Below are 53728 nucleotides of genomic sequence, written 5' to 3' on the forward strand. Positions count from 1 at the left end.
CAGAGGGCGCAGGGAATGCCGGATGCGCGCTGCACCCGCGGTCTCGTGTGCGAATAGTGCAAACAAAGCTGCACACGAGCATACAGGGCAGCGGAGAGCATCCGACATTCCCTGCGCAATGGCTTTACGGCTTATAACGCGATCTCCCCGGTCGGGCCGTGCTCGTTGTCACCGTCATCAGTGCGAAGCGTGAGCTCCTCACCAATTTGACGCCAGCATACGGGGCATCAGGACCACGCGTCTTTACCGTACGCTCAAGCTGCGCTCGTCAGTCGCAACATCAGCGTCCACCGCGACCTGCCCCTCGTTGTGACGTTGGCCAACGCCCCTCTGAGCGGGACAGGATGGCGATAGATATGCCCTGATTTGGTCTTCTGGTAAACCGAAATATTTTTGATTCCTGGGCTTGACACGATTTCCGAAAACCAGAGCTGATTTGCCCGTCGGGTTGTTTTGTCGCACGCGGGTCTCGCTTGCGCGGGAGGAGACGCTGTTCTCAAGACATAGCTAGATTGGGGCGTGAACCCATACGTTCGCGCGATCACGGGACGTCCGCTTAATCGTGCACTGCGGACTCGATTCAGGCATGGCACGAGGAAAGGTGCCCGAAGCACATCGCAACACTTTAAGCGAGCGGTCAGCGTTCTCTTGGCCGCCATGTCGATGGCGGGCCGTCGACAGATATCCTTTCAACCCCTGGTAGCGCAATCCGGAGTGTATGGTACCGTGCACTTATCGGGACGATTTCCGTCCCGGATTTGGAAGGACATGTCATGAGATCGTCGTCAGGCGTTGTCGCGCCCTCAGCTGTCGCTATCCTGTCAACTGCGTTGTTGTGCGGCCCGAGCGGTACGGCAATGTCGCAAACCGCAACAGGCTCCGCCACACCGCTTCCTAGCATCACGGTCGACGCGCCGAAGCAGGTGGCAAGGCCACAAAGGCCGAAACGGGTGGCAAACACAGTTGCATCTCGCCGGACATCGCCAAGCGCTCAAACGCCATCGGCTGCGCCAGGTTCAGTAATGGCGAGGTTTGCCGCACTTGAGAAAACCTCCAGCAATTACACCGATGGTCACCAAACAAGTTTCAAGTACGGCAACCAACCCTGGAATGGATGCTCCGCGTCGGCGAGTGAGTTTCTTTTTTCGCCAACGTGCAGAAACGTGCGCAACCACAAAACCTATGAGGAGTGCAGGCAAACCCACCTGTTTTTGGGTGCGAACGACCGTGGAGTCTGGTGGTATTGCAGCAGCTTGCTCGCCGGGGGGAAGTTGGCCGGAGAGAAGCATCAGGTCACCGAACTCAAGCGATCAGGACGTCGCTAGACCATACCGCCCGCTGGCTGCGCCCGAGCGCGGGATAGCATGTTCAACTAACGGACGTACGGGGATCATGAGTGCGTAGCCGGCAATATGAAGCGCCTTCTCATCAATTCGGCATGTTCTTGCTGATGCAAGACTTAGGAATAAGCGGAGACCGATTGGCAGCTCCGCCTCAGACCGCTTCGGTCCAGCTCTCCGAGAATGCCAACGCCGACGTCGAGAATGGCCGCCCCTCGCGTTCCCGCGGCCAGGATCGTCCCTTCGCCTCGACGCCGTTGCGGACGAGACGGGTGCCGAGCGCCGGGATCAGCACGGTGCACACACCGTAGCGCCGGTCGGGAATCTGGTTCGGCTGCGAGTGGATGAGCAGCGGTTCGCCGATATCGAACCAGGTAAGTGAGATGTCTTCGCCGTGCGACTTGATATATTCAGTCCAGAAGTAGCGCGGATCTCCGGCTTTGGAGAATTGCGCGTCCGCACAGGGGATAGTTGTATCGGAAAGTTCGGCATTGAGCATGCCTTGCACGGTAGACTGCAGCCACCGCGCCATCGCGATGTTGTCGGAGTAAATGCGCCAGCGCCCTTCCGTCAGCTCGCTTTTCAAGTAGAGAACGTGTCCGGGACCAGCCGGCGAAAAGATGATCCGCCAATAGCTCGCCTCTGTCGAGTTCGGCTCGCCGTCCTTCGGGCTCAAGCGGATAAACGGGTTCTCGCCCGTCAGGATCGTTTTGTTGGGATCGGCAATGCTCATGTAACTGGTCCTCATTCCGCGTAATATCCGGGGATACTAACGGTTCACGTCATCGCTGCAAGGAGCACGGCTGACGTCCGCTTCGGGTTATTCGCGTCGGTTGACCGGACTACGGCGACTTCCGGTCTACCCCGTGAACGGACATACCGGCGGCCAACTACCGCGGTAATAGGGCGCTATTAGTGTTGTCTACGCGCTGGATACGATGATGCGCGAAGCCGAGCACCAAAGGGCGAGCAACAGTCGCTGGCCGGAAGTTACCAGCGGCAGTCATAGGGCTCCGAGCGATCGACTGCGCCAACCGCCGAGGCACGATCGGTTCGCAGACGCGGGACCCTGCGCGCAGCGGCGTCCACCGAAGCGACCTTCAACCGCGAAAGGAGTGCCTGATTTGTCGCAGCATCGACATAGTACCGTCGGTGTACCTGCCATTACAGATGTACTGATCTAGCTGCGATGCACCAAGCATAAGCAAGACTGTAACCACGAAGCCCTTGAACATAGTGGGCCTCCTATGGAGACCGCCAACCGGGCTGGTCGGATTAAAGCGTTTCGGAAATTCGCTATCGCTCGTCGCGACCTATCTGCAATGGCGGGAAGCTTGACAATGACTGGTAACTAAACCCTTAAAGGGCAGCACAGCACGCTTTGCCATCGCAAAGCCCGGGCTGCCGTTTGGGACGGCCGGGCACACGCCGCACTATTCCGCAGAGCTGGGTGAAATCGATCTAGCCGCACGACGGTAGACCAGCGCCTCTTTAGCATTTTCAATGCCGAGCGCGACCAGTTCGCGAACCTGAACTGGCACCTCGATTTTGGTCTCCCATAATCAGCGACCATCCTCCGGCCAATTGATGGGCGTGAACCTAAGCCGCCGTCGGTCCATTTCTTCGCGAAGCTTATCCGCGTATGCGCGGACGCCCTCGCCTGCGAAGCGATAGCGGCTTCCTGCATCCAATGCGACTTGATGACGGACGTTCTCGTAAAACGCCAACAGGCGTTCGTCCTTCATTTGGGAATAATTCATATGTGGCCTCAAAAAAAAGCAGACCAAAAGAGAAGATTAGACACCAACCCGGCCATGAGCCAAGACCTTTCACGTATTTTTCGCGTCTCAGCTCAAAGAGGATTGTGAAACGGCAGGTAGGATCGAACCGCATACGCTCGCCGAAACCCAATGCCGCGCCACCTGACAACCGTAGCTCTTTTGCCACACGGTATGAGTTTGGCTTACTTGTGCTGTTTTCAGTGCAGACGCCACCGAAGGGATCATTAGCTTGCATAACCGGCGGCGCGGCGGTTGTGGACTCGCTCGAGGGGCCAGCGCGGTTCTAACCCCTCCGAACGAGTCCGCTCGCGTGGCTGCTTCATGGCCGCCGCTTAGCCGATCACGTCAACACCACGGGCGCCGGAGGGCGGACAACTGGTTGCCTCGCATACGAACCGAACGACCAAGCCTTCGTTGATTAAGAACAAGCGACTTGATGAAAGTCTGACCGGCCAGCGTGAGCAAATCGCCTGGAGGCGGCATGACATATTGGACCGTGGGTGTCGTCGCAATCTTGTTGGCGGTCTTTCCCGTCGTTGCGAGCGCGCAGGTGAACTGCGAAGCAATACCTCACGGACCCGTGCGCACCGATTGCTACCTGGGCCTAAGTCAGTTCTATCGTGGACAATCTGATCTTGCCGCGGCCAGAGCGCGCGCACAATCAGACGCCGCGTGGTATCGCGCAATTACTGGAACAGACCCTCCGAACCCCAAGCCACATCGGCGACGGCACAGACTTGGCCGTTGATCAAGGGTGTTGGGGTCCTGAGCCCCCAACCGGAAAACGGCCCCAGCGGCGGGGCAGCGACTGGGGCCGTCTTTTCATCGGGTACATTGTGGGGGACGTTGCACCCGGTCGTGTAGAATCAAGCAATCTCGGTAACAATCGTTCCAGTGCCCCCGTTCGGCTCGGCCTCATCTTGCCCGCCTATGAACCGGTCCATCATCAAGCCCAGCGCCGCCGGCGCGCCGCTGCGTAACCTCCGACAAGCGAAACCATCATTGCGAGAAAATCATGATGATCATGAATACAAATACGAGCGCACTCGCGACGACCCCATAAACTAGATCGCCGCGTTCGCGTTTCGTCATGTTTTGGATCCCAAGGTCAGGTCCCGAACGCGACGCCGACGAAGTCAGCGTCTCGCCAGACCAAGCGACACTCCCGAACCGTCCGAAAATTATCGAACGACAGATCGAATTCCACCGGCAACACGTTTAGCTGCTCCAAGCGAACGCCGGCTCCAGAATTCGTCACGTCGCGAACGCAACAAGGAAGGACACCGGCCCCGCCATGAAAGTATAACAGTGCGCTCCGATTGATATGCGTCCGGCCGATCGCGCGACGCTCTCGACCTGTGGACTTTAGCACTTGCTCGACAGTCGACATGGCAGTCCCGTGAAGCGTGCAGCAGGATCAATTTGAGCGGGACGCCGCCTACAGCGGCGCCCCTAGTCGAGCGGTACGCTGGATTGGTGATCTGGACACCTCTCAAATCCGCACGACTACCCGGAATGATAGGCCTACGTTCGCACGCGGCAACGAAACTCGCGTATTAAGCTTGATACGCTCGCTGCGGGTTAATTCTGGAACCGGACGCGGTCGTGGCGTCAAACCTAACGTCCGCTCTTTCCCAAACAGCGGACATCACGCATCAAGGCCGCACTTCCGAAAAGTGCCAGACTCGGAAGTGCCTGATGTCGAGAATGACGCAAACCGCTTCCTCTCCCACCGTCAGACGGAAATGAGCGCATAGGGCAACCCTGAAGGCTTCTGCACGCCCATGGCGACGTTGTACACTCGCGCTCCGGCGGGCGTGCGGCCCTCATACTTCCCGCGATGCGCATGACCATGCACTACGGCGCATACTTTGAAGCGGTCAATGGTCTCTGCAAGGCGCGAGCACCCGAGGAAGGGATAAATTTCGAGAGGTTCACCCTCTACCGTGCCGACAATCGGGGCATAGTGAAGGACAACGACAGCGCGCCGGCTGTTCACCGTGCGCATGATGTTCTCCAGCCGCATCGCTTCATTCATCGCTTCGGCAACAAACGTCTTGATCGCCGGCTCGCCGAAAGAGCTCAGCATTCGTGGACCAAATCCGCCGGCAAAGCCCTTCACACCAATAAATGCCACGCCATTAACTTCGGCTGCCTGGCCATCGAGCAGGTGTACGCCCGCGTCACAAAGGATTCGTTTCACCTCGTCGGCATGTCCCGACTCGTAATCGTGGTTCCCAAGGACGCCGATTACTGGGATAGAGCAGGCACGCAGCTCTTTAGCGAGGATTTCCGCCTGTGCCGGAGTTCCGGTATCGGTGAGGTCGCCGCAAAGGACCAGGGCGCCGGCACTCTTCGAGATTGCTTGAAACAATTCACGAAGCGAGCTCGACTGCTCATCCTTCACATGAAGATCGCCCATGCTTGCAAATGTGAATGAACTTGCATCATCGTTCATTGCCGCACTCGTCTTCGCCGTTCAGAAAGCCCCATTTCTCGGTCGCACTTCGGTAATCGGAGCTGGAAAGCAACCGACCACGGCAGAGTTTCGTCGCCGGTGGCGGACCTTCCCGCTGCCGACTCAATCGTTCAAGAAGATCGTCAAGCAGCCAATCTGGAATGGCATCTCGCTCGCTCGGATAGATCCAACGAAACGTGAGCAGATGACAAAGCAGTATCTCCCAATGTGGGTTCATGTACATGATCAGGCGCTGCCAATCGATTGCCTCTCGCTGCTTAAGAATGAGATGGACGATATCGACGCCATCATGACGGTTCCGCTTCTGGATGAACGCCTTGGACCAGATCAGCTCGGTGGGGTTGATCACAGGCACGCAATGCCCGAGCACTTGAGCCTGTGCTGCATACTGAAACCACTCTTCCTGAACCGGCACGGCCGCCGTTGCTGGAACCAAAGATGATGTCAACGAAATCGCGGCCGCGGTGAACTTTTCCCAGCCAACTCTCATCCGCCGATACCCGATTGTTCCGCTGTAGGTGAGAGAGCAAGCGGGGGAATTCCGCGGCAGTCGTAAAAATGTCTAGGTCCTTTGTCGGGTACCGCGCGTGGGTATAAAGATTTACGGCGTACCCGCCTCCGATCATGAACGGAAGATCCGATTCGAGGAGATCCCTCAGGACATTTGAATAGAACTGCTCCGTTTGGGTAAGAGACGCGAGCTTGAACGCATCGACATCTGTCGAACGTTCCGTACCCAGCGGTGCAATCTGGCGATCTCGCGCTTGCACTGATCACTCCATTTGTTTCACTCCATTTGTTCCTTAATACTAATCGCCGCGCATCCTGGAAGTTCCTTTGAGTTCCGAATTGAACGATCGGCGAACGGCTGGGCGGCAGCAGAAGGCGTGCGAAAGAGCAGGACAAACGCTTCCTAGCGACCCCCGCCGCCGTGCATCTGCGTCGAAGCCTGCGTCGATACACTCGCGACTAAGGATCATGCTGGAGAGAGCGCCAAATCGACTATCTTTTGAGGCTTCGGTCGGCGGACGCTCGCGGCGGGGAATTAGGAAGCAGCTAGGTCACTCAAGCCTGAGATGTCCGTTTAGGGTCAAAGCCGACTTCGCGCCGCATCGTGACGGTGGTGCCAGAAGCAGACAAACCATCGATCGCCTGGCATTCCATCGGCGATCAGGGCGAAGGGCCAATTGAAGAAGTAGCAACGGACGCTGCTGAGTACGCCTCGTCAACGACGCTGGTTGAGCGGCCGGCACACCCGTTCACAACACTGTTATTGCGCCCTGTCGCGCTGCTCGCCTCCCTCAACTGGGCCTCTCGCGCTTGTTGTTGTACTCTGGGCGCAGCAACCGCACGGTCGCGAGGAGGAATTTACATGAACACCTTCGTACTCAACCGCCGCAACCTCCTCGTCGCCGGCGGGTCCGTCCTGGCAACCGGGGTTTCCGGGCTGCTGTTGCCCGCCCGCGCGGAAGGCCTCGCACCGACCCCTTCGATGCCGGGCGGGGCCAACAACTACCTCAAGGGCGCGCCGACCGTGGATCGGATCGGCAAGGGTGGCTTCTGGATGACCGGCACCGTACGCCGCGCAGGCGACGGGGCCCCGCTTGCCGGGCAGCGCGTCCAGATCTGGGCGCACACGACCGAAGGGCGGGAGGGAGACCAGCGTAGTCATGGGGCGACGCTCACCGACAAGAACGGGGCGTTCCGCCTCGAGATGCCGCAGATCATTCCGATCTTCGGCCAGCCGCATGGTCACCTCGCCTATGACAGTGGTGAATTCAAAACCGTCTTTCTACGTCCCGTGATGCGCAGCGCCAAAGATACCAGCCTCGAGGCGCACTTCGTCCTTCAGCCGGCCTGACCGGGTTGGGAACACAAGGATGAGATTGGCGAAGGTGACCCTGATCTGGGCCGCCCTTGCAGCAGCCATTTGCGTGCCGATCGCCGCTGCAGCAGCGAGCCCGCTGCTCGCATGGCGCGATCCGGTCTACATACTGGCCGGGTTCGCAGGGATTGTCGCAATGGGTCTTGTGCTCGTTCAGCCTTTGCTGATTGGCGGATACTTACCGGGACTGTCGGCTTATCGTGGACGGCGTGCACATCACTGGATCGGAGGCGCGCTGGTCGTGGCGGTGGTGGTCCACGTCGCGGGCCTCTGGATCACCAGTCCGCCTGATATGATTGATGCCCTTCTGTTCTCATCACCGACGCCGTTCTCGGCCTGGGGTGTGATCGCCATGTGGGCCATCTTCGCCGTCGCGATTATAGCTGCACTTCGCCGGCGATTGGGACTGCGAGCGCGAACGTGGCGTATCGTCCATATGCCCCTCGCGATTGTCATCGTCGTCGGGAGCGTGGTCCACGGCATCCTGATCGAGGGGACGATGGAGACGATGTCGAAGGCCGCGCTTTGCGCGCTGGTCCTTGCGGCGACCATAAAAGTCATGGCTGACCTGTGGGTGCGGAGAAAGCGAGGGACATCGCGCGGAGAGAGCGTTGCGCGAGAGGCCGTAGGGCGGATTGAGCCGAAGGCGTAATCCGCCGCGCTAGCTACATCGCAAACGAGCTTGTGCTATCCTGAGCCCTATGTCGAGTTATCGTCACGTGTGCATCGGCGAGCGGAGAGTACTGCAGCAACCATCAACCGTAGGCCAAGATGGCGGATTACGCCTTCGGCTCAATCCGCCCTACGGAATACGAGCTTGGAGACCACCCATGACCACCGCCCCCTACCCCGATGGCGCGGGCTACGTCCGCGGACGCTATGTTCCGATCGCCGAGGCGACGCTGCCGGTGACCGATTGGGGTTTTACGCGCTCCGATGTCGTCTATGACGTCGTGCATGTGTTCAAGGGCGGCTTCTTCCGACTCCGAGATCACCTCGACCGGTTCGAGCGCTCGATGGAAAAGCGCAGAATCCATCCGCCGGAAGATCGCGCCGCCATCGAGGCGATCCTGCATCGCTGTGTCGCGCTCACCGGCCTTGCGGACGCCTATGTGGCGATGGTGGCCTCGCGCGGGCGGCCGCGGGTTATGGGATCGCGCCGGCCGGCGGATTGCGAAAACCATTTGATTGCGTATGCGCTGCCCTGGATCGACGTCGTGCCGAAGGACGTGCAGGCGCGCGGCGCCCATGTCTTTGTTGCCTCGACGCCGCGCGTGCCCGACGCCTCGGTCGATCCCACGGTGAAGAACTATCAGTGGAACGACCTGACCTCCGGCCTGATGGAGGCGCACGATGCCGGTTTCGACACCGCGGTGCTGTGCGACGCGCAGGGTTTTCTCACCGAGGGGCCGGGCTTCAACATCTTCGTCGTCAGGGACGGAAGGGTGACGACGCCCGACCGCGGCAGCCTGCGCGGAATCACGCGGCAATCGGTGCTGGACCTGTGCGCCGAACTCGGCATCGAGGCGGCGGTCGAGCCGATCCCGCGATCGGCGCTCGACCACGCGGACGAGGTCTTTCTCGCGACCACCGCCGGCGGCGTCATGCCGGCGTCGCGCATCGGCACGCGCATCCTCGGCAACGACCGGCCCGGGCCGATCTCGACGCGGCTCAAGGATATCTATTGGCGCAAGCACGATGAGGGCTGGCACCACACGCCGGTCCGGTATCAGCTGGCCGAAGCGGGCGAATGAGCGGCGCCCAGCCGCGGCAGCCCGGATGAGCCAACGGCAGCATCGAAGACCCCTCCGCACCCTGCGATTACGCCTCGGCTCAATCCCGGCCTACGCCCTCCATGGAGAGTTCCAATCGTGGCCAACCAAGCCCCAGCGGCTCAAGCCAGCTGGTTTTGGGCCCTCGTCCCTTGCCGCCTGGCGGTTCGCTCCGGCGGGTTTTCCTTGCGGAGCACCCACAGACGGACCTAGGTTGTCGGCCTCGATCAAAACAGGGAGTGCGGACGTGGCGACAGGTACTGTGAAGTGGTTCAACGCAACCAAGGGATTCGGGTTTATCCAGCCCGACAACGGCGGCAAGGATGTGTTCGTGCATATCTCGGCGGTGGAAAAAGCCGGACTGAGTTCCCTGAATGAGGGCGCCAAGGTCAGCTACGAAGAAAAAGAAAACCGCGGCAAGACCTCCGCGGAAAATCTGAGAGTTGGCTAACGAAGATATTTCCCGCCGGTTCACGCCGGCGGGGGCTACGTCCCCACTGCTGCGATCCGGGCCGTCAAGACAGCCGCTTGCCCGGCCGGAGATGGTTGAACGCTTATCCTCGCAGCATCTGCCCGGCGGCGGCATGCTGAATCAGCCCTTAACATAACCGCTCAAATCCGAGCGCGGCCCCACCGGCATTTTCCATTTCTCTGCGCTAGCGTTGCCCCCAGAACGTGGTGGAGGCAGGCGGCACCCTATTGGTGCCGCTCTCGACATCACGACCGGGGAAACGGGGAAGTGGCCGAGATTGCAGAGACATCGGTAGTCCGTCGTGCATCGCCAGGGGATGCCGCACGCACGCGCGCGCCGGTGGCGCCTGCCGGCGCGCTGACGCCGCTGGCCGAAATCCCCGCCGCCCAATGGCGCGCGCTGTCAGAGCGCGTCGCCGAGCCCAACGGCTATTACCTCCCGGAATGGGAATTGGCGGTCAACGCTTCCGCGCGCGGACGCGTCGGTGCCTCTGCATTGAGTGCCTGGAGCGATGCCGCCGAGCTGACCGGGTTGATGCCGGTTATTTCGATGTGGCGCGCCTACAGTATTCCGCTGCCCGTTTGGGTCAGCGCCGATCCCTACGGCTCGCTGTCCACGCCGCTGCTGGGCCGCGATCATGCCGAACAAGCGGCAGGGCGCCTGTTGGACGGCGCGCGCAAGGCCGGTGCTCACGCGTTGATGCTGCGCGACATGTCGCTGGACGGCGCCGCGATGAAAGCCTTTACCGCTGTCCTGGCCCGCGACGGCCTCACGCCGCGCGTGCTGCAGTCGCATGTCCGCGCCGCCCTCGATGCCACCCTCGACGCCGATGAGTTGCTGCGCGAGGGGCTGGGGCCAAAAAAACTGAAAGAGCTGCGCCGCCAGCGCAACCGGCTTGGCGACCATGGCGAGGTGCATTTCGACATTGCGCGCACGCCCGCCGAGGTTACGGCCGCGCTCGAAACCTTCCTTGCGCTGGAAGCCAGCGGCTGGAAAGCCAAACGCGGCACCGCGCTGGTGCAGCATGCGGGCGATGCCGCCTTTATCCGCCGTGCCACTTCGGCGCTCGCGGCCACCGGCCAATGCGAGATCGTGACGTTGCGCGCCGGCGAGACGCCGGTGGCAGCGGCCATCGTGCTGCGGCATCAGGATCGCGCGTTCTATTTCAAGCTCGGCGTCGACGAACGCTTTTCGAAATTTTCGCCGGGCGTGCAGCTGACGCTCGATCTGACCCGGCATCTCTGTGCCGATCCTGCGATCCGCCTCGTCGATTCCACCGCCAACGCCGACCACCCCATGATCAATCCGATCTGGCGCGGCCGGCTTGCGATCGGCGACGTGCTGTTTCCGCTGCGGCGGGGCGACGTGGTCGCAACGCTGGCGCAAACCGCCTTGACGCTGCGCAAGCTGGCCCGTGAGCCGGCGCGCCGCGCCATCCGCTTCATCAGGGAACGCCAGGAGAAATCCTCATGAATACGCAGACCGCCGTAGCACCGGTCATCACCGCCGATAACGACGCGCTGCGCCGCGACTTTCCGCTAAAGCCGTTCGCGATCCGCCACAAGCTGGCCGGCCATCCGCTCCTGATGCTGCCGCGCATCGCGCAGCTCGCGGCCGAACTGCCGCGCGATTTGATCGAATATAATTCCGGCAAGGTCGCGATCAGCCAGGATCCCGACGCCATTCCCTCGGTTGATCTCGATCCCGTGGAAGTGGTGAAGAGCATCGAGACCGCCGGCGCCTGGATGGTGCTCAAGCGGGTGGAGAATTCGCCGGAATATCGCCAGTTGCTGGAAGACACCCTGCTCTCGGTGGCGCGCGCCCGCGGCTTCAACAGCTTAGGCGACGCCGGCTTCGAGCAGCTCGAAGGTTTCCTGTTCGTGTCGTCGCCGAATTCGACCACGCCGTTCCATCTCGACAGCGAAGACAATTTCTTCGTGCACATCCACGGCGAAAAATTCTTCACCATCTTCGACAACAACGACCGCGCCATCGTCTCCGACGACGAGATCGAGCGCTCGATGACCAAGCACCGCAATCTGAAATATGACGAGCGCTTTGCCGCCCGCGGCCAGGAGTTTCATCTGTTCGCCGGCGACGGCTGCTACGTGCCGTATCAGTGGCCGCACTGGGTGCGCACCGCTGACTCGTTCTCGATTTCGATGGCGATCACCTGGAAGACGCGCGAGGTGCGCCGCCTCAACGACCTGCACTTCTTCAATTCGATGCTGCGCGGCATCGGCCTGCCGCAGCAGCCGCCCGGCAAGCAGCCGGCGCGCGACGCGCTCAAGCTCGCCTTCTACCGCACGGTGACGACGGCGATCAAACCGCTCCGCGCCTCGATGGCGATGCGCCGCCTGCTCCGCCGCATCGCGCTCGGCAAGCGCGCGAATTATTATTTGGAGGGCGTGTAATCCCTCCAGTCGTAGCCCGGGTGAAGCGAAGCGCAACCCGGGACTGCTTACCTTCGTGGCCCCGGATTGCGCTTCGCTCCATCCGGGCTACGTGAACACCCTCACTTCAGCGGCGAGTGCGGCGCCGGCAGCATGATGGTCGAGTGCATCTCCTCGAGGAAGCCCGGGCCCTTGCCGAGGAATTCCTGCCAGGCCGGATCCTTCAAGGCATTGCCACGCGCTTCCGCACGCGCGTTGAGATCAGGATAGGCCCAAATGTGGCAGGCCTCGTTGGGCTGCCCCGCTTCGGTCGTCCACAAACCCACGATCTTTGAATATTTTTCACGCGCCGGCAGCACCGCCGTGAATGCATCGAGCCATTGCTTGAGGCCGCCGGCCGGCTTGCCGCGGTAGTTGCGCAGTTCGTAGATATTGCCTGAGGATGCCGGGGCCACCGGCGGCTTCACCGCGTTCATCAGGCGGACGTCCTGACGGACCAGGAGCGGACGGATCAGCGGAATGTACTCGGCCGTCCAGCGCGGGTTCTTGGCGAGCTCGGCGCGAAGGCGTCCGCGCTCCTCGAAACTGTTGTAGCTCCACATATGCAGGACCTGGTTGAGCGGCCCGATCTCGGTCATCCAGTAGCCTTCGAGCTTTCCGTAATCGTTCTTGCGGATGTCCGCCGACACCGTGCTCGCCGCTTTCACCATGTCGCCGAGCGTGCCGGGCTTTACGGTGTAGGTTCGCAGTTCGTAGATCATGGCGTTTTCCCCAAACTTTGCCTTATCGATCGTCATGGCCGGGCTTGTCCCGGCCATCCACGAATTTCTTGTCGCGCGAGTGTAAGGACGTGGATGCCCGGGACAAGCCCGGGCATGACGAACTCAGCTATTCCGCCGCCTGCGCGTTGATCTCTCCCGATACCTGGCGGATGGCGCGGGCGAGTTGATCGGCGGGTTGCGCGCCCGAGATCGCGTATTTCTGCGCCAGCACGAAGGTCGGCACGCCGGAGATGCCCTTCTCGGACGCTTCCTGCGCCTGGCCCGAGATCAGCGCGACATCCTCGTCGGTCGCGAGGCGCTTGCGCACGTCGTCGGCATCGAGGCCGATATCGGCGGCGGCCTGCACCAGCACGTCGATATCGGTGAGATCGCCGCCGTCGCGAAAATACAATTCCATCAGCCGCTGTTTCATCTCGCCGGATTTGCCTTGCGCTTCCGCCCAGTGGATCAGGCGATGGCAATCGGTGGTGTTGGGCTGGCGCTTTACGAGCTCAGGCCGGTAGGTCAGGCCCTCCTCGCCCGCGGCCGTGACGACGCGGCCGGCAATGCTCTTGTAGGCTTCGACCGAGCCGAACTTGGCGGTGAGATACTCGTCGCGGCTGATGCCCTCGCGCGGCACCCAGTTATTGAGGAAGAACGGCCGCCAGCGCACCTCGACCGGCACATCCGGCACCAGCGCCAGTGCGTTCTCGATCCGGCGCTTGCCGATATAGCACCACGGGCAGACCACGTCGGAGACGATGTCGATCTTCAGCGGCTTTATGGTGCTCATGGGCGCGTCCTCGGGCTTCAAATGATGGCCGGAAAGTAAGCCGATTGAGGCCCGGGACAAGACCCCGGGCCGCATGCCGCCATTACATAACCTCCGCGGTTATTGTGGCCGCGGACGGGTCTTCGTAGAAATCGGGCAACGATTCAACCGCGGAGCCCGATATGACCGCCATTTTCAAGCCGGAAGGCCCTCTCTTTCGCGCCACCGAGCATGCCGGCGGCCCCTGGTCGCCCGATATGCTGCAGGGCAGCGCGACCACCGCGCTGATGACCCGCGAGGTCGAGCGGCTGGCCAATGCATCCGGATTTGCGGTGCGCCGCCTCACCTTCGATTTGTGGCGGCCGGCGGGATTGCGGGCCTTCGGCCTGGAGACCGAGATGCTGCGCGACGGCCGCAAGGCCAAGACCATCCAAGTGCGGCTGACGGACGGCGAGACTGAAATCGGCCGCTGTACGGCGCTCTTGACGGCGCAGGGCAGCGAGTCGCCGGCCGATCCTTTCTCCAAAAATTCGGCCAGCGATGCGCCGCCGGAGCAAGGCACGCCGCCGCCGGCCTTTGCGCAGAAATGGAGCCGCTATTTCCAGAACGTCTCGGTGCGGCTGATTGAAGGCGCGCTGGAAAAGCCCGGACCCGCGGCGGCATGGATGCGGCTCGACGTGCCAATGGTTGAAGGCGAGACCAACACGCCGCTGCTGCAGGCGGTGCAGGCCGCGGACTTTGCCTCAGGCGTCGGCCAGATCGTCGACATGCGCGAATGGACTTTTATCAACCCCGAGATCAGCCTGTATTTCTTCCGCCCGCCCGAGGGCGAATGGATCCTGATCCGCTCGCGCACCCGCGCCGGCGCCAATGGCGCGGGGCTGACCATGGCGACGCTCAGCGACCGCAAGGGCGCGTTCGCCGAAGTGCTGCAGGCGATGACCTTCGAGCGCCGCGCCGCGCAGGCTCAGGCGTCGTGATTTGTCTTCCGTCATGGCCGGGCTCGTCCCGGCCATCCACGTCTTTGTCTCAAAGAAGCAAGACGTGGATGCCCGGCACAAGGCCGGGCATGACGACGTTTGGTATTTCAAGGCGCGAGATACTGCAGCAACCTCGGATCGTCGCGGACCTCCTGCGCCGATCCTGATAGCGCGACCCTGCCGCGGTCGAGCACGAAGGCGCGGTCCGCGACCCGCAGCGCGAGATCGAGATGCTGCTCGACGATGACGATCGCGATATCTTTGGCGAGCAGGATCAGGCGCTCGGTGATTTCCTCGATCACACCGATCCAGACGCCTTCGGTCGGCTCGTCCAACAACAACACCCGCGGGTTCGACAACAGCGCGCGGCCGATCGCGAGCATCTTGCGTTCGCCACCGGACAATGTACCGGCAACCTGATCCATCCGCTGGCCGAGCTTTGGAAATATCTCCAGCACGCGGTTGACGGCCTGGCCGTCGCGGTTGGTCAATGCGCCGACGGCGAGATTGTCGCGCACCGAAAGCCTGCCGAATACGGAATGCTCCTGCGGGACGTAGCCGACGCCGAGGCGAATGCGCTGCTCGGTCGGCAGCGCGCCGACACTGCGGCCATCGAGGCTGACGGCGCCGCCGAGCAACGGCAGTTCGCCGACGATCGCCTTCATCAGCGTGGTCTTGCCGGCGCCGTTGCGGCCGAGAATGGCGACGCCGCCGCGCCACGGCACGGCCATGCTGACGCCGAACAGCACCTGGCTCCTGCCATAGCCGGCGTTGACGCTCTGGATGTCGAGATATCTGTCCTGATCAGGCACGGCGGAGATAGACCTCCTGAACCCGGGCGCTCGACTGGATATGCGCAACCGATCCGCAATCGAGCACGCTGCCCTGATCGAGCACGGTCAGCCGGTCGCAGATGTCCCTGATGAAATCGAGGTCGTGCTCGACGATAACGAGGGAGCATTTTCTCTTGATCGGCTGCAGGAGCTCGCCGGTTACCCGGCGTTCTTCGAGGCTCATGCCGCCGGTCGGTTCGTCCAGCAGTAGAAGTTTTGGCTCGGGCGCCAGCGCCATCGCGATTTCAAGCCATTGCTGCTGGCCGTGCGACAGCGCGGACGCCGGTTCCGCCGCGCGGTCGACCAGGCGGAACTGCTCGAGCATGGCCATGGCGCGATCGTGCAGCACGCCGCGGCTGCGCGAAAACACCAGGCTGGGCAGCGAGCACTGCGCCTGCAGCGCCAGCAGGATGTTGTCGTACAGCGTCAACGCCGGCAGCACGCTGGTGATCTGGAATTTCAGACTCATGCCGGCGCGCGCCCGCTCCGCCGGCGAGGCCTGCGAGATATCACGGCCGCCGAACGTCACCGTGCCCGATGTCGGAATCTCCGCCCCGGCGACGCATTTCATCAGCGTGCTCTTGCCCGAACCGTTAGGTCCGATCAGGCCGTGGAATTCGCTTTCGGCAACGGTGAGATCAGCGCCGTTCAGCGCCGTCAGCTTGCCAAAAATCTTGATCAGGCCGCGCGCTTCAAGAAGAGCCACGATCGCCCTCCTCCGGCAGCCGGCCGAAATTGCCGACACGCTCGCGCTCGCTCAGGATCAGGCTGATCAGGCCGGCCGGGCGAAACAGGATGACCAGCAGCAGCAATACGCCGAGGATGATCGGCCAGATGTCCTGATAGGAGTTCGACAGCCAGAAACTGACCGCCTCAATCGCGACCGTGCCGATCACGGCGCCTATCAGCGTGCCGGAGCCGCCGAACAAAACGTAAAGAACCACCTGCGTCGAGATCACCACGCCCAGCATGTTGGGCCAGACGAAACCTTCGTGAAACGCATAAAGACTGCCCGCGAGGCCCGCGACGGCGCCGGCAAAGGAAAAGATGATCGCCTTGAGGCGCTGCACCTGATAGCCGAAGAAGGCGATCCGCTGTTCGTTCTCGCGCAGACCCGCCAGCGCCAGACCGAATTGCGATCGCACCAGAAAACGGCACAGCAAATAGACCGCCAGGAGAATACCGAGCGTCATGTAATAATAGACCGGCCCCTCCGTGATGTCGTAGCTGCCGAGCGACATCGGCGGGATCGAGGGAATGCCGTTCTGGCCGCCGAGATAATACCAGCCCCGCGCCACGCGGTCGGCCGCGTAGGAGCCGGTCAGGGTGCCCAATGAAACAAAGATCACGCTGGATGGATGACGTCCGAGCAGCAGAAACCCGCCGAGCAGCAGCGCAAAGGCAAAACCGATCAAAAGCCCGGCCGGCAGCACCAGCAGGATCGACGTCACGCCGAGATCGCGCGCGATCAGCGCCACGCCATAACCTGCCGTGCCGAAGAACACGGCCTGCCCGAAACTCATGATGCCGGCATATCCCCACACCAGATCGAACGAGAGCGCAAACAGGCACAGGATCAGAACCCGCGTGGCATAGATCGTCAGATAGTCCTTGAGGACGAATGGCAGCAGCACGGCGATCGCCAGCACCACGATTTCAATGATCGGCAGCACTTGCCATCGGCGCTGGCGGCCGACTCGAAGGGGAAGCGGCAGCGACGTCGTCGGGGTCGTTTCTGTCATCAATTGGCCAGCAAACCTGCTCCTGACTTGGCGGCGGCCTGCTGCCGCCGCGCGATGCTCAGTGTTACCTTCAGCATTTAGCATTCCTTGGGATCGACGAGGCCGGCGCTGCGCGCGACGATCTCATAATTGCCGCCCTTGGCAACCGCCGTGTACATCTTCATCTTGCAATGCCGCTTGCCGGGAACCATTTCGGCCGGTCCGCCGGGACCTTCGGCGATCTTGGCATGATCCAGTGCCGCCGCGACCCCGTCGCGATCGATCTTGCCGGCCTCCTTGACCGCCGCCTCCCACAGTTTGAGGCCGCGATAGGTCCCGGTCGCGGCACTGCCCGCGGCGAACAGGAAGGTGCCGGGAAACTGCTTTTCGTAGGTCGCATGAAGCTTGGCGCTGAACGGATCTTCCGGCGTGAGCGCCTTGAAATAGTCGAGGCAGCTCGCAAGGCCCTCGATCTCCGCCGCCTGGTTGATGTTGAGCGTGTTCTCGTCGTAATAGACGCAACTCAGCCGGCCGCCGTTCTTGAGGAACCCCGCCTCGTAGAGCTGCTTGAAGAACGGCCCGACCCCCGGCGGAATCACGGTGTTGAACACCACGTCGACTTTGTTGGAGATGACCCGGTTCACCGTGGCGCTGAAGTCGATCTGGTCGAGCGGGTAGTACTCTTCGAAGACCACCTCACCGCCATTGGCCTCGATCACCTTGCGGGCATAGACGTTCAGGGTGTGCGGCCAGACATAGTTGGCGCTCGGCAGCGCGAACCGCTTGCCGCCGTTCTTGATCAGCCAGGGGATGAATTCGTCGCACTGCTGGGCCGGCGTCGGGCCGGTGCAGAACAGATAGGGCGTGCATTCCTTGCCCTCATAGAGCTGCGGATAGATGTAGAGCGTCTTGCCGCGCGCGACGATGACGTCCTTGATCGCGTTGCGCATCGAGCTGGTGATGCCGCCCAGCACCAGATCGACCTTGTCGCGCTGGATCAGTTTTCGGACGTTGCCGACCGCGACCGATTCATTCGACGCGGTGTCCTCGATGAACAATTCCAGCGGCCGCCCGAGCAAGCCGCCGGAATCGTTGATTTCCTTGACCACCATTTTGGCGACGTTCGCATCCGCGTTGCCGGCGTAACCGATCGGGCCGGTCAAGTCGGTCGCGATACCAACCTTGATCGGGGCGGCCGCGGCGTTCGCCCAATCGGGACGAACGACCCAACTGCCGACACCGGTGGCAATGGCGGTGCTGGCAAAGGCGAAGTTGGAGAGAAACCGCCGGCGGTTGAGATGGCTGCGATCGCTGGACATGGACTAGACCCCTTTTCCTGAAATCAGGCCTTGCGGCCGAAACTTGATGAAGATGATGGCGAGAACGAACACGAGGACGTCGGCGATCACCGGCGGGATGATCCAGGGCAGGGCTGCGGCCAGCGTGCCGATCACGCCGGCGCCCGCGACGGGTCCCGCGAACGAGCCGACCCCGCCGACCATGACGGCGACGAACCCCTGGATCAGGAAGCGCAGGCCGAGATCGGCAAACAGCGAGAACACCGGCACGATCAGCGCCCCCGCGAGCCCTGCGAGCGCGGCGCCGAACGCAAAAGTGGCGCCATAGATCGCGTTGGTTGAAATGCCGGAAGCGCGGGCCAGCGCGGGGTTTTCCAGCGACGCCCGGATGCGCAAGCCGAAGGCGGTGCGCGCCAGCAGCAGATAGCTGCCGATCATCACCAGCGCCGTGATCAGGATGATGACCAGTCGCCAACTCGAAAAGTGCATGGTCCCGATATTGACCGAACCGCCGAGCGGCTCCGGGACCGACAGATAGAGCCCGCCGATCAGGCCGCGGACGATTTCGCGGATAATGAGCCCGAGCGCGTAGGTGCCCAGCATCGCCACGATCGGTGCGGCGTAAAATCGCCGGACGATGCTCCGCTCCAGCACAAATCCCAGTGCACCGACGGCAAACGGTGCGGCGGCCATGCCGACCCAGACCGGCGCGCCCGCGCTGTGCACGATATAGGTGACGTAGGCGCCGAGCAGGACGAACTCGCCCTGCGCGAAGTTGAAGATGCCCATCATGCTGGCGATGATCCCGAGCCCCAGCACGACCAGAACGACGATCGCGCCGAAACTCAGGATCTCGAACAGTGCGACGAACAGATTATCCATATGCCATCACCAGCAGCGTTGCGGCGTTCGGCTGCTTACATTTTCTTCCAGTCTCCCGCCTGCTCGAAGGCGTGCGCCGCGCGATAGATGGTCATTTCATCGAAATGCCGGCCGACCAGCATCAGCCCGACCGGAAGGCCGTCGACCATGCCGCAAGGTATCGACATCGCCGGGTGGTGCGTGATGTCGAAAGGCGCGGTGTTGGTGATCATCTCGAAGGCGCGCTGGCACACCTCCTCCCGGGAGGCGCCGGGTGCTGGCAGCGGCGTCGCCTTCATCGGCGTGGTCGGCATCAACAGCAAATCGTAATTCGCCAGCACTTTGTTGTAGGCCGCGGTCACGCGCCGCGAGATGTTGACGGACTTGCCGTAGTAGCGCGGCCCGAAATTATTGTTGATGTAGACGCCGAGCATCAGGAACAGTTTCGTCGTTTCCGACAGCGAGTCCGCCTGCCCGCGCCAGCCGCGATGAAAATCCATCAGCGACGTCGAGTACAGATCCGAGCGGCTGAGACCATAGCCGTCGCCGAACATCATGGTCTGGGCGATACCTTCCGCGCCGATCGGCGTCCAGACCGCCGGCGCCACCAGGTGCATCGGGATCGAAACATCTTCGACCAACGCGCCGAGGCTGGCGAAACGCTTCGCGGCTTCCCGCACGCTTTTGTTGACGTCGGCTTCGGCGCCGGCCTGCTCGAAACCTTCCTTGATGACCGCGATCTTCATGCCCTTGATGCCGGCGCCCAGCGCCTTCGTGTAGTCCTTCACCTCGGGCGACTTGATCCGGGGGTCGTAGCCGTCGTCACCGGCAATCACTTCGAGCAGCAAGGCATTGTCGGCGACGTTGGCGGTCATCGGTCCGGTGTGATCGACGAAGATCTCGATCGGCATGATGCCGGTATAGGGCACGAGGCCCCAGGTCGGCTTCATGCCGTAGGTGCCGCTGAAGGACGACGGCATCCGGATCGATCCGCCCTGGTCGCCGCCGATCGCCATATCGACTTCGCCGAGCGCGACGACGACCGCGCTGCCGGAGGACGATCCGCCGGCGGAATAGCCCATCTTGTGCGGGTTGTGCACCGGGCCGGTCGAATTGGTATGACTGCCGCCGGAGATGCAGAACGATTCGCAATGCACCTTGCCGGCAATCTCCGCGCCGGCATCGAGCATGCGCGTGACGATGGTGGCGTCGAAATCCGGCACATAGCCTTCGAGCGTCGCGGAGCCGTTCATCATGGGCACACCGGCCAGCATGATGTTGTCCTTGAGCGCCACGACCTTGCCCTTCAGCTTGCCGCTGGCGGCGCCCTTGACGGTCGATTTGCGGTACCAGGCGTTGCGCGTATTTTCTTCCGGCGACGGGCGATAGCCAGGGGTCCGCGGGTACTTCACGATCGGGACTTCGTCGGCCATTGCGCCCACGGCGTTGTAGGCATCGACCGAGCCCTGCATCAATCCGCGGAAGGAAGCGACGTCCTCATCGGTCAAGGCCAGACCGCATTGGTCGGCAACCGCGCGCAGCTGATCGGGAGTAGGAAGCGCTACTGTCACGATGGATTCTCCTGTTTCTCTGACGGCTCGCGAAGGAAATTGCGAAGGGCCCCAACCCCAATCCCATCACTAGAAACGGAAATGTTTTCCTTTTCAAGTATTATTTTGCAACACCTCCTTTTGCGAAGCGTTACGCGTTCGCGGTCAGAACTGTTTGATCAGCCGGAAGTCCAACCCGTTGGCGGCTGCAAGATAGATCGGCATCCTGGCGCTGCCGCGGCGAATGCCGACGGTGCCTCGCGCGCCCTGATAGTCCACATTCGCAGCCGCCGAGAGCAGCGGCTTCCTCGCCATCGATCCTGCGCGCGCTGCGACCGTCTCCAGAAACCGCAAGCCTTCGTAGTTCGACTGTGCGATCGAGCCGATCGGCGGCGCGTGGCGACCGAACGAGGCTTCGTATTGGCAGCGGAAAGCGTCGTTCTCGCGCGAGGCCTTGTCGATGAAATAGCCGGATGCGCAGAACAGGTTTTCGGTATTGTCGGCGCCGATCCCAAGCAGCACCGTCTCGTCCATCGCGCCGGCCAGACGGAGCATTCGGGTGCCGAGCCCCTGCTCGCCAAAGGTACGGTTGAAGACGACGCTGTCGGCGCCGATCAACGTGATCAGAACCACGTCGGGCTTCGCGGCCCGGATCCGCGCGAGCTGGTTGCTGTGATTGTGCTCGCCGATCGGCACGAACTCTTCACCGACGACACGCCCGCCGGCGTCCGCGATGTATTTCTTGATCGCCTTGTGGGACAGCCATGGCCAGACATAGTCGCTGCCGATCAGGTACCAGTTCGCCGCCTGCCTGGTGTTGGCGAGCCACTCGATGGACGGGCGCCATTGCGCCCCCGGCGTCTCGCCGATGGCCATCACGCCGGGCGTTCGCTCGCCGCCCTCATAGACCGGCGTGTACAGGTAGGGAATCTGTCCGGCGACGACCTTGCGCAGCGCCACCCTGACCGCGCTGATATGCGAGCCCATGATGAGATCGGCGTCTTCGGCCGCGACAATGTCGGAAGCGGTGCGCGTCACGTCGTCGATATCGCCGCCGGTGTCGTGGAACGCGACTTCAATCTCGCGGCCGAGAATGCCGCCACGGCGGTTGATCTCGGAAATGCCCAGCAGCGTACTGTTGATGGAGGCCGGGCCCCAGATTCCCGACGGGCCGGACAGCCCGACAAAATTTGCAATCCGCAACTTCTTGCGGTCGCGGGGCGCCCGGAACGGGCCAAGCGCCGGCTCCGAGGTGCCCGTCCCCATCCCCGGAAACCCCTTCAACAGCAATTCCGGCGGCATCGGCGGCCCGCCGAACTTTTGTAATTGCGACAGCGAGAGCAATTCGCTCTCCTTTCAGCTTCTTTTAGTCCGGCGCCATCAGACTACCATCGGCAAGGTGATCGGCAACAAAAATATCCTAGTGGAAAATATTGAATATTCAACGATTCCCGTGCATAGAGATCAAGCAAGAGCGCTAAATATTCATCCAAAACTCCATTACGAAGTTCAAAGCCTTGGCCAAAACGCCCAGTAAACCCATCACCGAGCATCTCGCCTACCTGCTTGCGCAGGCCAACCGGGAGATCAATCGCCAGCTCGACGCGCGCTTCCGCAAGGAAGGCGTGCCGGTCGAGCAATGGCGCATCCTGAAGGTGTTGTCAGACGGCAAGGGCCACTCGATGGGTGAACTTGCCGAAGCGGTGCTGCTCAATCATCCGACGCTGACCAAGATGGTCGACCGGATGGTGTCGGATGCCCTCGTCTACCGCGTCCAGGATGCCGACGACCGGCGCAAGGTTTTGATGTTCTCCTCCGACCGCGGCAAGGCGCTGACCCAGCGCCTGAACTCGCTGGCGCTGAGCCAGGAGGCCTTCATCGCCGAGAATTACGGCAACAAGGCCACGGCGGATTTGAAACGCCTGCTGGAAAGCCTGATCGAGAAGGCGAACTAGTTCCTGCGAGGTCTGACGATGACCGGATCAAGCAATCGACTGACCGGCGGCTGCCAGTGTGGAGCGCTGCGTTACGAGTGGCTGGAGAAACCGACGCATTCAAGCGTCTGTTATTGCCGGATGTGCCAGAAGGCGTCCGGCCAGCCCTTCATGGGCTTGACCGGCGGTGAGCGAGAGAGCTTGCGCTGGACGCGCGGCACGTTGTCGATCTTCAAGAGCTCCAACATGGTCGAGCGCGGCTTCTGCCGCGATTGCGGTACGCCGCTGACGTACTCGTTCGTCAGCGCCGGGCACATCAGCGTCGCGATCAACAGTTTCGATGATCCTGAAGCGATGCCGCCGACTCAGCAGTTCGACATCGAGAGCAAGGTCTCCTGGGTCGACGGCATTCACACGTTGCGTGCGTCGAAGGCCGACGATTGGCTCAAGGCCAAGGGTGTAACTCTCGTTAGCAATCAACATCCGGACAAGCCGGATTGATTCGTTCGGACCGACACGTGCTGCCGGTGTTGCCGTGCTCGTGCCGCGTTTTCAGAGCGGTGTCGCGTAGAAATCTCCCCCTGAAAGGCAGGGCTAGCGTGTTTGGTTATCCTCCCACCCGAAGCGGCGCGAGGGAGGGGGACCGCCGCAGCGGAAAGATTAATTGAGTTCTGACCCTAGTTCGCCAACGCGGTGAGCGTTGCTTCCGAATCCGCATCCGCCGGCATGAACATTTCAACGCGCAGTTCCTGCAGCGTGACGTCCTGCGGTGTGCCCAATGTCAGCACCGCGCCGATCAGGCCGATGCTCACATCGCCCTTGCGCAGCCGCACCTCGCATAGCGGGCCTGGAGTTTCATGCTCGTCGAACTGCGCGAGCGGCAGGTCGGGCAATTTCAATAGTTCGCGCCAGGTCGATTGCAGCGCGAGATCGAGCGGCGCGGCCATCGCCTCGTGGCGGGCGCGGACCAGCAGCGCGGACGCGACCTTCGGCCAGTTTTCGACATAGGGCCGCAACTCGTCGGGTGAGAGAAACATCCGCATGTGATTGAGCGGACGCGCCATGCGCTCTGCCCCGAGCAGCATCGTCATCAGCCGCGTCGCCGCACCGTTGGCCTGCAGCACGTTCCAGCGCCGGTCGGTGACGATGGCGGGAAACGGTTCGTGCCGGCGCAACAGCAGGTCGATGGCGCGCTTGGCGTCGGCGACTTCGGGCGCCGCAAGATCGCGCTCGCCATATTGCCGCGCAAAGCCGCCGGACTCCAGCAGCGCATTGCGGTCGCGCAGCGACAGGCCGAGCGCGGATGCAAGTTGCAGCAGGATCTCGCGGCTCGCCACCGCCTTGCCGGTTTCGACGTAGCTGAGATGCTTGATCGAGATGCCGGCCTCGAACGCCAGATCGGCCTGGCTCATGGCGCGGCGGTTGCGCCAGCCGCGCAGGAGATCGCCGACGGGATTGGCGGGTAACGGTGCATGTTGGCGGGAGTCCATCCGCCGATTATGCGAAGGGCGGACGGCGCTGTAAACGCCCCGCAATGTCGCGCCTCACCTCGTCATTCCCCGATGCGCGATTGCGCATCGGGGAATGACGAGGTTAGCGCCGGGTCACGTCAAGCTCGCCGCGATCTCCCGCATCCGCCGTGCGGTCAGATCGTCGGCGGGGAAAAACGTCTCCAGCGCCAGTTCCGACAGCGTCACGTCGACCGGCGTGCCGAAAATCATCGTGGTCGAGATGAAACTCAGCACCTCGCCATTGAGCCGCAGCTTGAACGGGACCGCGACATTGTCCGGCGAGAGCGGGCCGGAGCGCGCCGGCATCGGATAGGCCTTCAACTCCGCGTAGAGTTTTAGCAGTTCGGGATCGGCGGTCGCCTCGCATTGGCGGTGCAGCCGTTCCAGCAGATGACTGCTCCATTCGGCGAGATTGACCGTGCGCGGCGCCAGCGCTTCGGGATGGAAGGCCAGCCGCAGGATATTGAAGGGCTGGCCCAGCAACCGCGCCGGAATGCCCTCGAGCAGCGGCGCCACCATGCGGTTCGCGGTCACCAGATTCCAGTGCCCGTCATAGGCCAGCGCCGGATTGGGCTCGTGCGCCTTCAGGACGAGGTCGATCGCCGTCCGCGCCGCTTTCAGCGCGGGATCGTCCAGCGAGCGCTGCGGAAAGGCGGGCGCAAAGCCGGCCGCCACCAGCAACACGTTGCGTTCGCGCAAGGGCACCTCCAGGCGTTCGGCCAGCTTGAGCACCATCTCGCGTGACGGCGCGGCGCGGCCGGTTTCGACGAAACTCAAATGACGCGCCGAAATCTCGGCATCACCGGCCAGATCAAGCTGGCTGAGATGGCGGCGCTGCCGCCATTCGCGCAGGTGATCGCCGATACGGACGGGCTGGGGACGTTCGGCTCGCGCCGTGGAAGCATGTGCGTTCATGGTGGAAAACCTACCATGCGAATTTCTCAGCTTCCATTACCTCCGACGTAATCGAATTGGGTCGCGGACCGGGTCACCTTGTCAACCACAGGAGATGACCCATGCTGATGCTTCCTCTGTTTCTGCTCATTGTTCGCGCCCTGCACAAGCTGGCGGTCTGGGTGCTGGCCCGTTCCCTCAACATGCCGGAACCCCTGGTGCACGACACCGGCGTCTTCGTGGTCGCACAGGTGCAGACGATCGAGAACCGGATCGGCGAGACGCTGACCCCGATGCGGCGCTGGCGTCAGTTCCGGTCCTGGTTCCGCTAACCCCCAACCACCCACCCCGTAAAACCAAAGGAGAGAACTATGATCAACCCGTCCTCATTCCTGAGCCGCGCTCTGCTTGCCGACGCCGTCTTCAGCGGCGTAGCGGCGGTGGCCCTTACGCTTGGCGCCGGCGTGCTCGCGCCGTTCCTCAATCTGCCGGAAGCCCTGCTGCGCGAGAGCGGGCTGTTTCTCATCGCCTATACCGCACTGGTCGGCTGGCTCGGCACGCGGCAATCGGTGCTGAAAGCGCTGGTGCTGCTGGTGATCGTGGGCAACGCCGCGTGGACGCTGGGCAGTATCGCCCTGCTGTTTTCGGGCGCGGTCAGCCCGAACCTGCTCGGCATCCTCTTCGTCGTCGCGCAGGCGATTGCGACCGGCGTGTTTGCCGAGTTGCAATATATCGGACTGCGCAAGAGCGGCGGCGCGGTGACGGCCTGAGCTCGATGTGAATTGAGAGCGCGCCCGATGACAGGCTCTTGTCATCGGGCGCGCATTCGCGTGGGCCGCTGGCGCCTGCGCGCCCTCCCGCTGGATGCATAACCAACGAGATATGGTAATTCTGGGCCGACCCACGTCTTGTCCAAGGTACGCCAACCTGCCTTCAACGGCTTGGTTTGCGTTGGCCCCGGAACTTTGCCCTGTCGCAATCGCTCGGCCGCTCCTCATTCCCGCTTGACTAACATATATCCCGATGGTTATACGTTGACCCATAGCCAACGGGTTATCGATCCCACATGCCTGATGTTCATGACGTGCTGTTCAGAACACTCGCCGATCCAACGCGGCGGGCGATCTTCGAGCGGCTGTGCCGCGACGGCGAGCAGACGGTCGGGGCCCTGACGGCGCGCGCCGGCGTCTCGCAGCCAGCGGTCTCGAAGCATCTCGGCGTCCTGAAGCAGGCCGGGCTGGTGCGCGACCGCCATGAAGGACGACAGACCCATTACAGCGCGCAGCTCGGCGCGCTGTCCCCGCTGATCGACTGGACCAGCCAGATGGCCGGCTTCTGGCAACACCGGTTCGACGATCTTGAGGACCTACTCAAAAGGATGGACCAATGAACACTGCGACCGAAACGCGCTCCGTCGTTGTCGAACGCGAGATACCGCACCCGCCGGAAAAGATCTGGCGCGCGTTGACGCAACCGCATTTGATCGAGGAGTGGCTGATGAAGAACGACTTCAAGCCTGTTGTGGGTCACAACTTCAATCTGCGCGGCGAGTGGGGCGGCGTGCTGGACTGCGAGGTTCTCGCCGTCGAGCCGAATAAAAAGCTGACCTACACCTGGAATTTCAAGCACGAACAAGCGGCCTACAATCTGAGCAGCGTCGTCGCCTGGACGCTCACTCCGACGCGCACCGGAACCCTGCTGCGCATGGAGCAGTCGGGCTTCCGGCCGGATCAGCCGCAGGCCTATGGCGGCGCCAAGGCGGGGTGGCAGGAGTTCTTTGCCAAGCTGGAGCAGATCCTGGCGCGGGCGGAGTGAAGCCTGCAGCAGGCTGCTGCTTGAGGAACATTCAAGGCACGTAACAAGAGGAGATTCCATTGAACTGGAACATCTGGATTCGACAGATCCACCGCTGGCTGTCCATTGCCTTTACGGTGACCGTCATCGTCAACTTCATCGCCGTGGCACGGGGGACGCACGCCGACTGGCTCGGCTTCCTGGCGCTGCTGCCGCTCTTCCTGCTTCTGTTCAGCGGTTTGTACTTGTTCGCGCTGCCCTATGCCACCAAGTGGCGTAGCGGATGACGCAAGGAGCGGACATGAAGGCGGGTAAGACGTCGAAGAAGCCGGGGAAGAAGGTCGCAAAGAAGATCGCAAAGAAAACCGCCGCCAAGCGGGTCGCCACGAAGCCCAAGCTACTGTCAGGCGGCAATCCGCAAATCGCGAAGGCGGACGGCGACGCCCCGGTGCAGGCGTACATCGCCGCGATGCCGGGCTGGAAGCGCGACCTCGGCAAGCGGCTCGATACGTTCATCGTCCGGAGCATGCCCAATGTGCGCAAGGCCGTGAAGTGGAACTCGCCCTTCTACGGGATCGAGGGCCAGGGCTGGTTCCTCGCGCTCCACGTCTACACGCGCTACGTCAAGCTGACGTTCTTCAGCGGCGGGTCACTGCGACCGCTGCCGCCCGGCGCCAGCAAGCACAAGGATGTCCGCTACCTCGATATTCATGAAGACGACGAACTCGACGAGGCGCAGTTGGCCAAATGGCTGAAACAGGCCGCCGCGTTGCCCGGCTATCTCGCGCCTTGATATCTTCGCAAACTGAATACGCAGCCGCATGAGGTGAAAACAATATGAAGAAGAGCGCAACGGTGAAGAAGAGCGCACCGACCAAAGAGACCACCAAGGAAGAATCCCCTTCCCGGCTGATCGACATCAAGATCAAGGAACTGGGTGACTGGAGAGGCAAGACGCTCGCCGGTGTCCGCGCGCTGATCAAACAGGCCGTGCCTGATGTGGTTGAGGAGTTGAAGTGGCGCGGCGTTCCGGTCTGGTCACACGACGGGATCATCTGCACCGGCGAGACCTACAAGAGCGCCGTCAAGCTGACGTTCGCCAAGGGCGCTTCGCTCAAGGACCCGTCAAAGCTGTTCAACTCCAGCCTCGAGGGCAACACCAGGCGCGCGATCGATATCCATGAAGGTGTTGAAATCAATGCGGACGCCTTCAAGACGCTGATCCGCGCCGCGGCGGCGCTGAACAGCTCAAAGAAAAGGGCCCGCTAGCCGAACCTGACGTCGCTGCGCCGACGCCTAGCTCAACGCCAATGCCGCGAACATTCCGCCGAGCGTCAGCACAAGCCCGATGACGAGCATCGGTACGAGGCTGCTGCCGGAATACGGATCGGCCTGGTCCTTGCCTTGTATCGCACGCGTCTGGTTGGTCATTGAACGGCTCCTGTTTCGTTGCACCGAAATCGCTCGCCGGGTGCGAGCATGACGCCCTGCCCGCCGGCGATGCCGAGTTCGAGGCTTGCCGCGATCCGCTGCGCCCGTTCGACGAAATAGGCCGCGGCCACCGGCGGACAGATTTCGCTCGCCGCAGCCTCGAACAGTTCGAGCCAGCGGTCGAAATGACCGGCGTCGACCGGCAGCGGCATATGCTTGACCATGGGCGTGCCGTGATAGCGGCCCGACATCAGCGCCACCGATGACCAGAACGCGCACATCTGCTGCAGATGCGGTTCCCAATCCGTAATGCGCGCCTCGAATACCGGCGCCAGCATCGGATCGCTGCGGACTTTTGCGTAGAAGCCGCGCACCAGCCGTTCGATCATGACTTCCGTGATGCCGGTTCTTTCCATGATCTCGGCGGTGATCGCCTCACGCCGTTCTGCCCCTGTCACAACAGCTCTCCTTAAATAGGTATTTCAAATACCTATTTAGTTCGCTATAGTTGGTCTGCCAAGTCACATTTCTGAGGGCCTCCCGTGCGCCTGACATCGTTCACCGATTTTGCCCTGCGCGCCCTGATGCGGCTGGCGGGCGAGCCGGCGCGCTCGTTCGCCACGAGCGAGATCGCGGCCGAGTTCGGCATCTCGCGCAATCACCTGGCCAAGGTGGTGCGGGATCTCGCCGATGGCGGCTTCGTTTCGACCCAACGCGGCGTCGGCGGCGGGTTCAGCCTGGCGCGGTCGCCGCAATCGATTACGCTCGGCGAAGTCGTGCGCGCGCTGGAAGGCGAAGCGTTGGTCGAGTGTTTTCGTGAGGATGGCGGTTGTTGCTCCCTGCTGCCGCGCTGCCGCCTGAAGGGAAAACTCGCCGCCGCACGCGAAGCCTTCATGCGCGAACTCGACGGCACGACGCTGGCGGAATGCGCCTATCCCGCGCGAACCAAAGCGAGCCCGGCGCGAGGTGCAGCATGAAGCCGATCGAGTTTGCCGATGGCGAAGTGGAGATCGATGCGTCGATCGTCGCCGAAGGTCTCGGCATCGCGCTGCCGCGGCTCAAGGAAGGCATGCGCGCGGGCACGATTACCAGCGTTTCCGAGCGTGGCGTCGATGCGGATCAGGGGCGGCATCGGCTGACGTTCTTCTCCGAGCATCGGCGCTTTCGCGTCGTGGTCGATGATGCGACGGGCACGATCGTTCAGCGCTCGGCGGTAGATTTTGGGGATTCGACGTTGCCGCAGTCGGCGCGGAAGCCGGACTGACGACCACGACAAAAGTCTAGTCTAGGCCGTCATTGCGAGCGAAGCGAAGCAATCCATAGCGCCGCGCAAAGAAAGAATGGATTGCTTCGTCGCTTCGCTCCTCGCAATGACGAAAAACCCGACGGCAAGGCTTTACGCCGAGGCGCGGCTTTCCCTGGCCTGCTGCGGCTTTGCCAGAATACCGGACCGTGCGGTCGGGGTCTTGCGGGCGTGTCCGTTCAGCGACTTGCCGTTCAAGGATTTGCCGTTGCGCCTGGCGCCGTTCGTCTTGGCCCCATTGGTCCTGGTGCCATTCTTGGCGACCAGCTTCAGCTTGTCTTTTTCCCTGGCCTTTGCTTTGGCCTTGCGCGCCCGGGCGGCCTTCGCCTTTTGCTTCTCGGCTTCCTTCAAAGCCTTCCGCTCCGCCTTGGCCTTGAGCCGAAGCTTCTCCGCCCTCGCCTCGGCGCGCTTCTTCTTGCGCTTCTTTTCGCACGCGGCGCATTTGCAGCCGATCGGCTTCAGATAGGCTTTGAAATAGTCGGTGCCGTAATCGTAATTGATCTCGTCGCCCGGCTCGATGTTCTTGATGGCGCGGATGATGACCTTGCGCTTGCGCGGCTTGACGTCGGATTCCGCGTTCGGCTTGCAGGCATGGTTGATGTAGCGGGCGACGTTGGCGCGCACCGAACCGTCGATGGTCCAGCGGTTGGTCAGCTCGAACAGATATTTGTTCTCGATCGCGTCGTCTTTTTTCTTCTTCGAATCCAGCAGCGGCCCAAAATAACGGACGATCTTGGCGCCCTTCTTGATCGGTTTGGTGGCGAAGAGGCCAAGCCCGGTGCGGGAGCGGCCGACGCGATAGGGTTTGTTCGGAGATACGGTAGCCATGACGATTGAATTACTGACACGCTGGTGAGTGAAAGGAATTGCGAAGCTGCCCTTCTAGGACGATTCCGCGCCGATGTCAGGTATTTCGCTTGGCTTCCTTGAACCTTCCCCAGATTGCTCACGTCAGACTGTCATGGTTCCCCAAAAGCCGGGAATGGCCCAGTGGGACCTCAGGGCACGGCAAGGGACGCCCAGGGATGAAACGCCTCCGCAATCTGCATTTGACCGCATTGGCCGGTGCGGCATGCGCCGTGCTTGGCCTGTTCTCACCGGCAAATGCCCAGACATTCAGCAGCAGCTATACGTCCACGGCGCCGAAGGATTGCCGCATGATCGGCAAGCCCAGCGAACTCGACGGCAGCACGACGCGGGTCTGCCCCGGCACAGCGGGCCTGGTGGTGCTGATCAGCGAAGGCGATCTGCGCGAAACCGTCTCGGTCGGCCGCAACCGCGCCGCGGCGGCCAAGGAGCCGGCCGCGCAAGGCTGGTTCGGCCCGTTCAACTCGACCACCAACACCGTCGAATGGCGGGCGGTGGACGGCAAGCCGTTCGCGATCATCCAGCGCTGGCACATCGCCGACAACAGCGATCCGGACAAGCAAGGCCGCCCTACCGCCAAGCCGATGCTGGCGGTGACCAGGCTGCCGCCCGGCGCCGTCTGCCACGTCGCCTACATCGACGCACAGGCCAACCCAAATCCCAACGAACTCGCCCGCAAGGCCGCAGACGAGCTCGCGCGCAGCTTCACCTGCGGCAAGGATGAAGTGAAGGTGATCGGCGAGACCGGCCGCGCCGTCAGCATGGCGAAGCGCTAGTGGATGACGTCTGGCGCCTGGCGACGTTCTGACACGCGACCCTAGCGGCCTTCTCTCAATGGACGCGCCCGGGTTGCGGCGCCAAGTCGCGTGTGCCGGCGCCGTAAGACTACCGCCCGACCTCAAAAGCCGTTATGGTTCCCGACCAAAAGGGGGACGTAGATTTGCGGAAACGGGCATCCAACCCGGTTTGCCCTCAAAAAAATACCCCTTCAATCGATTACGACACAGTCTGATTAGTTCACGGTATGTGGTTTCCGATCATCGCCTGGATAGTGCTGTTCAGCGCTTGCGCGTTTTTTGCAGGCGCGACATTGGGACTCGATCCAGCCCAAATATCGGTTCAGCTATCGGCGTTGCCAGGTCCCCAGCGGTTCGCGCTCGGCGCCATCATGTTGACCACCCTGTCGCTGATCGGCTCATCCGTCTGGCAGGCTTACGGCCTGGCGCGCCAGAACAAGTTATTGCGGGACCGCCTCAGGGGCCTGCGACAAGGGGTTCTGGCCGCGCATGATGCGCAAGCTGGATTCGACTCGTCGGTCCAGTCTCTCGCCAAGAGCGACCCCGACGAAGCCATCGTATCGCTTCAGGCGACGCTCGCGGACACCGAAAAACGGGTAGCCGAACAGCAGAGCCGGTACGATTCCGTCGATCTCCATGAGCGGCTTGAAGGGATCCGGCGCCGCCAGCAGGCCCTTCGGGAGACGGTCGGCGTCGTGTCGGAAAAGCGGCGCGTTGCCGAGCCTGTGTTCAGCGAATTGAAGGACCGGCTGCGTCAGCTCGAGCGCTGGCTCACTGAGCTGGAGACCGACGACAACAAGAAAAATCTCGGCGATCGCGTCAACGAACTGGACCAAAGCGTATCCGCGATTCACAACCGTCACGGCGTGCTGCAGCAGTCACTGGCGACGCTCAACCGCTTCAGGGAAGAACTGGCCAAGACCCACGCAGAGCTTGTACCGGTGCGCACGCCGGAAACGGGGATCAACGCCCTCATTACCGAGCTGCGCTCATCCGGCGACCAGTTGACCAGGATGCTGGATGAACTCGAATCCGGCGGGGATGAAAAGCTCAGTCTGCGGGTCGAGAGCCTCTCGAAGAACAAACTCGAGATCGAGCAGCGGGTCGCGCACGTTGATCATTGCTTCCATATTCTGGACGCCATTCGCCTCGACCTGGAAGAGCTCAGGGAACGCCGGACGCATCTGGAGCGCTCGCTTGCGGCGATTGAGACGGATTCCAGCGGGGCCAGCCTGCTCGACCGCCAGAACGCGCTGAACGAATTCATCGTCAACTGCCGATTGCGTCTCAGGAACCTGCAGGATTTTTCGGCGACGCTTGGCCAGTTCAGGGAGGAACTGGCCACGTCGCAGGCCGGACTGGCGCCGTTGCAAGGGCCAGTCTACGGCATCGAGGCATTGATCGCTGAAGTGAATATCGGTCACGCGATCCTGAGCAAGACGCTTGGCGAGATCGAGCTGAAGGGCGATGAAGGGCTTGCCTCGCGCGTGGAGGCGATCGCCACCAACAAGACCGAGCTCGACGCGAGAATTTCCAGGATCTTTGAAGATTTTCAGAAGCTCGATTCGATGCGGAAGAATATCGGCGAGATGTTCACGAGCATCAGAGGCACCCTCAACCGAATAGGCTGAGGTCAGTTTCGGGCGCCAGACTGGCCGCAATACCCCGCCGGTTCCCGCTCCCAACTAAAATATCGAAAACAACCCCATGCAAAGTAGCCGGGGTCGCCGGCAGGGATGCCTTACCCCGCAAAAACATTTTGACACGTCGGGCAAATCAGCGGCACATTTCCATCATCGCGCCAATTGTAGACCCGCCCATGGCCCTGCCCATCGGGTTCTCGGCGCGATCGCAGGCCAAAAATCCGATCAGGATTACGAAGTTGCGGTGACAGTGCACCTGCACTTCAATTCGGAGATAATTTCATCAATGATCGAAGCTCTGATTTACGGCGGATCGAGGCGGGCGACCCGCCTCGATCTGTCAGTGACAGGCAGCATCTGCAGGAAGAACACGTATGGCCAATTCCGAGGATAAACCGCCTCCCGCAGTCGGGGCCTATTGGATCAAGGAGGAAGATTATCCTGCGTTGCTGCAGCTTTTCGACGATCGCGACAAGATGCCACCGAGCTGGAAAGAATGGCTGAAGATGGCCGAGGAAATGGAGCACGGGCTTAAGGCCTACGGACACGTCGTGCTGCGTGTTTATATTGACCCCGCCACATTCCCGGACTGGTGCGCCACCCATGGCACAAGCCCGGGCAGCGCCGGACGCAGAAAGTTCGTCGCGGCGGCAGTAACCGAGAGATATGGCCGACAGGCCTGATAGCTCGGGCGGATTAGCTGAAGGCGTAATCCGCCGTCTTTGGTCGATCACCCTCGCTCCCCGAAATCTCCGCCGACCTCGCTAACGCCCGCCCAATCTCCTGGAAACAATCCCGCTCGGACATCGCGATGAAACGAGGAGTACGGCCAGTCGCGCACCCGCGTGACGAGGCCGTGCTTGAACGATGTAGCAATATTCGACGTGGCGCGCGTAGTCGGCCTCGTCGCGGATCAGGTGCCCCAGACCCGGCGCTGCCAGATGCCGCGTTCGTGGCGCGCGACGCGAACGGCGCTGAGCCGCTCCTGTTTCGGCAGCGCCTTCGCGAACCGGCTTTTGATCAGCCGCCAGCGCGTCGAGAAATCAGGATCGGCCGGCGGCAGTGTCCAGATCGCATGCAAATGATCCGGCAGCACGACGAAGGCATCAATCGCGAAAGGATGATTTTGGCTCGTGGCAGCGACAGCCTCGCGCAGAAGTAATCAAGATGGCGGATTACGCCTTCGGCTAATCCGCCTACGGGCTACGGGCTACGGGCTGTCACCGCAATAACGACCGCTTTCCGGCCAGAAGCGGTCATTTGATGTTGATTTCGACATGCATTCTCAGCTGCCAATCTGTCCCTAAGGGGCCGGGAGGGTACTGTCCGTATTTGACCCTAGTGTTCTAAATTCATGATGATAGTTTGTCGTAAATCACAATACGACCGGGAGGACGCCATGGGATGGTTTGACCGGCTATTTGGAAGAACCCCGGGGCCTACTGGGCAACTCTTTGCCAAATTTAGAAGGAAATCATGGGCACCGACTGATCCTGATCTTTTGAAGATTGCCAAAGACCGAAAAGGGCATATTTCGCGGAGAGCTGTGAGAGATGAGTATAATCGCCTGGTTTTGGAGAAATACGCACACGATAAGGATTGATTTCTAGTTGCGAAGAGAACTCCTCATGGAAGCAAGGTGGCTACGGCGCGCCACTTGCGGCCGAAATTCGATCGAAAATTTGAGCCCAACAACGGACGTAGAGATCTCTTCAAGTTCCATCTTCGGTTCGATCGCGACTGACACTTCCGCAGCGACGACTCTCTCTTCATAAGTTGGCGAACGCGATCGACGACGCTGTGCTCACTACCAATTAGTTAGCCGTCTGGCTAACTTTTGTTGACACACGTTTGCGTCTCCACTATAGTTAGCTTTATGGCTAACCAATCAATGCAACTCGACCACGTTTTCGGGGCCCTGTCCGACGCGACCCGTCGTGCGATCGTCATGCGACTGTGTGATGGCGAGGCATCCGTCGGAGAGCTGGCGAAGCCGTTCGAAATGGCGCTGCCGAGCCTGATGAAACACATCCGCATTCTAGAGAGCAGCGGCCTCGTTGCGTCCGAGAAGACCGGTCGCGTCAGGATGTGCTCATTGCAGACGGAAGCTCTCGCAACCGTCGAGGTTTGGTTGGCGGCCCAAAGGGAGATCTGGGAGCAACGACTGGATCGACTGGAGATGTACGTTGAGAAACTGAAGAAAAAGGAGAAGTCCAATGCCCGCAAACGCAGGTCAAAATGAAGCGCCCCTGTCCACTTGGGCGCTCGATCGAGAGATCGTCCTCTCGCGCGTGATCAACGCGCCGCGAGAGTTGGTTTTCTCCGCCTGGGTTGATCCGCGCCATCTCCCCCAATGGTTTGGTCCGGCCGGCTTCAGGGTCGAGACAAAGTCGATGGATATTCGCGTCAACGGCGAATGGCGGTTCGATATGATCGCTCCCGACGGCAAGCGATATACAAATCGGATGCAATTCCGACGCATCGAGAGGCCGCACCTGATCGAGATCGATCATGGCGCCGACAAAGACAACGATCCTGGCATATTCCGCACCACCATCACGTTCGATGAGCAGAGCGACGGCAAGACCGTCATCACTTTGCGGCAGTTGCATCCGACGAAGGCTCAGCGCGACGCGGGGATCGGATTCGGCGCCGTCGAATTCGGTTACCAGACCCTCGAGAAACTGGCGCAGCACGTCGAACGCAGCAACGCTGCTTAGCGAAACGGTGCTGAAGTGAACGTGCGCGGCTCACTGGCGACCTTGCTTTCCCGAACTATCTTGCCGCACACACTCGAGCATTCCAATGAAACGTCGATTCCTGCATAATGCTCCATGGTCGTCTCTCCTTGATGCTTGGAGCGAGGCTCATCCCTCGACTCCGTCACACCATCCATGTGAGGGACGACCGCCCGCCTTCCGGGCAAGCCGCGCGACGCGGGCTACCGAATGGCGCTGTAGCAAGCGCGGCTTGCTTGGAGGGCGGACCGGGCCCGTTACCCCATCTACCGCGTTCCACCAGTTCTTGCGTGAATTACGGTGACGGTGCACTCAATTTCAAGGCCGTCGGTAGCGATGCGGTGAATTGAGTGCACCGTAATCCTCAAAGCCGCACAGCTCGTCGAAAAAAAGCCCGGCGCAAGGCCGGGCTTTTCGTTCATTGGCGCTTGTCGTGACCGTGGCCTCCGCCACCGCCTGGTCCGCCGCCACCACCGCCGCGCGGTGCGGCGTTGATGTGCGGCGCGCCGCCGCCGTGCGGCATCGCGGGCGCTGCTGCGCGCGGGGCGGCCGGGGCCGGCATCTGCGCGCGTGCGGTCGCCGGCGGGCCACCGCCGCCGCGCGCCGCATTGGGCTGCGTCATGTGGGGCGCGGCACGCTCGATCCGCGGCGCAGCCGCACGCGGTTCGTCATGACCGCGGGCCATGATCGGCGGCGTCTGCGTGCGGGCGCGGGCCATCGGCTGCTGGCGCACGGCCGCTCTTGCGTTCTCACGCGTCATCCGCCCGTTGTCGCGCGCCTGCACCGCTGCGCGTTCGCGCCCTTCGCGCGCACTACGCGTAGCGATGTCTTTCTCCCGCGTAACGCGTTCCGTCACACCGGCGCGGGTCCGCTCCGTCACACCGGCGCGCGTCCGTTCCTCGACACGGGCACGCGACCTCTCCTCGACACCGACACGCGCCTTTGCCTCGGGGCGCGCAGAGTCGCGCGCTGCGGCCGCGCGGCCGATCCGGGCCGCCGTGCGGTCGATCGTCAACCGCGTCGCGAAACGCTCATGCGATTGCCAGTAGCCGCTCCAGTAAGCGCGGCGGTGATACCAGGGACGTCCCGAATAGTAGCTCGACCAGTACGAGGTCAGCACGAACGGAACGACGGGAACGCCGATCTCGTCGACATAGTCAGGCAGATAGACGTAGCGGTTGCGGTAGAGATATTCGAGATATTGCGACGACACCCAGCCACGATCATCCGACCAGCTCACATCGCACCAGGCGATGCCTCTGAGACACCCATGGATGTTGACACGGGCGCCGCCGGGAATGCGGTCGACCGTCGGAAAGCCTTCACCGGGCCCTGCCCTCAGGCTGACCGTGGTGGTGACGATGCCTGGCGCCGCCAGTGCGGCGGCCGGCATCAGCAGCACGGCGGCTGCAATAAACAATCCTCTCAGTTTCATGGCAAATTCCTCCTCTAGAGTCGGAACGCCGTCGCGAAACAAGCGTTCCCTGAAGGAGTGGTCGCATTAGCCGAAGAATGCAGGCGTCTCGCAGGCGCGAGATGCGCCGCTCCTGTTTGTCATTCCGGGATGCGCCAATGGGTCGGCGCGTTGCTCGTAGCTCGTACGGCGGATTAGCGGAGCGTAATCCGCCGTTACGTCTTTGGCCAAGTCGGCGGGATTACGCCACCGGGTACCTTCGAGGACCATGTTAAAGACATGGCTCTGTGGGGAGCCGCGGGACAACCCTGTCCGAATTGACGAATTCGTTGTCGCCGCAAGTAGGATGCTGGACCGGAACCGGTTCCTGGTTCTGTCAGAACCAGGCGCGCAAAATATTGACGCCTCTCGAACGATGTATCCGCCGGTCGAAACGATGCAGTACTTGCAGCAATCGATCCGTCGATGCCAAATCCAGCCGGCCGCTTCCTAAAAGGCCTTTGCCGCGTCCGGCCGGTGCTTGTTCGTCGGCACGAAGCCCGAGCGTGTGGCTTCGCGGGGGTAACGCACCCAGACCTCGCGGTTGGGGTGCAATCCGCCGCCGCGGGTGGCCGGCACGGCAGAGAGCCGCGCGCGGTGCAACAGGCGGGTGTCGGCGACGCCGCAGTTCGGGTGCAGGCCGCCGTTGGCTGCCACCACCTTGTCCCAGGCAGCCTTGCGCGCCTTCAGAACGGCAGGATCCGCCAGCGCCGTGCAGTTGAGTTCGTTCTTGTTGAGATCGGCGATGATCTCGTCGCCGTCCTCGACGAAGGCGATGGGGCCGCCAAGGCCGGCTTCGGGGCCGACATGGCCGATGACGAGGCCGACCGATCCGCCGGAGAACCGCGCGTCGGTCATCAGCGCCACCACGATGCCGCGCTCGCGGCACAGCGTGGTGATGCGCGAGGTGGGATCGAGCATTTCCGGCATGCCGGGCGCGCCGCTCGGACCCTCGTAGCGCACGATGATCATGTCGTTGTTCTGGAAAAGGTCGGGCGTTTTGTCGAGCGCCTCAAGTAGTCCACGCTCGCCTTCGAACACGCGCGCTCTGCCGCGGAACAGATTGTTTTCCAGTCCGCCCTCGACGCCCGCCAGTTTCAGAATGGCGGAAAATTCCGGCGACAGATTGCCGCCGAGAACGCGCAGGCCGCCGGTCGGCTTATAGGGCTTGGCAACGGTGTAGATGACAGTGCCGTCGGCGGGTTTGGTTTCGAGCCGCTTGACCTGTTCGGCCAGCGTTTCGCCGGTGCAGGTCATCACGTCGCCGTTGAGCAGTCCGGCCTCCAGCAATTCACGGACGATCACCTGCACGCCGCCGACGCGGTCGATATCGACCATCGAATATTTGCCGTACGGGCGGGCGTCGGTGAGGACAGGCACGACGTATTGCGACAGATGATTGAACTCGGCCGGCGTCATCACCTCTTTCCAGAAGTCGGCAAAGCCTGCGGCGCGCGCGATCTCCGGCGCATGCAGCGTGACGTTGGTGGAGCCGCCGATCGCCATCGCGACGATGACGGCGTTGCGGATCGAGTCGCGGACCACGATGTCGCGCGGCTTGAGGCCCTTCGCGATCATCTGCGCGAGGTAGCCGACCAGCTGGTCCGGAAACTCCTTGAGGCGGCGGGGATCGTCGGACGGCGGCGCCACCATGTGCAGCGGCTGCATGCCGACGACGCCGATGAAGGTCTGCATGGTGTTGTAGGTGAACATGCCGCCGCAGCTGCCGTAGCCGGGACAGGCATGGCAGGCGATGTGGTGGCGGTATTCGGCGTCGGGGTTGCCGGCGACCTGGTAGGCGCTGACGATGTCGAGCTTCTCGCCGGTGTTCGGATCGGTGCCGGGATGGATCGCGCCGTCGGACATGATGATCGCGGGCTGATTGTGCTCGAGCAGCGCGGCCAGCGTGCCGACCGGCGGCTTGTCGCAGGCGACGACGGCGATGGTGCCGAGAAGCCCAGTGGCCTCCAGATGTTCGCAGAGCGCATCGTGCGTCACTTCGCGCCCGATCAGCGAGTAGCGCATTTCGCGCGTGCCGTTGCGGATGCCGTCCGAGGTCGCGATGGTGTATTCCGGCTGGACCAGGCGCAGCTTCATCTGGCCGGCGCCCTTGCCGACATGGCTCTTGAGGCTGGCGTGGATCGCATCGACCTTCGCCATCACCCCCATGTAGCACTGGCTGTCGCCCTTGGTGCCGACCACGCCGACCGAGGGCTCGTGGATCAGATCCGGATCGACGCCCAGTTCGCGCGCAATCCCGATGGTTTGGGCCGTGCGGCCGGGATGGCGGTCGATGAGGACGGGCTTCGAATTTGTCACAGCTAGTTCCTTCCCGGCAGGGGTCGTTTGGTCGATATTAGAAACGATTTAAGGCGCACCTTATAGAGCGCCGACCTGCGGGAAGTCACGCGGAAGTCACATGCCCGATAGCTGGTATGCTGCGGCCTAGGCCCCCGGCGGCCGGGGCACCGCCCCGCGCAGCATCGCGTCCAGCAGCTTGTCCGCAGACGTGCCCTCGGGCAACCGCTCCAGAATTCCGGTGAGGCGGCCGTCGAGCAGCAGCGTGGTAAAACCGTGCACCAGCGACCAGGCGCGCGCGATGGCCGCAGCCTGATCCAGCGACAGCGAGTCCTTGGAAATCTTCTCCTGCCGGCTTTCGGCCACACCGCCGGTCAGCCCTGCGAACGCGGCTTCAGAGGCTTCGCGCAGCGAGGGGCGCGAATAATCCAGCCGCGCCGAGCGAAACATCACGCCGTACATGCCAGGATGAGCCTGCGCATAGGCGACATAGGCCTTGGCGCTCGCCAACCCCTTCATGACAGGATGGGTTTCGCTTTCGTCCGCGGCGTTCATGGCCGCGTTGAACATCCTAAAGCCGATCGCCGCGAGTTCACTGACAAGGCCTGTGAGATCGCCGAAATGATGGGTCGGTGCGGCATGCGAGACGCCGGCTTCGCGCGCCACCGCGCGCAGCGTCAGCCCCGCTAGCCCGTCGCGTTCCAGCACCCGCTCGGCCGCCTGCAGCAGGGCCTCGCGCAGGTCGCCATGATGGTAGGGGGTATCGCCTGCTGATTTGCGCCGCCGCATGGCGGGCCGTTCGGCAGCCACCCTCGCCGGCTTACGGGTCCGCGCGACGGTGCGGACCACTTTGTTTTCTCTCGATGTTTTCGCCATTTGAACCCCTTGCGAATCCTTATAGTCGCAATTTTTACACTGTAAAGATTTTGCTTGACGATGGCTGGCATGCTCTGTAGTCATATCTTTACGTTGTAAAGATCAAACCGGGAGGAAGCGACGATGCTCGACCAAGTGGCGACCAACGCGGCGCGGAGCAATCTGGCGCCGATTCCGATGGAATGCGACGCACCGTTCCTGAAGGTGACCGGCGAATTGCCGCGCGAGCTCAACGGCACGCTCTATCGCAACGGCCCCAACCCGCAATTCGAGGCGCCCGGCGCGCACTGGTTCGTCGGCGACGGCATGCTGCACGCCTTCCATCTCGAGAACGGCCGCGCCAGCTATCGCAACCGCTGGGTCCGTACCCCCAAATGGCAGGCCGAGCATGACGCGGGCCGCGCGCTGTTCGGCGGCTTCGGCCGCAAGCTGCCGGGTGCGCCCGCCGAAATCACCAATGACGGCGGCGTCGCCAACACCAACATCATCTTCCACGGCGGCCGCCTGCTGGCGCTGGAAGAAGGCCATATGCCGACCGAGATCGAACCGGGTACCCTGGAGCGTCTGGGTTATTGCGACTACAAGGGCGCGATATCAGGCCCCTTTACGGCGCATCCCAAGATCGATCCGGTCACCGGCGAGATGGTGTTCTTCGGCTACAACGCCGCGGGACCGCTGACCCCAGCCCTCTCCTTCGGTTCGGTCAACGCATCGGGCGTGGTGACGCGGTTCGATCGTTTTGAATCGCCCTATGCCAGCATGGTGCATGACTTCATCGTGACCGAAAACCACATGCTGTTTCCGATTTTGCCGCTCACCGGCAGCATGGAACGGGCAATGCGCGGCAAGCCGCCCTACGCCTGGGAGCCCGAGAAAGGCGCTTACGTGGGCGTCATGAAGCGCACCGGCTCGGCCAAGGACATTGTCTGGTTCCGCGCCGAGAGCTGCTACGTATTCCACGTCATGAACGCCTGGGAAGAAGGCGGCCGCATCATCGCCGACGTGATGCAGTTCGAGGAAGCGCCGCTGTTCACCCACCCCGACGGATCGCCGACCGACCCCGAAAAATCGCGCGCACGCTATTGCCGCTGGACCTTCGATCTCTCCGGCAATACCGACCGCTTCACGCAAGTTTATCTCGACGACCTGACCGGCGAATTCCCGCGCATCGACGATCGCCGCGCGGGCCTTGCCAGCACCCACGGCTGGTACGCCTGCGCCAATCCTGATCTGCCGATGTTCGGTGCGCTGTCCGGCATCGTGCATGTCGACGGCAAGGGCAAGCGGCTCGGCAAGTATCACCTCCCCGCCGGCGACACCATTTCCGAAGCCGTGTTCGTCGAGCGCGGCGAAGATGCCGCCGAGGGCGACGGCTGGCTGCTCGCCGCGGTCTGGCGCGCGCGGGAAAACCGCAGCGACTTGGCGGTGTTCAACGCCAGGGATGTCGAAGCCGGACCGGTGGCGCTGGTGCATCTCGGGCATCGCGTGCCCGATGGTTTCCATGGCAATTGGGTGAGTGCGGACTGAGGCGCCCCCCGTCATTCCGGGGCATCGCGCAGCGATGAACCCGGAATCCCGAGATGATAGAATACAACAAGCTCGAGATTCCGGGTTCGCGACTTCGTCGCGCCCCGGAATGACGGCGTTGAGGTACTCGTCATTGGGGGACCAACACATGCACATACCCACGATCACCGGCTTCTATCTCGCCATTCTCGCGCTGCTGTATCTCGTGCTCGGCCTGCAGGTCTCGCGCCTGCGGCGGGGACATCGCGTCGTGTTCGGCGACGGCGACAACATCAAGCTGCGCAGCGCCATTCGCGCGCACGGCAACTTTGCCGAATATGTCCCTGTTATCGTGTTGCTGGTCGCGCTGCTGGAAATGTCGGGCATGCCGACCGCGCGGGTGCACCTGCTGATGGGAATGCTGCTGGTGGCGCGGCTGCTGCACCCGCTCGGCATGTATGTCGGCCCACGCACCATGCAGTTTCAGATCTGCCGGGTCGGCGGCATTCTGCTTACCCTGCTTGTGCTGCTCGCAGCCGCGCTTCTTGCGCTGGCGCGCTTCTGGCCACTATAGTCCATTTATCAACGCCACATAACCAATTGTAGTCCTTCATTATTTCGATCCAATCACGGTTATTTTGACACTGTAAAGATTTTCCTTGACGACTCCCGCCCTTGCCCCTACGGTATCTTTACGGTGTAAAGATAAAGCCTGAGAGGCTGCCATGACGATCTTCCTGATCCTCGCCCCCTACGGTGCCTTCGCGCTGCTGATGCTGGTGACCTCGACCGCCGTCAGCCTGTTTGCCGGCGCCGCGATCTGTCTCGCGGTGATCGCCTACGACATGCTGCGCGGCCGTTCGCTGAAGATCCTCGGCGCGGGCTCCGTGGTGGTGTTCGGTGCGGTCGGCAGCTACGTCACCCTGATCGATCCGCAGTTGAGCGTCTCCGGCGTCAAGTTCGCCGTCGATGCCGGAATATTCCTCGTCACCCTGGGATCGATCGTGGCCGGCAAACCCTTCACGCTGCAATATGCGCTTGAGGTGGTCGATGCCGAAACCACGAAGCTGCCAGGCTTCATCAAGGCGAACTACATCATCACCTGGGCATGGACCGGCGCGATGCTGTTGATGATGGCCGGCAATGCCGCGCTGATCTACGTGCCGGGCCTGCCGCTGTGGTCGGGATTGCTGATCGCGTTTGCCGCGCGCAACAGTGCCGTGTACTTCACCAAATGGTATCCCGGATACCGCAAGGCTAAGTATGGTCCCCCGCCCGCCGGCGCCTTGCCCGAAGTCTAACCGTCACCCGTCATTGCGAGCGCAGCGAAGCAATCCATGGCCACAAGAAAAATGGATTGCTTCGTCGTTTCACTCCCTTGCACAAACGTTTCGCGTTTGTTGCAGGCAATGACGTCACTCACCAAGGAGGATCACGCCAGTGAAAGACGTATTCGCGAGATTAGGCGCCGACTTTTTCTCCACCATCGTGTTCATCGCGATCTATCTCGCGACTGATAACGTGCTGCTGGCGACGGGGGTCGCGATCGCCGGTGCCATCGGCCAGGTGATCTATTCCCGCATCAAGGGCAAGGAGCTCGGCTACATGACCTGGGCCAGCCTCGCCCTCGTGATTGTGCTCGGCGGCGCCACGCTGCTGACGCACGATCCGCGCTTCGTGCTGGCGAAACCCGCGATCGGGCATTTTGCAATCGGCCTCATCATGCTCAAGCGCGGCTGGATGCTGCGCTATATGCCGCCGATCGTGACCCAGACCATTCCGGAATATGTCACCGTCGCGGGCTACGTCTGGGCCGCGCTGTGTTTCGTGCTCGCCGCCGGCACCATCGGCGTCGCGATGACCGGCGATATGAAACTCTGGACGTTCTATGTGACCGTCGTCCTGATCGGGGCCAAGGTTGCTCTGTTCGCCGTGCAATATGTGGCGTTCCGCGTCCTGGTCGGCAGCCGCCTGCGCGCGGCCGCCCGCGCCTGAATTACGGTAAAACAACAGGGTTGGGCTTGCGCGGCAAGATGGGTTATACCGCCGCCGGGAGAACTCAGAACCATTCCGGTTGCTGGGAAATGTATTGGGGAGACCAAGATGGCCGTGGACGGAAACTGGGATATCGTCATGACCACGCCGATGGGCGAGCGCAAGGCGACGCTGACGTTGAAGAATTCCGGCGGCACGCTGACGGGCACGCAAGGCGCCGACGGCAATTCCGGCGAAATCTTCGACGGCACCGCCAATGGCGACGACGTCGCCTGGAAAATCTCCATCACCAACCCGATGCCGCTGACGCTCGCCTTCACCGGCAAAGTTTCCGGCGACAGCATGTCCGGCGAAATGGGCATCGGCCCGATGGGCAGCTTTCCGTTCACGGGCACCCGGGCCTGATCCGGACGGAGCAGCTTCGCTCCCTCGCTGTTTGATCCATGCAAAAGACCGCACTGCTTTCAATCGCCGTCGTCACCTTCCTGGTGACGGCGGCGATCGCACAATCCGCGCCCGAGCCCGAGCCGGCATGGCGCGCCAGCGCGCTCGCGCTGGTGCCGGCGGGCTTTGTCGCCGGCGAAGCCTACCGCACGGCTGATATGACCGGATACCTCGCGGTCTATCCGGCAAACGCAAACGACCCTAAATCCCCTGCCAGCGTGTTCGCAGCCCGCCAGGTGCTCGTCGTCAAGCTCGACAAGGATGAGCGGCGCGCATTGTCGACGGAATTGAAGCCGCGCAGCGACGCCACGCGCGGCAACCGCGACACCACGATGACCGATCCCGACGGTCAGGAAAGCGAGTTCGCAAAATCGCACGCCGAACTCGCGGCCAAACGCGCGACGCTGCCTGATGGTACCGAGCCCTGCAATCTCGGCGCCTGGTCGGAAGATCGCGATCCCAGGGGCCTCAACGTCCGCGCCGAGCCTTCGGTGAAATCGCGCGTGCTCGGCACGCTGCCGCCGCCGTATCGCCTGAAGATGGGTGGTAGTGAGAACACACCCGAAGACGGCTGGCTGACCGAATTCCGCATCATAGGCTTCAAGGACGGCTGGTTCCTGATCGAGGACGCGACGCCGCCCGGCAAGGAATATGAGGACGAGAAGAAATATCCGCGCAATGCGCCAAAGCCCTATTCCGGCCGTGGTTGGGTCGCCGCAAACAAGGTCGGCGCGAATTACGCCAATGGCGGCACGCGCATGGGCGGGCTGTTTCAGGCCCCATTCGCCGATGCGAAGTGGACACAAGCGATGCGCAAGCTCGGCGGCCCGCTCGACACCGACGGCGGCCCGAAACGCTTGCTCGCCTGCAGCGGCTATTGGGGGCTCGTCGAAAGCCAGGACGGCGTGCGCGGCTGGTGGCGCAGCCTGTGCTCCAGCCAGGTCACGAATTGCAGTTGAGGGGTCGATGTCGTCCCGGCCTAGTGCGCACTTGCGCACGGGGGGCCGGGACCCATACACCGTGGCGATTGTGAATTGGCACGATGGTCGATGACTTCCTTCAAACAACAGATGATCGGGGTTATGGGTCCCGGCCCCCCGTGCGCAAGTGCGCACTAGGCCGGGACGACAAGTGAGACGTTGGCGCCGCCGTTAAAGCATGATCCGGAAAAGTGGGCACCGGTTTTCCGAAAAGATCATGCTCAAACAAAGAGCTAGAGTGGGATGACGAATCGAAGAGAAGTCATCACGCTCTAGAACCAAATTTGCATCGGCAAGCCGTGGGCGTCCGGTGACGGCGATCCGACGCTGCCTGCAGGTTCGCGCGCGGCAAGCGCCACGGCGCAGGCGTCCAGGACATCGTCGCGCTTCGCGCCGGTGCCGATCCGCGCCTTGCCGAGCCATTGGTCGATATCGTGAAGCCCGCTCCGCTTGAGCAACATCCGACGAAGCGAATCTCCTTCCTCTGACTTCTTCGACGGCAAGGGATTGTTTGCGTTCAACCGCAGAAACACCAGTTCGGGATGGACCTCGCGGACATCAAGCGCGCGATGCGCACGCAGGAAAGCATCTACCTCCATGATCTTCGGTCCGAGATGCCAGAGCTGGCGCGATATTCGCTTTTGGCCGCGCCGCAGGCATTCCCTGTTCGCTTCGTCGGGATTGCTGAAGTCTTGCCAAATCCAGCGCCGCGCGCCCGTGAAAACACGCGAGGTGTGCGGGCGCAATCTGTCGCGGGCGAGCAGGTCACACGAGCGCTCGCCGTCATCGACCATGCCGATGGGGATATCGATCCCTGCCCGATCGAATGGGCGCGACAGCGCTTCGGTGACATCGCGATGGAAGGAAATTTCGTGTGTGCCGCCTTCAAGACGCACGGCGACCCAGCCATTGCTGAATCCATCGAGGCCGACAGCTCTGCAGCTCCCGCCCGCGCTCACTTCGGCCGGCTTGGCACGATCGCAATCGGATTGAAGGTGTAGACCGCCTCGCCCTTTTGATTGTAGGCGGTCCATCTCACACGAGCGACGCCGTGCGGCTTTGAGCGCGAGGGCACCAGTTCCACCACCTCACCTTCAAGATGAATGGTGTCGCCGGGGCGCACCGGCTTCAGCCAGCGCAGATCGTCGACGCCAGCGCCAAACAGCGGATGCGGCCCGAACGGCTTTGAGTTGGCGGCGAGCCGCATCGCAATCGCGGCCGTGTGCCACCCGGACGCGGCAAGGCCGCCGAGAATGGACTTCTTCGCCGCTTCCTCGTCGAGGTGGAACGGCTGAGGGTCATACTCCCTGGCGAAGCGGATAATATCTTCCTTCGACACCACAGCGGTGTCGGTCTTGAAGCGCATGCCGACCTTCAGGTCGTCGAACCACTCGACCATCCTGCCCTCGATGCTCTTGAATGATACGCCCTCACCCCAAATTCAATTCCTTGAAGAAATCATTGCCCTTGTCGTCGATGATGATGAACGCAGGAAAATCCACCACCTCGATGCGCCAGATCGCTTCCATGCCGAGTTCGGGATATTCCACCACCTCGACCTTCTTGATGCAGTGCTCGGCGAGGTTGGCCGCCGCTCCCCCGATCGAGCCGAGATAGAAGCCGCCGTGCTTCTTGCAGGCCTCGCGCACCGCGACCGCGCGGTTGCCCTTGGCGACCATCACCATGGAGCCGCCCGCGGCCTGGAACTGGTCGACGAAGGAATCCATGCGTCCCGCGGTGGTCGGGCCGAACGCTCCGGAGGCGTAGCCGTCGGGCGTCTTGGCGGGACCGGCGTAATACACCGGATGGTTCTTGAAATAATCCGGCAGCGGCTCGCCCTTCTCCAGCCGCTCGCGCAATTTGGCGTGGGCGGAATCGCGCGCGACGATCATGGTGCCGGTCATCGAGACCCGCGTCTTGATCGGATGCTGTGAAAGCGTCGCCAGAATATCCTTCATCGGCTGGTTGAGATCGATTTTTACCACCTCGCCGCCGAGCGCCTGCTCGACCGCCGGCAAATACTGCGCGGGGTTGTGCTCAAGCTCCTCGAGATAGACGCCGTCTTTCGTAATCTTGCCGAGCACCTGGCGGTCGGCCGAACAGGACACGCCGAGACCGATGGGCAGCGACGCGCCGTGACGCGGCATCCGGATCACGCGCACGTCGTGGCAGAAATACTTGCCGCCGAACTGCGCGCCGACGCCGAGCGATTGCGTCATCTTCAGGATCTCCTGCTCCATCTCCAGATCGCGGAAGGCGTTGCCATCGGCCGATCCATGGGTGGGCAGCGCATCGAGATAGCGCGCGGACGCCAGCTTCACCGTCTTCATGCAAAGCTCGGCCGAGGTGCCGCCGATCACGATCGCCAGATGATAGGGCGGGCACGCCGCCGTCCCGAGCGTCAGCACCTTCTCCTTCAGGAACGCCAGCAGGCGATCTTTGGTCAGCACCGACGGCGTCGCCTGAAACAGGAAACTCTTGTTGGCGGAACCGCCGCCCTTGGCCATGAACATGAACTTGTAGGCGTCATCGCCCTCGGCGTAGATCTCGCACTGCGCCGGCATGTTGTTGGCGGTGTTCTTTTCCTCATACATCGAGATCGGCGCCACCTGCGAATAGCGCAGGTTACGGCGCAAATAGGCGTCGCGCGCGCCTTCCGAGAGCGCGGCCTCGTCGTCGCCGTCGGTGATCACGCGGGCGCCCTTCTTGCCCATGATGATCGCGGTGCCGGTGTCCTGGCACATCGGCAACACGCCGCCGGCGGCGATGTTGGCGTTCTTGAGGAAATCGAACGCCACGAACTTGTCGTTGTCACTGGCTTCCTTGTCCTCGAGGATGTTGGCCAGCTGCTTCAGATGGCCGGGGCGCAGATAATGATTGATGTCGCCGAAGGCTGCCTCGGACAGCGCCCGCAGCGCCTCGCGCGACACCACCAGCATGTCCTTGCCGAGCACCTTCTCGACCCGCACGCCATCCGTCGTGATCTTCTTGTAGGGCGTGGTGTCCGCGCCCAGCGGAAACAGCGGCGTGTGCTTGTAGGGCGGAACGGGCTTTTGGTCGGGAAAGGCGGTAGGGGCGTTCATGGGCTGGGCTCGCAAGGTTTTTGGGGGCGGAAGCGTCCACGGGACACCCCGGCATTTGAACCGTTCTAAGCACTTTTGACACAAAAGGAAGGTTCCCGAATGGCCATCAGCAATCGAAATCGAGAATGACGACTGTTCCCACCGCAGTGTCGACCGAGACAGTGGCCGCCCCTCCCCCGGTCCCGCCCGCAGCCAGCCTGTCCGGGCTCAGCGTCGCCCTGATCATCATCGCGGTGCTCGAACTCCTCGACGGCCTGTCGGTGGCATGGGGGATCTTCGGTGATCCTGAAATCGTCGTGCCAGCCATCAGTGGCGCTGCCAGCGTCATGCACCCGTTGCTGGCGCTGGCGGCCTTGGTATTCGCCGCCTTCGGGCGCGTGCGGCCTGCGATTGTCATGCTCGGCGCTGTCATCATCGTGACCTGGCTGAAATACATGCCAACCGTGGTGTCGTCAGGAATAGACGCGGTAGGCCTCGGCGCGATCTGGTCCCCTGCGCAGATCATCGCGTTTCCGCTCGTGGCCGTCTGCGCGATCGGCCTTGCCGCGCGCAACCGTCGGCTGCTCGTTGCCACCGCGCTGGTCAGCCTTCCCACCCTGTTCAACATCGCCGCCATCATTGCGATTGCCATCGGCCTCGCCATGCGCGGGACCTGATGCACAACTCCGGCAAGATGATGGGGACACTGATGACGACGGCCGAGATGCGCGCGCCTGCCCCAACGGCCGGGACCGCCCCTGCCACGTCAGCGCCGCGCCGGATCGGCCTGCGCATCGCGCTGTCTGTGATCGCGCTGCTGGAGCTCTACTGGGGCATGTCGAGCGTGCCGACGTTGCTGGACGATATATCGAAAATCCCGGGTCCCGGCATCGGCGGGGCCATCATCAAGCTGCATCTTGCCGTCCATCCGGTGCTGGCGCTGTCGGCACTGCTGTTCGCGGCCATTGGTTACGTGCGCCAAGCGGTCATGGCGCTCGGCGCGGTCATGCTCATGACCTGGCTGAGCTACATGCCCTCGGTGATCAGGCACGGGCTCGCTTTCAACGGCCCTTACGCGGCACTGGAAACATTGGTGCAAATCATCCTGTTCCCGCTGATGGCCGCCTTTGCCATCGCCTGTGCCGCGCGCGACCAGCGGCTCGGGGCCGCCACGGCGCTGGTCAGCACGCCGACCCTGCTCAACCTGTTCACCACGATGGCGTTCTTTATCGCAATGATGACCCGCGGCTTCTGATTGACATTCGAGTAGGCCTCTTGCAGGAAGCTGCCGCGCAAGCTTCAATGGGGCCCAGAGGGGCATTTACAAATGACATCACGACGACAGTTTCGCCGATCGGTCCTGGTCGCGGCCGCGCTGGCGCTGGCCGCTTTCTCAACCTCGCCGGCCCGCGCCGACCGCTGCGACGACGTCGCCAAGCAACTCGCCAGCCAGGTCGACGGGATCAAGGTCAACTTCAAGGCCGCCAACATCGTCTATCTGGCGCATCCCTCCGCGAAGGAGCTCTCGATCGGCTGCCGCGGCAAGAGCTACTCGCTCGAGCTCTATGCGAAGACCGACCGGAAATTCAAACCGGAATTTCTCGACATGGTCGCCAGGGCCGGCGCCCTCGTCTTCACCATTCCGAAGCCCGACGTCGTGACCGGATCGACGCGCTGCATGAAGCGGATGGGCATCCTGCGCGGCGACAAGGTCTCGATGCGCTTCCGCCGGCTCAACATGGAATGCACGCGGACCAAGACCGAGGCCTCGATTGCGGTCACCCGCGGCAAGGACGAGTAGCGGCGTCCCTTCCGGAATCCGCTGCATTCTAATGAATTTTCGAGCGCCCCGTTCACCATCTGGCGGGATCACCGGCCGGGATTCACACATCGTTCGCTTCAATGCCTCCAGTGTCGGAGGCAACGAAAAGGATGATGCCGATGGATATCTCTGCTGTGTCTGCGCCGGTGCAGATCAAGCCGCCTGAAGCCAGCGTGCCCAAGCCAGAAGTGAAGCCCGCCGACGTACAAAACGGCGCCGCCGCCGACGGCACGCGCCTTCCGAAGCCGACGCTGCTTGCCGCCCTGCCGCCCGGACAGGGAACGCGGATCGACCAGTTCGCATAGAGGCTGCTCGCCCTGGCCTGTCGGGCCAAACGCCGCAAGTTTGCCGAAAAATCGCGCGATCATGATGCCCCAGGCAATGGGGATACCGCATGATTGCGAAGCTGTTGCTGCAGAACACTTTCTTCGTCGTCGGGATGGGTGCGCTGCTGTTTGCCTCCGCCGGCACGCTGCATTGGCCCGGCGCATGGGCGTGCCTTGCCACCTCCGCGGTGCTCGGCCCGGCCTGCGGCCTGTGGCTTGCGAAAACCGATCCCGCGCTACTCGCCGAGCGGATGCGGCTGACGGCCCGCGAGGAACAGCCGGCCGCCGACAAGAAGTTCATGCTGGTGTTCGCCGCCACGGGGTTGATCTGGTTCGTCGCGATGGGACTGGACCGGCGCATGCAGGCCTCCCACGTCCCCCTGGCCCTGCAGGTGCTGGGCGTTGCCATGTACCTGCTCTCGACCGGCTTCATCATGTGGGTGTTTCGCGAAAACTCGTTCGCAGCCCCCGTGATCAAGATACAGGTCGCGCGCGACCATCATGTGATCTCGACGGGTCCGTACGCCTTTGTCCGTCATCCCATGTACAGCGGCATCATGCTGTTTTCGTCGGCGTGCCGCTGCTGTTGGGATCCTGGTGGGGCGTGGCGCTGGCGCCGCTGTTCGCCATCCTGTTCGCGGTACGCGCCGGTATCGAGGAGCGCGCGCTGATCGCGGGCCTGCCGGGCTATGCTGACTATGCCGCGCGCGTGCGCTATCGTCTGGTTCCGGGAATCTGGTGAGGGACACATGCCTGAAAGCAAGACCTACACGGGCGGCTGCCATTGCGGCCAAGTACGGTTCGAATGCACCACCGACCTGGCGATGGTGACCGCCTGCAATTGTTCGATCTGCACCAAGAAGGGCCTGCATATTACGTTCCTGGAGCCGAAGAGCTTTCAGCTCCGCGCCGGCGAGGACAACTTACGCGAATATCTCTTCAACAAGCACGCGATCCGCCACCAGCTCTGCATCGATTGCGGCGTCGACGTCTTTGCGCGCGGCACCAGGCCTGACGGCAGCGAAGTGGTGGCGCTCAATGTGAGCTGCATCGACGGCATCGAGCTATCGAAGCTGACGATGACGCCGATCGATGGAAGGAATAGGTGACGGCACGCCGTCATTCCGGGGCGCGCTAGCGAACCTCAGATGTGCGATTGCACATCGGGGAATCTCGAGATTCCGGGTTCACCGCTCGCGCGGTGCCCCGGAATGACTAGGTTAGAGATCCAGCGCCTTGTAGCGCCGGAATATTCCGTCCTCGTTGAACGCAATCCGCCGCTCGCTGGCGAGATAGGCCTTGATGTTCGGCCGCGCGGCGACGCGGTCATGCAGTTCGACCAGGGCGGGAATGTTCTTTTCAAACGCTTTCATGCGCTTGGGAAAGGCGTAGCGCAGCCCCTCCACGATCTGGAACAGCGACAGGTCGACATAGGTCAGGCGCCGGCCGGTGACGTAGCCGCCGCCATTGGCGGCCAGCAACTCCTCGAAATAATCCAGATATTTCGGCACCCGTGACTTCCAGAATTCGGCGGTGCGCTTTTTGGCCGGCGCCTTCTGCTCCTCATAATAGAGCGACGGGCCGAGCGGATGATGGGTGTCGTGAACTTCCAGCACGAAATCCGTAATGGTGAGCTGCAGCTGGTGCACCCACAGCCTTGCCGCTTCCGCCTTCGGCGCCAGCCCATGGCGCGCGCCGAGATAGAGCAGGATGTTGGCGGTCTGGCCGATCACGAGGTTTCCCGCTTTGAGGAACGGCGGCGCAAAGGGCGGCGTGCCCTTTGCAGTCTCCATCATCTTCATCATCGCGCTGGTGCCGTTGCCGCTTCGCGCCACGTCGGTATAGGCCGCGCCGGCTTCTTCCAGCGCAAGCCGGACGTATTCGCCGCGGCCCTGAATATGTGGCCAGTAATACAGTTGATAGCGCATCGACGGCATCTCCAAAGACCTGCACCAAGAGCCCTGCTCGCAGCCATAACACATCAGTCCGTATTTCGTTCGTCACAATGCCGGCCGGCCCTGACGCCCATCACCAAGCAATTGCGCTTCGCATGGCCTGAATTCTCCACAGGCGCGAATCTGTCCGAAGGCGGGTGGCCGTGTTAGGTTCCGACTGGGTGCCGGATTCCTCAACACGACAGGAGCATGGGATGGCGGATGACAAGAAGAAGCGCGGCGGTGCCGATGCCGCGCTGATCGCAATGGGCGAAGCTTACGAAGTCGCCTATTGGTCGAAGAAATTGAAGATCACGCCGGCCCAGCTGAAAGCCGCCGTCAAGAAGGTCGGCCACTCCGCCAGGAAAGTGGAAGCCTATATCGGGGAGCAGAAGCACAAGGCCGCCGACCGCGCCCTGATCGCCATCAGCCAGCCTCACGAAGTCCGCTACTGGTCGAAGAAGTTCAAGGTCACCCCGGCGAAGCTGAAGGCTGCCGTCGCCGCCGTCGGGCATTCATCGAAAAACGTCGGCGCCTATCTGGCCAAGAAGAAAACGACCAAGAAGAAAGCCGCCAAGAAGACCGTCAAAGCGCCTGCCAAAAAGAAGGCTGCAAAAAAGAAGACCGCCAGAAAGGCGTCAAAGAAAAAGGCCGCCTGAAAGGCGGCCTCAAAGCCGGGCATGGCTTCTTCGAGCAACAGCGCCGCGATCGTGTGGGACCGTCGCCGGACAGGGCGACGGTGTCAGGCGATGGCGGCTTGCGTAAGGCTCAATAACCGCAGGTGGCGCAGCGCGGCGCGACCGGCGCATAATAGGCACGGGCCGGCGCAACCATTTCAACGCGCTGCTGGACGGCGTATCGCGGGGCTGTCCGTTGATAGTGGACGCGGCCGGGCGAGACCATCACGGTCTTCGGCACCATCACGGTGCGATAGCGCGCCGGGGTGCGATACGCAGTGACGCGGCCGGGCGAAACCATCACGGTTTCCTGCACGGTGCGGTACTCCGCCGGGACCACCTGCTGCACATATTGCTGACCGCAGCAGGGCTGCGGCTGGTAGCACGAATAGCAGCCGGCGGAAGCGGCGGTCGGGATGACGGCGGCGGCGAGCGCGGTGGCGAAGGCGGCGGCAATAACGCGAGACATGATATACCTGCTGGCTTTGAGAAAATATCTGCGAAGTTGCACACAACTCCGTCTGGCCTAATGGTCTAGCGCTCGC

Annotated in this window: 60 protein-coding genes and 2 pseudogenes; 36 read left to right on the forward strand and 26 right to left on the reverse strand. The window is 62.3% G+C overall.

What is annotated here, in order from left to right; translation table 11 throughout:
- Window positions 1-1494: 1494 nt before the first annotated feature.
- From JQ567_RS26170 to JQ567_RS26180, 3 genes are all read right to left on the reverse strand, one after another.
- Window positions 1495-2073 carry a hypothetical protein gene (locus JQ567_RS26170; protein ID WP_212441488.1) on the reverse strand — a complete coding sequence of 193 codons (579 nt, stop codon included), beginning with the start codon at window positions 2071-2073 and terminating at the stop codon, window positions 1495-1497.
- Between the two features lie 2783 nt (window positions 2074-4856).
- A complete protein-coding gene (locus JQ567_RS26175; RefSeq protein ID WP_212441489.1) occupies window positions 4857-5579 on the reverse strand; it encodes a metallophosphoesterase in 723 nt (240 codons plus the stop codon).
- Window positions 5569-6090, reverse strand: coding sequence for a hypothetical protein (locus JQ567_RS26180; protein ID WP_212441490.1), 522 nt, complete (start codon window positions 6088-6090; stop codon window positions 5569-5571). Before JQ567_RS26180 ends, JQ567_RS26175 begins: the two co-directional genes overlap by 11 nt.
- Before the next feature lie 882 nt (window positions 6091-6972).
- Here JQ567_RS26180 and JQ567_RS26185 point away from each other — a divergent pair.
- From JQ567_RS26185 to JQ567_RS26210, 6 genes are all read left to right on the forward strand, one after another.
- Window positions 6973-7461: a Twin-arginine translocation pathway signal gene (locus tag JQ567_RS26185; protein ID WP_212441491.1), complete on the forward strand. Its 489-nt coding sequence runs from the start codon at window positions 6973-6975 to the stop codon at window positions 7459-7461.
- Window positions 7462-7480: 19 nt separating this feature from the next.
- Entirely contained in the window at window positions 7481-8137 is a 657-nt protein-coding gene (locus tag JQ567_RS26190) for a ferric reductase-like transmembrane domain-containing protein (RefSeq protein WP_212441492.1), read from the forward strand.
- A gap of 178 nt (window positions 8138-8315) precedes the next feature.
- Entirely contained in the window at window positions 8316-9239 is a 924-nt protein-coding gene (locus JQ567_RS26195; RefSeq protein ID WP_212441493.1) for an aminotransferase class IV, read from the forward strand.
- 265 nt (window positions 9240-9504) lie between these two features.
- The gene (locus JQ567_RS26200; protein ID WP_100386944.1) at window positions 9505-9708 is read left to right on the forward strand and encodes a cold-shock protein; all 204 of its coding nucleotides are present in this window, start codon (window positions 9505-9507) and stop codon (window positions 9706-9708) included.
- A 288-nt stretch (window positions 9709-9996) separates the two neighbouring features.
- Window positions 9997-11202, forward strand: coding sequence for a GNAT family N-acetyltransferase (locus tag JQ567_RS26205; protein WP_212441494.1), 1206 nt, complete (start codon window positions 9997-9999; stop codon window positions 11200-11202).
- Complete coding sequence (locus JQ567_RS26210; protein WP_212441495.1) at window positions 11199-12143, forward strand: cupin-like domain-containing protein; 945 nt, start codon at window positions 11199-11201, stop codon at window positions 12141-12143. The genes JQ567_RS26205 and JQ567_RS26210 overlap by 4 nt, the downstream gene beginning before the upstream one ends.
- A 101-nt stretch (window positions 12144-12244) precedes the next feature.
- Here JQ567_RS26210 and JQ567_RS26215 read toward each other — a convergent pair whose 3' ends face one another.
- Both JQ567_RS26215 and JQ567_RS26220 read right to left on the reverse strand, forming a co-directional pair.
- A complete protein-coding gene (locus JQ567_RS26215) occupies window positions 12245-12883 on the reverse strand; it encodes an NIPSNAP family protein (RefSeq protein ID WP_249165724.1) in 639 nt (212 codons plus the stop codon).
- A gap of 127 nt (window positions 12884-13010) precedes the next feature.
- Window positions 13011-13676, reverse strand: coding sequence for a DsbA family protein (locus JQ567_RS26220; protein ID WP_212441497.1), 666 nt, complete (start codon window positions 13674-13676; stop codon window positions 13011-13013).
- Window positions 13677-13837: 161 nt separating this feature from the next.
- On the opposite strand from JQ567_RS26220, the gene JQ567_RS26225 reads away from it, so the two are divergent.
- Complete coding sequence (locus JQ567_RS26225) at window positions 13838-14635, forward strand: thioesterase family protein (protein ID WP_212441498.1); 798 nt, start codon at window positions 13838-13840, stop codon at window positions 14633-14635.
- 107 nt (window positions 14636-14742) lie between these two features.
- Here JQ567_RS26225 and JQ567_RS26230 read toward each other — a convergent pair whose 3' ends face one another.
- The 7 genes from JQ567_RS26230 to JQ567_RS26260 all read right to left on the reverse strand — a co-directional run bounded on the left by JQ567_RS26230 (window position 14743) and on the right by JQ567_RS26260 (window position 22200).
- A complete protein-coding gene (locus JQ567_RS26230; RefSeq protein WP_212441499.1) occupies window positions 14743-15447 on the reverse strand; it encodes an ABC transporter ATP-binding protein in 705 nt (234 codons plus the stop codon).
- Window positions 15440-16174 (reverse strand): ABC transporter ATP-binding protein, encoded by a 735-nt coding sequence (locus JQ567_RS26235; RefSeq protein WP_212441500.1) that lies wholly within the window; start codon window positions 16172-16174, stop codon window positions 15440-15442. The genes JQ567_RS26230 and JQ567_RS26235 overlap by 8 nt, the downstream gene beginning before the upstream one ends.
- Window positions 16161-17210 carry a branched-chain amino acid ABC transporter permease gene (locus JQ567_RS26240; protein ID WP_212441501.1) on the reverse strand — a complete coding sequence of 350 codons (1050 nt, stop codon included), beginning with the start codon at window positions 17208-17210 and terminating at the stop codon, window positions 16161-16163. Before JQ567_RS26240 ends, JQ567_RS26235 begins: the two co-directional genes overlap by 14 nt.
- 77 nt (window positions 17211-17287) lie before the next feature.
- A complete protein-coding gene (locus tag JQ567_RS26245; RefSeq protein ID WP_212441502.1) occupies window positions 17288-18508 on the reverse strand; it encodes a substrate-binding protein in 1221 nt (406 codons plus the stop codon).
- 3 nt (window positions 18509-18511) lie between these two features.
- The gene (locus JQ567_RS26250; protein ID WP_212035049.1) at window positions 18512-19369 is read right to left on the reverse strand and encodes a branched-chain amino acid ABC transporter permease; all 858 of its coding nucleotides are present in this window, start codon (window positions 19367-19369) and stop codon (window positions 18512-18514) included.
- A gap of 35 nt (window positions 19370-19404) precedes the next feature.
- A complete protein-coding gene (locus JQ567_RS26255; protein WP_212441503.1) occupies window positions 19405-20919 on the reverse strand; it encodes an amidase in 1515 nt (504 codons plus the stop codon).
- A gap of 144 nt (window positions 20920-21063) precedes the next feature.
- The gene (locus tag JQ567_RS26260; RefSeq protein WP_212441562.1) at window positions 21064-22200 is read right to left on the reverse strand and encodes a substrate-binding domain-containing protein; all 1137 of its coding nucleotides are present in this window, start codon (window positions 22198-22200) and stop codon (window positions 21064-21066) included.
- Between the two features lie 215 nt (window positions 22201-22415).
- Between JQ567_RS26260 and JQ567_RS26265 the strand changes: the two genes are divergently transcribed.
- Both JQ567_RS26265 and JQ567_RS26270 read left to right on the forward strand, forming a co-directional pair.
- Window positions 22416-22853, forward strand: a complete 438-nt coding sequence (locus JQ567_RS26265) for a MarR family winged helix-turn-helix transcriptional regulator (protein ID WP_212413667.1) — start codon at window positions 22416-22418, stop codon at window positions 22851-22853.
- An 18-nt stretch (window positions 22854-22871) separates the two neighbouring features.
- The gene (locus JQ567_RS26270) at window positions 22872-23333 is read left to right on the forward strand and encodes a GFA family protein (protein WP_212441504.1); all 462 of its coding nucleotides are present in this window, start codon (window positions 22872-22874) and stop codon (window positions 23331-23333) included.
- 176 nt (window positions 23334-23509) lie between these two features.
- Here JQ567_RS26270 and JQ567_RS26275 read toward each other — a convergent pair whose 3' ends face one another.
- Together JQ567_RS26275 and JQ567_RS26280 are read right to left on the reverse strand one after the other, a co-directional pair.
- Window positions 23510-24322: a helix-turn-helix domain-containing protein gene (locus tag JQ567_RS26275; RefSeq protein ID WP_212441505.1), complete on the reverse strand. Its 813-nt coding sequence runs from the start codon at window positions 24320-24322 to the stop codon at window positions 23510-23512.
- 114 nt (window positions 24323-24436) lie between these two features.
- Complete coding sequence (locus tag JQ567_RS26280; RefSeq protein ID WP_212441506.1) at window positions 24437-25258, reverse strand: helix-turn-helix domain-containing protein; 822 nt, start codon at window positions 25256-25258, stop codon at window positions 24437-24439.
- Window positions 25259-25359: 101 nt separating this feature from the next.
- Between JQ567_RS26280 and JQ567_RS26285 the strand changes: the two genes are divergently transcribed.
- From JQ567_RS26285 to JQ567_RS26315, 7 genes are all read left to right on the forward strand, one after another.
- Window positions 25360-25569 (forward strand): hypothetical protein, encoded by a 210-nt coding sequence (locus tag JQ567_RS26285; RefSeq protein ID WP_249165726.1) that lies wholly within the window; start codon window positions 25360-25362, stop codon window positions 25567-25569.
- Window positions 25570-25608: 39 nt separating this feature from the next.
- Entirely contained in the window at window positions 25609-26007 is a 399-nt protein-coding gene (locus JQ567_RS26290) for a hypothetical protein (protein WP_211997169.1), read from the forward strand.
- 296 nt (window positions 26008-26303) lie between these two features.
- Window positions 26304-26627 carry a helix-turn-helix transcriptional regulator gene (locus JQ567_RS26295; protein ID WP_212441507.1) on the forward strand — a complete coding sequence of 108 codons (324 nt, stop codon included), beginning with the start codon at window positions 26304-26306 and terminating at the stop codon, window positions 26625-26627.
- Window positions 26624-27052: an SRPBCC domain-containing protein gene (locus JQ567_RS26300; protein WP_212441508.1), complete on the forward strand. Its 429-nt coding sequence runs from the start codon at window positions 26624-26626 to the stop codon at window positions 27050-27052. The genes JQ567_RS26295 and JQ567_RS26300 overlap by 4 nt, the downstream gene beginning before the upstream one ends.
- 59 nt (window positions 27053-27111) lie before the next feature.
- Window positions 27112-27318 carry a hypothetical protein gene (locus JQ567_RS26305; RefSeq protein ID WP_212441509.1) on the forward strand — a complete coding sequence of 69 codons (207 nt, stop codon included), beginning with the start codon at window positions 27112-27114 and terminating at the stop codon, window positions 27316-27318.
- Window positions 27319-27332: 14 nt separating this feature from the next.
- Entirely contained in the window at window positions 27333-27824 is a 492-nt protein-coding gene (locus JQ567_RS26310; protein ID WP_212441510.1) for a DUF1801 domain-containing protein, read from the forward strand.
- 44 nt (window positions 27825-27868) lie between these two features.
- The gene (locus JQ567_RS26315) at window positions 27869-28300 is read left to right on the forward strand and encodes a DUF1801 domain-containing protein (protein ID WP_212441511.1); all 432 of its coding nucleotides are present in this window, start codon (window positions 27869-27871) and stop codon (window positions 28298-28300) included.
- Window positions 28301-28327: 27 nt separating this feature from the next.
- Here the strand turns inward: JQ567_RS26315 and JQ567_RS38690 are convergent, their stop codons facing one another.
- Window positions 28328-28462 (reverse strand): hypothetical protein, encoded by a 135-nt coding sequence (locus JQ567_RS38690; RefSeq protein WP_283816573.1) that lies wholly within the window; start codon window positions 28460-28462, stop codon window positions 28328-28330.
- Complete coding sequence (locus tag JQ567_RS26320) at window positions 28459-28920, reverse strand: group III truncated hemoglobin (RefSeq protein ID WP_312017467.1); 462 nt, start codon at window positions 28918-28920, stop codon at window positions 28459-28461. The genes JQ567_RS38690 and JQ567_RS26320 overlap by 4 nt, the downstream gene beginning before the upstream one ends.
- A gap of 84 nt (window positions 28921-29004) precedes the next feature.
- Here JQ567_RS26320 and JQ567_RS26325 point away from each other — a divergent pair, with 84 nt between their 5' ends.
- Window positions 29005-29439, forward strand: coding sequence for an Rrf2 family transcriptional regulator (locus JQ567_RS26325; RefSeq protein WP_212441512.1), 435 nt, complete (start codon window positions 29005-29007; stop codon window positions 29437-29439).
- Window positions 29436-29726 carry a DUF6522 family protein gene (locus tag JQ567_RS26330; RefSeq protein WP_212441513.1) on the forward strand — a complete coding sequence of 97 codons (291 nt, stop codon included), beginning with the start codon at window positions 29436-29438 and terminating at the stop codon, window positions 29724-29726. Before JQ567_RS26325 ends, JQ567_RS26330 begins: the two co-directional genes overlap by 4 nt.
- Window positions 29727-29858: 132 nt before the next feature.
- Here JQ567_RS26330 and JQ567_RS26335 read toward each other — a convergent pair whose 3' ends face one another.
- Window positions 29859-30593 carry an SET domain-containing protein gene (locus JQ567_RS26335; protein WP_212441514.1) on the reverse strand — a complete coding sequence of 245 codons (735 nt, stop codon included), beginning with the start codon at window positions 30591-30593 and terminating at the stop codon, window positions 29859-29861.
- Window positions 30594-30790: 197 nt separating this feature from the next.
- Here JQ567_RS26335 and JQ567_RS26340 point away from each other — a divergent pair, with 197 nt between their 5' ends.
- From JQ567_RS26340 to JQ567_RS26350, 3 genes are all read left to right on the forward strand, one after another.
- Window positions 30791-31408 carry a hypothetical protein gene (locus JQ567_RS26340; protein ID WP_212441515.1) on the forward strand — a complete coding sequence of 206 codons (618 nt, stop codon included), beginning with the start codon at window positions 30791-30793 and terminating at the stop codon, window positions 31406-31408.
- 392 nt (window positions 31409-31800) lie between these two features.
- The gene (locus JQ567_RS26345) at window positions 31801-33060 is read left to right on the forward strand and encodes a hypothetical protein (protein WP_249165727.1); all 1260 of its coding nucleotides are present in this window, start codon (window positions 31801-31803) and stop codon (window positions 33058-33060) included.
- A 386-nt stretch (window positions 33061-33446) separates the two neighbouring features.
- Window positions 33447-33755 carry a hypothetical protein gene (locus JQ567_RS26350; RefSeq protein WP_212441517.1) on the forward strand — a complete coding sequence of 103 codons (309 nt, stop codon included), beginning with the start codon at window positions 33447-33449 and terminating at the stop codon, window positions 33753-33755.
- 47 nt (window positions 33756-33802) lie between these two features.
- Here JQ567_RS26350 and JQ567_RS38320 read toward each other — a convergent pair.
- Window positions 33803-34231 (reverse strand): annotated as a pseudogene (locus tag JQ567_RS38320) (REP-associated tyrosine transposase); the annotation flags it as partial.
- 717 nt (window positions 34232-34948) lie between these two features.
- Between JQ567_RS38320 and JQ567_RS26360 the strand changes: the two are divergent.
- Complete coding sequence (locus JQ567_RS26360) at window positions 34949-35314, forward strand: helix-turn-helix transcriptional regulator (protein ID WP_212441518.1); 366 nt, start codon at window positions 34949-34951, stop codon at window positions 35312-35314.
- On the forward strand, window positions 35289-35792 hold the full coding sequence (locus JQ567_RS26365; RefSeq protein WP_212441519.1) for an SRPBCC family protein: 504 nt from the start codon (window positions 35289-35291) through the stop codon (window positions 35790-35792). Before JQ567_RS26360 ends, JQ567_RS26365 begins: the two co-directional genes overlap by 26 nt.
- Window positions 35793-36228: 436 nt before the next feature.
- Here the strand turns inward: JQ567_RS26365 and JQ567_RS26370 are convergent, their stop codons facing one another.
- The 3 genes from JQ567_RS26370 to JQ567_RS26380 form a co-directional block, all read right to left on the reverse strand.
- Complete coding sequence (locus tag JQ567_RS26370; protein ID WP_212441520.1) at window positions 36229-37245, reverse strand: SH3 domain-containing protein; 1017 nt, start codon at window positions 37243-37245, stop codon at window positions 36229-36231.
- Between the two features lie 468 nt (window positions 37246-37713).
- On the reverse strand, window positions 37714-39582 hold the full coding sequence (locus JQ567_RS26375) for a dihydroxy-acid dehydratase (RefSeq protein ID WP_212441521.1): 1869 nt from the start codon (window positions 39580-39582) through the stop codon (window positions 37714-37716).
- Between the two features lie 126 nt (window positions 39583-39708).
- A complete protein-coding gene (locus JQ567_RS26380) occupies window positions 39709-40437 on the reverse strand; it encodes a WHG domain-containing protein (protein WP_212441522.1) in 729 nt (242 codons plus the stop codon).
- Window positions 40438-40560: 123 nt separating this feature from the next.
- Here JQ567_RS26380 and JQ567_RS26385 point away from each other — a divergent pair, with 123 nt between their 5' ends.
- From JQ567_RS26385 to JQ567_RS26410, 6 genes are all read left to right on the forward strand, one after another.
- Entirely contained in the window at window positions 40561-41964 is a 1404-nt protein-coding gene (locus JQ567_RS26385) for a carotenoid oxygenase family protein (RefSeq protein ID WP_212441523.1), read from the forward strand.
- 148 nt (window positions 41965-42112) lie between these two features.
- The gene (locus JQ567_RS26390) at window positions 42113-42517 is read left to right on the forward strand and encodes an MAPEG family protein (RefSeq protein WP_212441524.1); all 405 of its coding nucleotides are present in this window, start codon (window positions 42113-42115) and stop codon (window positions 42515-42517) included.
- 151 nt (window positions 42518-42668) lie between these two features.
- Window positions 42669-43244 (forward strand): hypothetical protein, encoded by a 576-nt coding sequence (locus JQ567_RS26395; protein ID WP_212441525.1) that lies wholly within the window; start codon window positions 42669-42671, stop codon window positions 43242-43244.
- Between the two features lie 139 nt (window positions 43245-43383).
- Window positions 43384-43938, forward strand: coding sequence for a septation protein IspZ (locus tag JQ567_RS26400; RefSeq protein WP_212441526.1), 555 nt, complete (start codon window positions 43384-43386; stop codon window positions 43936-43938).
- Between the two features lie 108 nt (window positions 43939-44046).
- Window positions 44047-44343: a hypothetical protein gene (locus JQ567_RS26405; protein ID WP_212441527.1), complete on the forward strand. Its 297-nt coding sequence runs from the start codon at window positions 44047-44049 to the stop codon at window positions 44341-44343.
- Between the two features lie 38 nt (window positions 44344-44381).
- Window positions 44382-45341, forward strand: coding sequence for an SH3 domain-containing protein (locus JQ567_RS26410; protein WP_212441528.1), 960 nt, complete (start codon window positions 44382-44384; stop codon window positions 45339-45341).
- A 293-nt stretch (window positions 45342-45634) separates the two neighbouring features.
- Here the strand turns inward: JQ567_RS26410 and JQ567_RS26415 are convergent, their stop codons facing one another.
- The 3 genes from JQ567_RS26415 to JQ567_RS26425 are packed head-to-tail and all read right to left on the reverse strand — an operon-like array spanning window position 45635 to window position 48445.
- The gene (locus tag JQ567_RS26415; RefSeq protein WP_212441529.1) at window positions 45635-46396 is read right to left on the reverse strand and encodes a DUF429 domain-containing protein; all 762 of its coding nucleotides are present in this window, start codon (window positions 46394-46396) and stop codon (window positions 45635-45637) included.
- Entirely contained in the window at window positions 46318-46761 is a 444-nt protein-coding gene (locus tag JQ567_RS26420; RefSeq protein WP_212441530.1) for a MaoC family dehydratase, read from the reverse strand. The genes JQ567_RS26415 and JQ567_RS26420 overlap by 79 nt, the downstream gene beginning before the upstream one ends.
- A 31-nt stretch (window positions 46762-46792) precedes the next feature.
- Window positions 46793-48445, reverse strand: coding sequence for a fumarate hydratase (locus JQ567_RS26425; protein WP_212441531.1), 1653 nt, complete (start codon window positions 48443-48445; stop codon window positions 46793-46795).
- Between the two features lie 125 nt (window positions 48446-48570).
- Here JQ567_RS26425 and JQ567_RS26430 point away from each other — a divergent pair, with 125 nt between their 5' ends.
- The 6 genes and pseudogenes from JQ567_RS26430 to JQ567_RS26455 all read left to right on the forward strand — a co-directional run bounded on the left by JQ567_RS26430 (window position 48571) and on the right by JQ567_RS26455 (window position 51681).
- Window positions 48571-49101, forward strand: coding sequence for a hypothetical protein (locus tag JQ567_RS26430; RefSeq protein WP_212441532.1), 531 nt, complete (start codon window positions 48571-48573; stop codon window positions 49099-49101).
- Between the two features lie 32 nt (window positions 49102-49133).
- Window positions 49134-49679, forward strand: a complete 546-nt coding sequence (locus JQ567_RS26435) for a hypothetical protein (RefSeq protein ID WP_249165728.1) — start codon at window positions 49134-49136, stop codon at window positions 49677-49679.
- A 72-nt stretch (window positions 49680-49751) separates the two neighbouring features.
- The gene (locus tag JQ567_RS26440) at window positions 49752-50225 is read left to right on the forward strand and encodes a hypothetical protein (RefSeq protein WP_212441533.1); all 474 of its coding nucleotides are present in this window, start codon (window positions 49752-49754) and stop codon (window positions 50223-50225) included.
- 140 nt (window positions 50226-50365) lie between these two features.
- Window positions 50366-50551: a hypothetical protein gene (locus tag JQ567_RS26445; protein WP_212441534.1), complete on the forward strand. Its 186-nt coding sequence runs from the start codon at window positions 50366-50368 to the stop codon at window positions 50549-50551.
- Between the two features lie 89 nt (window positions 50552-50640).
- Window positions 50641-51314: pseudogene (locus JQ567_RS26450) on the forward strand (methyltransferase family protein).
- 7 nt (window positions 51315-51321) lie between these two features.
- Window positions 51322-51681, forward strand: a complete 360-nt coding sequence (locus JQ567_RS26455) for a GFA family protein (protein ID WP_212441535.1) — start codon at window positions 51322-51324, stop codon at window positions 51679-51681.
- A gap of 111 nt (window positions 51682-51792) precedes the next feature.
- Here the strand turns inward: JQ567_RS26455 and JQ567_RS26460 are convergent, their stop codons facing one another.
- Window positions 51793-52500: a glutathione S-transferase gene (locus JQ567_RS26460; protein ID WP_212441536.1), complete on the reverse strand. Its 708-nt coding sequence runs from the start codon at window positions 52498-52500 to the stop codon at window positions 51793-51795.
- A 221-nt stretch (window positions 52501-52721) separates the two neighbouring features.
- On the opposite strand from JQ567_RS26460, the gene JQ567_RS26465 reads away from it, so the two are divergent.
- Complete coding sequence (locus JQ567_RS26465; RefSeq protein ID WP_212441537.1) at window positions 52722-53165, forward strand: DUF3606 domain-containing protein; 444 nt, start codon at window positions 52722-52724, stop codon at window positions 53163-53165.
- A gap of 109 nt (window positions 53166-53274) precedes the next feature.
- Here the strand turns inward: JQ567_RS26465 and JQ567_RS26470 are convergent, their stop codons facing one another.
- Window positions 53275-53652 carry a hypothetical protein gene (locus JQ567_RS26470; RefSeq protein ID WP_212441538.1) on the reverse strand — a complete coding sequence of 126 codons (378 nt, stop codon included), beginning with the start codon at window positions 53650-53652 and terminating at the stop codon, window positions 53275-53277.
- Between the last annotated feature and the right edge of the window lie 76 nt (window positions 53653-53728).

This window comes from Bradyrhizobium sp. AUGA SZCCT0431 (genome assembly GCF_018131065.1).
Lineage (GTDB): Bacteria > Pseudomonadota > Alphaproteobacteria > Rhizobiales > Xanthobacteraceae > Bradyrhizobium.

What these genes read in the sequence shown, in the direction of transcription:
- JQ567_RS26170 (WP_212441488.1), bottom strand. Translation starts at nt 2,073, where the DNA reads ATGAGCATTGCCGATCCCAACAAAACGATCCTGACGGGCGAGAACCCG.
- JQ567_RS26175 (WP_212441489.1), bottom strand. Translation starts at nt 5,579, where the DNA reads ATGAACGATGATGCAAGTTCATTCACATTTGCAAGCATGGGCGATCTT.
- JQ567_RS26180 (WP_212441490.1), bottom strand. Translation starts at nt 6,090, where the DNA reads ATGAGAGTTGGCTGGGAAAAGTTCACCGCGGCCGCGATTTCGTTGACA.
- JQ567_RS26185 (WP_212441491.1), top strand. Translation starts at nt 6,973, where the DNA reads ATGAACACCTTCGTACTCAACCGCCGCAACCTCCTCGTCGCCGGCGGG.
- JQ567_RS26190 (WP_212441492.1), top strand. Translation starts at nt 7,481, where the DNA reads ATGAGATTGGCGAAGGTGACCCTGATCTGGGCCGCCCTTGCAGCAGCC.
- JQ567_RS26195 (WP_212441493.1), top strand. Translation starts at nt 8,316, where the DNA reads ATGACCACCGCCCCCTACCCCGATGGCGCGGGCTACGTCCGCGGACGC.
- JQ567_RS26210 (WP_212441495.1), top strand. Translation starts at nt 11,199, where the DNA reads ATGAATACGCAGACCGCCGTAGCACCGGTCATCACCGCCGATAACGAC.
- JQ567_RS26215 (WP_249165724.1), bottom strand. Translation starts at nt 12,883, where the DNA reads ATGATCTACGAACTGCGAACCTACACCGTAAAGCCCGGCACGCTCGGC.
- JQ567_RS26220 (WP_212441497.1), bottom strand. Translation starts at nt 13,676, where the DNA reads ATGAGCACCATAAAGCCGCTGAAGATCGACATCGTCTCCGACGTGGTC.
- JQ567_RS26225 (WP_212441498.1), top strand. Translation starts at nt 13,838, where the DNA reads ATGACCGCCATTTTCAAGCCGGAAGGCCCTCTCTTTCGCGCCACCGAG.
- JQ567_RS26240 (WP_212441501.1), bottom strand. Translation starts at nt 17,210, where the DNA reads ATGACAGAAACGACCCCGACGACGTCGCTGCCGCTTCCCCTTCGAGTC.
- JQ567_RS26245 (WP_212441502.1), bottom strand. Translation starts at nt 18,508, where the DNA reads ATGTCCAGCGATCGCAGCCATCTCAACCGCCGGCGGTTTCTCTCCAAC.
- JQ567_RS26250 (WP_212035049.1), bottom strand. Translation starts at nt 19,369, where the DNA reads ATGGATAATCTGTTCGTCGCACTGTTCGAGATCCTGAGTTTCGGCGCG.
- JQ567_RS26260 (WP_212441562.1), bottom strand. Translation starts at nt 22,200, where the DNA reads ATGCCGCCGGAATTGCTGTTGAAGGGGTTTCCGGGGATGGGGACGGGC.
- JQ567_RS26270 (WP_212441504.1), top strand. Translation starts at nt 22,872, where the DNA reads ATGACCGGATCAAGCAATCGACTGACCGGCGGCTGCCAGTGTGGAGCG.
- JQ567_RS26275 (WP_212441505.1), bottom strand. Translation starts at nt 24,322, where the DNA reads ATGGACTCCCGCCAACATGCACCGTTACCCGCCAATCCCGTCGGCGAT.
- JQ567_RS26280 (WP_212441506.1), bottom strand. Translation starts at nt 25,258, where the DNA reads ATGAACGCACATGCTTCCACGGCGCGAGCCGAACGTCCCCAGCCCGTC.
- JQ567_RS26285 (WP_249165726.1), top strand. Translation starts at nt 25,360, where the DNA reads ATGCTGATGCTTCCTCTGTTTCTGCTCATTGTTCGCGCCCTGCACAAG.
- JQ567_RS26290 (WP_211997169.1), top strand. Translation starts at nt 25,609, where the DNA reads ATGATCAACCCGTCCTCATTCCTGAGCCGCGCTCTGCTTGCCGACGCC.
- JQ567_RS26295 (WP_212441507.1), top strand. Translation starts at nt 26,304, where the DNA reads ATGCCTGATGTTCATGACGTGCTGTTCAGAACACTCGCCGATCCAACG.
- JQ567_RS26300 (WP_212441508.1), top strand. Translation starts at nt 26,624, where the DNA reads ATGAACACTGCGACCGAAACGCGCTCCGTCGTTGTCGAACGCGAGATA.
- JQ567_RS26310 (WP_212441510.1), top strand. Translation starts at nt 27,333, where the DNA reads ATGAAGGCGGGTAAGACGTCGAAGAAGCCGGGGAAGAAGGTCGCAAAG.
- JQ567_RS26315 (WP_212441511.1), top strand. Translation starts at nt 27,869, where the DNA reads ATGAAGAAGAGCGCAACGGTGAAGAAGAGCGCACCGACCAAAGAGACC.
- JQ567_RS38690 (WP_283816573.1), bottom strand. Translation starts at nt 28,462, where the DNA reads ATGACCAACCAGACGCGTGCGATACAAGGCAAGGACCAGGCCGATCCG.
- JQ567_RS26330 (WP_212441513.1), top strand. Translation starts at nt 29,436, where the DNA reads ATGAAGCCGATCGAGTTTGCCGATGGCGAAGTGGAGATCGATGCGTCG.
- JQ567_RS26335 (WP_212441514.1), bottom strand. Translation starts at nt 30,593, where the DNA reads ATGGCTACCGTATCTCCGAACAAACCCTATCGCGTCGGCCGCTCCCGC.
- JQ567_RS26340 (WP_212441515.1), top strand. Translation starts at nt 30,791, where the DNA reads ATGAAACGCCTCCGCAATCTGCATTTGACCGCATTGGCCGGTGCGGCA.
- JQ567_RS26345 (WP_249165727.1), top strand. Translation starts at nt 31,801, where the DNA reads ATGTTGACCACCCTGTCGCTGATCGGCTCATCCGTCTGGCAGGCTTAC.
- JQ567_RS26350 (WP_212441517.1), top strand. Translation starts at nt 33,447, where the DNA reads ATGGCCAATTCCGAGGATAAACCGCCTCCCGCAGTCGGGGCCTATTGG.
- JQ567_RS26360 (WP_212441518.1), top strand. Translation starts at nt 34,949, where the DNA reads ATGGCTAACCAATCAATGCAACTCGACCACGTTTTCGGGGCCCTGTCC.
- JQ567_RS26365 (WP_212441519.1), top strand. Translation starts at nt 35,289, where the DNA reads ATGCCCGCAAACGCAGGTCAAAATGAAGCGCCCCTGTCCACTTGGGCG.
- JQ567_RS26370 (WP_212441520.1), bottom strand. Translation starts at nt 37,245, where the DNA reads ATGAAACTGAGAGGATTGTTTATTGCAGCCGCCGTGCTGCTGATGCCG.
- JQ567_RS26380 (WP_212441522.1), bottom strand. Translation starts at nt 40,437, where the DNA reads ATGGCGAAAACATCGAGAGAAAACAAAGTGGTCCGCACCGTCGCGCGG.
- JQ567_RS26385 (WP_212441523.1), top strand. Translation starts at nt 40,561, where the DNA reads ATGCTCGACCAAGTGGCGACCAACGCGGCGCGGAGCAATCTGGCGCCG.
- JQ567_RS26390 (WP_212441524.1), top strand. Translation starts at nt 42,113, where the DNA reads ATGCACATACCCACGATCACCGGCTTCTATCTCGCCATTCTCGCGCTG.
- JQ567_RS26395 (WP_212441525.1), top strand. Translation starts at nt 42,669, where the DNA reads ATGACGATCTTCCTGATCCTCGCCCCCTACGGTGCCTTCGCGCTGCTG.
- JQ567_RS26405 (WP_212441527.1), top strand. Translation starts at nt 44,047, where the DNA reads ATGGCCGTGGACGGAAACTGGGATATCGTCATGACCACGCCGATGGGC.
- JQ567_RS26410 (WP_212441528.1), top strand. Translation starts at nt 44,382, where the DNA reads ATGCAAAAGACCGCACTGCTTTCAATCGCCGTCGTCACCTTCCTGGTG.
- JQ567_RS26415 (WP_212441529.1), bottom strand. Translation starts at nt 46,396, where the DNA reads ATGGACCGCCTACAATCAAAAGGGCGAGGCGGTCTACACCTTCAATCC.
- JQ567_RS26420 (WP_212441530.1), bottom strand. Translation starts at nt 46,761, where the DNA reads ATGGTCGAGTGGTTCGACGACCTGAAGGTCGGCATGCGCTTCAAGACC.
- JQ567_RS26425 (WP_212441531.1), bottom strand. Translation starts at nt 48,445, where the DNA reads ATGAACGCCCCTACCGCCTTTCCCGACCAAAAGCCCGTTCCGCCCTAC.
- JQ567_RS26430 (WP_212441532.1), top strand. Translation starts at nt 48,571, where the DNA reads ATGACGACTGTTCCCACCGCAGTGTCGACCGAGACAGTGGCCGCCCCT.
- JQ567_RS26435 (WP_249165728.1), top strand. Translation starts at nt 49,134, where the DNA reads ATGACGACGGCCGAGATGCGCGCGCCTGCCCCAACGGCCGGGACCGCC.
- JQ567_RS26440 (WP_212441533.1), top strand. Translation starts at nt 49,752, where the DNA reads ATGACATCACGACGACAGTTTCGCCGATCGGTCCTGGTCGCGGCCGCG.
- JQ567_RS26445 (WP_212441534.1), top strand. Translation starts at nt 50,366, where the DNA reads ATGGATATCTCTGCTGTGTCTGCGCCGGTGCAGATCAAGCCGCCTGAA.
- JQ567_RS26455 (WP_212441535.1), top strand. Translation starts at nt 51,322, where the DNA reads ATGCCTGAAAGCAAGACCTACACGGGCGGCTGCCATTGCGGCCAAGTA.
- JQ567_RS26460 (WP_212441536.1), bottom strand. Translation starts at nt 52,500, where the DNA reads ATGCGCTATCAACTGTATTACTGGCCACATATTCAGGGCCGCGGCGAA.
- JQ567_RS26465 (WP_212441537.1), top strand. Translation starts at nt 52,722, where the DNA reads ATGGCGGATGACAAGAAGAAGCGCGGCGGTGCCGATGCCGCGCTGATC.
- JQ567_RS26470 (WP_212441538.1), bottom strand. Translation starts at nt 53,652, where the DNA reads ATGTCTCGCGTTATTGCCGCCGCCTTCGCCACCGCGCTCGCCGCCGCC.